Origin of the sequence: Streptomyces lasiicapitis, from assembly GCF_014646335.1 — a bacterium.
Lineage (GTDB): Bacteria > Actinomycetota > Actinomycetes > Streptomycetales > Streptomycetaceae > Streptomyces > Streptomyces lasiicapitis.
Genome location: NZ_BMNG01000002.1, coordinates 57,672 through 113,290, shown reverse-complemented (window position 1 = coordinate 113,290; position 55,619 = coordinate 57,672). Strand labels below are relative to the sequence as shown.

53 protein-coding genes (2 of these 53 cut by a window edge) are annotated in these 55,619 nt (G+C 73.2%); 14 read left to right on the top strand and 39 right to left on the bottom strand.

Going from position 1 to position 55,619, the window contains the following annotated elements; all coding sequences use genetic code 11:
• The 3 genes from IEY91_RS04025 to IEY91_RS04015 form a co-directional block, all read right to left on the bottom strand.
• Window positions 1-1,165, bottom strand: partial view of an amino acid permease gene (locus IEY91_RS04025; protein ID WP_164318628.1) — the 5' portion only. Its footprint begins 221 nt before the window's first position; the window shows 1,165 of its 1,386 coding nt (coding positions 1-1,165); its start codon is at window positions 1,163-1,165; its stop codon lies off the left edge, out of view.
• Window positions 1,166-1,249: 84 nt separating this feature from the next.
• Complete coding sequence (locus IEY91_RS04020; RefSeq protein WP_229696730.1) at window positions 1,250-3,436, bottom strand: phage holin family protein; 2,187 nt, start codon at window positions 3,434-3,436, stop codon at window positions 1,250-1,252.
• Between the two features lie 161 nt (window positions 3,437-3,597).
• Window positions 3,598-4,023: a hypothetical protein gene (locus IEY91_RS04015; RefSeq protein WP_164318630.1), complete on the bottom strand. Its 426-nt coding sequence runs from the start codon at window positions 4,021-4,023 to the stop codon at window positions 3,598-3,600.
• A 102-nt stretch (window positions 4,024-4,125) separates the two neighbouring features.
• On the opposite strand from IEY91_RS04015, the gene IEY91_RS04010 reads away from it, so the two are divergent.
• Both IEY91_RS04010 and IEY91_RS04005 read left to right on the top strand, forming a co-directional pair.
• Complete coding sequence (locus IEY91_RS04010) at window positions 4,126-4,905, top strand: MBL fold metallo-hydrolase (RefSeq protein ID WP_164318632.1); 780 nt, start codon at window positions 4,126-4,128, stop codon at window positions 4,903-4,905.
• Window positions 4,905-5,552, top strand: coding sequence for a DedA family protein (locus IEY91_RS04005; protein WP_373287890.1), 648 nt, complete (start codon window positions 4,905-4,907; stop codon window positions 5,550-5,552). The genes IEY91_RS04010 and IEY91_RS04005 overlap by 1 nt, the downstream gene beginning before the upstream one ends.
• A gap of 99 nt (window positions 5,553-5,651) precedes the next feature.
• Here IEY91_RS04005 and IEY91_RS04000 read toward each other — a convergent pair whose 3' ends face one another.
• From IEY91_RS04000 to IEY91_RS03985, 4 genes are all read right to left on the bottom strand, one after another.
• Window positions 5,652-6,767 (bottom strand): MBL fold metallo-hydrolase, encoded by a 1,116-nt coding sequence (locus IEY91_RS04000; RefSeq protein WP_373287882.1) that lies wholly within the window; start codon window positions 6,765-6,767, stop codon window positions 5,652-5,654.
• Window positions 6,764-8,011, bottom strand: a complete 1,248-nt coding sequence (locus IEY91_RS03995) for a pyridoxal phosphate-dependent aminotransferase family protein (protein WP_189172867.1) — start codon at window positions 8,009-8,011, stop codon at window positions 6,764-6,766. Before IEY91_RS03995 ends, IEY91_RS04000 begins: the two co-directional genes overlap by 4 nt.
• Window positions 8,012-8,138: 127 nt before the next feature.
• On the bottom strand, window positions 8,139-9,026 hold the full coding sequence (locus tag IEY91_RS03990; RefSeq protein WP_189172866.1) for a hypothetical protein: 888 nt from the start codon (window positions 9,024-9,026) through the stop codon (window positions 8,139-8,141).
• 132 nt (window positions 9,027-9,158) lie between these two features.
• Complete coding sequence (locus IEY91_RS03985; protein ID WP_164318637.1) at window positions 9,159-9,860, bottom strand: ANTAR domain-containing response regulator; 702 nt, start codon at window positions 9,858-9,860, stop codon at window positions 9,159-9,161.
• 83 nt (window positions 9,861-9,943) lie between these two features.
• Here IEY91_RS03985 and IEY91_RS03980 point away from each other — a divergent pair, with 83 nt between their 5' ends.
• A complete protein-coding gene (locus IEY91_RS03980; RefSeq protein WP_189172865.1) occupies window positions 9,944-11,149 on the top strand; it encodes a PAS domain-containing protein in 1,206 nt (401 codons plus the stop codon).
• Here the strand turns inward: IEY91_RS03980 and IEY91_RS03975 are convergent.
• Window positions 11,130-12,050 (bottom strand): RNA polymerase sigma factor SigF, encoded by a 921-nt coding sequence (locus IEY91_RS03975; RefSeq protein WP_229696694.1) that lies wholly within the window; start codon window positions 12,048-12,050, stop codon window positions 11,130-11,132. The genes IEY91_RS03980 and IEY91_RS03975 overlap by 20 nt on opposite strands.
• Window positions 12,051-12,303: 253 nt before the next feature.
• On the opposite strand from IEY91_RS03975, the gene IEY91_RS03970 reads away from it, so the two are divergent.
• Window positions 12,304-12,699, top strand: a complete 396-nt coding sequence (locus IEY91_RS03970; protein ID WP_189172864.1) for a CBS domain-containing protein — start codon at window positions 12,304-12,306, stop codon at window positions 12,697-12,699.
• Window positions 12,700-12,721: 22 nt separating this feature from the next.
• Here the strand turns inward: IEY91_RS03970 and IEY91_RS03965 are convergent, their stop codons facing one another.
• From IEY91_RS03965 to IEY91_RS03955, 3 genes are all read right to left on the bottom strand, one after another.
• A complete protein-coding gene (locus IEY91_RS03965; RefSeq protein WP_189172863.1) occupies window positions 12,722-13,306 on the bottom strand; it encodes a TIGR03086 family metal-binding protein in 585 nt (194 codons plus the stop codon).
• 408 nt (window positions 13,307-13,714) lie between these two features.
• Window positions 13,715-14,671: an AraC family transcriptional regulator gene (locus tag IEY91_RS03960; RefSeq protein ID WP_229696693.1), complete on the bottom strand. Its 957-nt coding sequence runs from the start codon at window positions 14,669-14,671 to the stop codon at window positions 13,715-13,717.
• Between the two features lie 59 nt (window positions 14,672-14,730).
• Window positions 14,731-16,359, bottom strand: coding sequence for an ABC-F family ATP-binding cassette domain-containing protein (locus IEY91_RS03955; RefSeq protein ID WP_164318645.1), 1,629 nt, complete (start codon window positions 16,357-16,359; stop codon window positions 14,731-14,733).
• Window positions 16,360-16,468: 109 nt separating this feature from the next.
• Here IEY91_RS03955 and IEY91_RS03950 point away from each other — a divergent pair, with 109 nt between their 5' ends.
• On the top strand, window positions 16,469-17,329 hold the full coding sequence (locus IEY91_RS03950) for a methyltransferase domain-containing protein (RefSeq protein WP_189172862.1): 861 nt from the start codon (window positions 16,469-16,471) through the stop codon (window positions 17,327-17,329).
• A 56-nt stretch (window positions 17,330-17,385) separates the two neighbouring features.
• Here IEY91_RS03950 and IEY91_RS03945 read toward each other — a convergent pair whose 3' ends face one another.
• From IEY91_RS03945 to IEY91_RS03895, 11 genes are all read right to left on the bottom strand, one after another.
• Complete coding sequence (locus tag IEY91_RS03945) at window positions 17,386-17,655, bottom strand: gas vesicle protein K (RefSeq protein ID WP_164318650.1); 270 nt, start codon at window positions 17,653-17,655, stop codon at window positions 17,386-17,388.
• A gap of 31 nt (window positions 17,656-17,686) precedes the next feature.
• Window positions 17,687-17,950 carry a gas vesicle protein gene (locus IEY91_RS03940; RefSeq protein ID WP_189172861.1) on the bottom strand — a complete coding sequence of 88 codons (264 nt, stop codon included), beginning with the start codon at window positions 17,948-17,950 and terminating at the stop codon, window positions 17,687-17,689.
• On the bottom strand, window positions 17,947-18,756 hold the full coding sequence (locus IEY91_RS03935; protein WP_189172860.1) for a GvpL/GvpF family gas vesicle protein: 810 nt from the start codon (window positions 18,754-18,756) through the stop codon (window positions 17,947-17,949). Before IEY91_RS03935 ends, IEY91_RS03940 begins: the two co-directional genes overlap by 4 nt.
• Window positions 18,740-19,114, bottom strand: a complete 375-nt coding sequence (locus IEY91_RS03930) for a gas vesicle protein (protein WP_189172859.1) — start codon at window positions 19,112-19,114, stop codon at window positions 18,740-18,742. Before IEY91_RS03930 ends, IEY91_RS03935 begins: the two co-directional genes overlap by 17 nt.
• Window positions 19,111-20,163 carry an SRPBCC family protein gene (locus tag IEY91_RS03925; protein WP_189172858.1) on the bottom strand — a complete coding sequence of 351 codons (1,053 nt, stop codon included), beginning with the start codon at window positions 20,161-20,163 and terminating at the stop codon, window positions 19,111-19,113. The genes IEY91_RS03930 and IEY91_RS03925 overlap by 4 nt, the downstream gene beginning before the upstream one ends.
• The gene (locus IEY91_RS03920; RefSeq protein WP_189172857.1) at window positions 20,156-20,758 is read right to left on the bottom strand and encodes a DNA primase; all 603 of its coding nucleotides are present in this window, start codon (window positions 20,756-20,758) and stop codon (window positions 20,156-20,158) included. The genes IEY91_RS03925 and IEY91_RS03920 overlap by 8 nt, the downstream gene beginning before the upstream one ends.
• Complete coding sequence (locus IEY91_RS03915) at window positions 20,755-21,033, bottom strand: gas vesicle protein GvpG (RefSeq protein ID WP_189172856.1); 279 nt, start codon at window positions 21,031-21,033, stop codon at window positions 20,755-20,757. The genes IEY91_RS03920 and IEY91_RS03915 overlap by 4 nt, the downstream gene beginning before the upstream one ends.
• A gap of 12 nt (window positions 21,034-21,045) precedes the next feature.
• Window positions 21,046-21,807 (bottom strand): GvpL/GvpF family gas vesicle protein, encoded by a 762-nt coding sequence (locus IEY91_RS03910; RefSeq protein ID WP_189172855.1) that lies wholly within the window; start codon window positions 21,805-21,807, stop codon window positions 21,046-21,048.
• Window positions 21,804-22,238 carry a gas vesicle structural protein GvpA gene (locus IEY91_RS03905; protein WP_164318662.1) on the bottom strand — a complete coding sequence of 145 codons (435 nt, stop codon included), beginning with the start codon at window positions 22,236-22,238 and terminating at the stop codon, window positions 21,804-21,806. The genes IEY91_RS03910 and IEY91_RS03905 overlap by 4 nt, the downstream gene beginning before the upstream one ends.
• A gap of 97 nt (window positions 22,239-22,335) precedes the next feature.
• Window positions 22,336-22,656: a gas vesicle protein GvpO gene (locus tag IEY91_RS03900; protein WP_164318664.1), complete on the bottom strand. Its 321-nt coding sequence runs from the start codon at window positions 22,654-22,656 to the stop codon at window positions 22,336-22,338.
• Window positions 22,657-22,735: 79 nt separating this feature from the next.
• Window positions 22,736-24,076: an NAD(P)/FAD-dependent oxidoreductase gene (locus IEY91_RS03895; protein ID WP_189172854.1), complete on the bottom strand. Its 1,341-nt coding sequence runs from the start codon at window positions 24,074-24,076 to the stop codon at window positions 22,736-22,738.
• 210 nt (window positions 24,077-24,286) lie between these two features.
• Between IEY91_RS03895 and IEY91_RS03890 the strand changes: the two genes are divergently transcribed.
• Both IEY91_RS03890 and IEY91_RS03885 read left to right on the top strand, forming a co-directional pair.
• A complete protein-coding gene (locus IEY91_RS03890; protein WP_189172853.1) occupies window positions 24,287-25,390 on the top strand; it encodes an enolase C-terminal domain-like protein in 1,104 nt (367 codons plus the stop codon).
• Window positions 25,391-25,420: 30 nt separating this feature from the next.
• On the top strand, window positions 25,421-25,999 hold the full coding sequence (locus tag IEY91_RS03885) for a DEAD/DEAH box helicase family protein (RefSeq protein WP_229696692.1): 579 nt from the start codon (window positions 25,421-25,423) through the stop codon (window positions 25,997-25,999).
• A 184-nt stretch (window positions 26,000-26,183) separates the two neighbouring features.
• On the opposite strand, the gene IEY91_RS03880 is transcribed toward IEY91_RS03885, so the two are convergent.
• A complete protein-coding gene (locus IEY91_RS03880; RefSeq protein WP_189172852.1) occupies window positions 26,184-26,711 on the bottom strand; it encodes a phage holin family protein in 528 nt (175 codons plus the stop codon).
• Window positions 26,712-26,858: 147 nt separating this feature from the next.
• On the opposite strand from IEY91_RS03880, the gene IEY91_RS03875 reads away from it, so the two are divergent.
• Complete coding sequence (locus IEY91_RS03875) at window positions 26,859-27,218, top strand: VOC family protein (protein ID WP_189172851.1); 360 nt, start codon at window positions 26,859-26,861, stop codon at window positions 27,216-27,218.
• A gap of 298 nt (window positions 27,219-27,516) precedes the next feature.
• Here IEY91_RS03875 and IEY91_RS03870 read toward each other — a convergent pair whose 3' ends face one another.
• The 15 genes from IEY91_RS03870 to IEY91_RS03800 all read right to left on the bottom strand — a co-directional run bounded on the left by IEY91_RS03870 (window position 27,517) and on the right by IEY91_RS03800 (window position 47,093).
• Complete coding sequence (locus IEY91_RS03870) at window positions 27,517-29,478, bottom strand: DUF5107 domain-containing protein (RefSeq protein ID WP_189172850.1); 1,962 nt, start codon at window positions 29,476-29,478, stop codon at window positions 27,517-27,519.
• Window positions 29,479-29,566: 88 nt separating this feature from the next.
• Window positions 29,567-30,463: an arginase family protein gene (locus IEY91_RS03865; RefSeq protein ID WP_189172849.1), complete on the bottom strand. Its 897-nt coding sequence runs from the start codon at window positions 30,461-30,463 to the stop codon at window positions 29,567-29,569.
• A gap of 56 nt (window positions 30,464-30,519) precedes the next feature.
• Complete coding sequence (locus IEY91_RS03860; protein WP_189172848.1) at window positions 30,520-31,080, bottom strand: GNAT family N-acetyltransferase; 561 nt, start codon at window positions 31,078-31,080, stop codon at window positions 30,520-30,522.
• Window positions 31,081-31,147: 67 nt separating this feature from the next.
• Entirely contained in the window at window positions 31,148-31,399 is a 252-nt protein-coding gene (locus IEY91_RS03855) for a LapA family protein (RefSeq protein WP_164318677.1), read from the bottom strand.
• Between the two features lie 20 nt (window positions 31,400-31,419).
• The gene (locus IEY91_RS03850; RefSeq protein ID WP_189173149.1) at window positions 31,420-32,487 is read right to left on the bottom strand and encodes a hypothetical protein; all 1,068 of its coding nucleotides are present in this window, start codon (window positions 32,485-32,487) and stop codon (window positions 31,420-31,422) included.
• Complete coding sequence (locus IEY91_RS03845) at window positions 32,457-33,110, bottom strand: hypothetical protein (RefSeq protein ID WP_189172847.1); 654 nt, start codon at window positions 33,108-33,110, stop codon at window positions 32,457-32,459. The genes IEY91_RS03850 and IEY91_RS03845 overlap by 31 nt, the downstream gene beginning before the upstream one ends.
• Window positions 33,111-33,213: 103 nt before the next feature.
• Window positions 33,214-35,094 (bottom strand): CocE/NonD family hydrolase, encoded by a 1,881-nt coding sequence (locus IEY91_RS03840; RefSeq protein WP_189172846.1) that lies wholly within the window; start codon window positions 35,092-35,094, stop codon window positions 33,214-33,216.
• 145 nt (window positions 35,095-35,239) lie between these two features.
• Window positions 35,240-36,220, bottom strand: coding sequence for a S66 peptidase family protein (locus IEY91_RS03835; protein WP_229696691.1), 981 nt, complete (start codon window positions 36,218-36,220; stop codon window positions 35,240-35,242).
• Window positions 36,217-38,217, bottom strand: a complete 2,001-nt coding sequence (locus tag IEY91_RS03830; RefSeq protein WP_164318683.1) for a dipeptidyl-peptidase 5 — start codon at window positions 38,215-38,217, stop codon at window positions 36,217-36,219. Before IEY91_RS03830 ends, IEY91_RS03835 begins: the two co-directional genes overlap by 4 nt.
• Before the next feature lie 16 nt (window positions 38,218-38,233).
• Window positions 38,234-39,559 carry a M20/M25/M40 family metallo-hydrolase gene (locus IEY91_RS03825; RefSeq protein WP_189172845.1) on the bottom strand — a complete coding sequence of 442 codons (1,326 nt, stop codon included), beginning with the start codon at window positions 39,557-39,559 and terminating at the stop codon, window positions 38,234-38,236.
• Complete coding sequence (locus tag IEY91_RS03820; protein ID WP_189172844.1) at window positions 39,552-40,385, bottom strand: M55 family metallopeptidase; 834 nt, start codon at window positions 40,383-40,385, stop codon at window positions 39,552-39,554. The genes IEY91_RS03825 and IEY91_RS03820 overlap by 8 nt, the downstream gene beginning before the upstream one ends.
• A 76-nt stretch (window positions 40,386-40,461) precedes the next feature.
• Window positions 40,462-41,187 carry a class I SAM-dependent methyltransferase gene (locus tag IEY91_RS03815; RefSeq protein ID WP_189172843.1) on the bottom strand — a complete coding sequence of 242 codons (726 nt, stop codon included), beginning with the start codon at window positions 41,185-41,187 and terminating at the stop codon, window positions 40,462-40,464.
• Between the two features lie 161 nt (window positions 41,188-41,348).
• Window positions 41,349-43,793 (bottom strand): ATP-binding SpoIIE family protein phosphatase, encoded by a 2,445-nt coding sequence (locus IEY91_RS03810; protein ID WP_189172842.1) that lies wholly within the window; start codon window positions 43,791-43,793, stop codon window positions 41,349-41,351.
• 183 nt (window positions 43,794-43,976) lie between these two features.
• Window positions 43,977-46,418, bottom strand: coding sequence for an MFS transporter (locus IEY91_RS03805; RefSeq protein WP_352317603.1), 2,442 nt, complete (start codon window positions 46,416-46,418; stop codon window positions 43,977-43,979).
• A gap of 231 nt (window positions 46,419-46,649) precedes the next feature.
• Window positions 46,650-47,093 (bottom strand): SRPBCC family protein, encoded by a 444-nt coding sequence (locus IEY91_RS03800; protein ID WP_164318693.1) that lies wholly within the window; start codon window positions 47,091-47,093, stop codon window positions 46,650-46,652.
• Window positions 47,094-47,251: 158 nt separating this feature from the next.
• Between IEY91_RS03800 and IEY91_RS03795 the strand changes: the two genes are divergently transcribed.
• From IEY91_RS03795 to IEY91_RS03785, 3 genes are all read left to right on the top strand, one after another.
• Window positions 47,252-48,286: an Rv2578c family radical SAM protein gene (locus tag IEY91_RS03795; protein ID WP_189172841.1), complete on the top strand. Its 1,035-nt coding sequence runs from the start codon at window positions 47,252-47,254 to the stop codon at window positions 48,284-48,286.
• 179 nt (window positions 48,287-48,465) lie between these two features.
• Window positions 48,466-50,079, top strand: coding sequence for an alpha/beta hydrolase (locus tag IEY91_RS03790; protein ID WP_189172840.1), 1,614 nt, complete (start codon window positions 48,466-48,468; stop codon window positions 50,077-50,079).
• A 71-nt stretch (window positions 50,080-50,150) separates the two neighbouring features.
• Window positions 50,151-50,567, top strand: coding sequence for a RidA family protein (locus tag IEY91_RS03785; protein ID WP_164318749.1), 417 nt, complete (start codon window positions 50,151-50,153; stop codon window positions 50,565-50,567).
• Window positions 50,568-50,670: 103 nt separating this feature from the next.
• On the opposite strand, the gene IEY91_RS03780 is transcribed toward IEY91_RS03785, so the two are convergent.
• Window positions 50,671-51,264: a HEAT repeat domain-containing protein gene (locus tag IEY91_RS03780; RefSeq protein ID WP_164318751.1), complete on the bottom strand. Its 594-nt coding sequence runs from the start codon at window positions 51,262-51,264 to the stop codon at window positions 50,671-50,673.
• 369 nt (window positions 51,265-51,633) lie between these two features.
• Here IEY91_RS03780 and IEY91_RS03775 point away from each other — a divergent pair, with 369 nt between their 5' ends.
• The 3 genes from IEY91_RS03775 to ccrA form a co-directional block, all read left to right on the top strand.
• Window positions 51,634-53,415, top strand: a complete 1,782-nt coding sequence (locus IEY91_RS03775; RefSeq protein ID WP_189172839.1) for a 3-hydroxyacyl-CoA dehydrogenase family protein — start codon at window positions 51,634-51,636, stop codon at window positions 53,413-53,415.
• 118 nt (window positions 53,416-53,533) lie between these two features.
• Window positions 53,534-54,361, top strand: coding sequence for a TetR family transcriptional regulator (locus tag IEY91_RS03770; RefSeq protein WP_189172838.1), 828 nt, complete (start codon window positions 53,534-53,536; stop codon window positions 54,359-54,361).
• 447 nt (window positions 54,362-54,808) lie between these two features.
• Window positions 54,809-55,619 carry the 5' portion of a crotonyl-CoA carboxylase/reductase gene (ccrA, locus tag IEY91_RS03765; RefSeq protein ID WP_189172837.1) on the top strand. It continues 527 nt past the right edge of the window, so only the first 811 of its 1,338 coding nucleotides appear in the window; it begins with the start codon at window positions 54,809-54,811; the stop codon falls past the right edge of the window.

The window sequence follows — 55,619 nt, the reverse complement described above, 5'->3', positions numbered from 1 at the left end:
CGGTCGCGAGGAGATACGGCACGGTGGCCGTGAACGTCGTGACGAGCACGAGGACTTCGAAGACGCCCGACGAACCGGCCGTGTAGTTGTAGACGGTGAGCAGCGAGGCAAGGACGACGGTGACGAGGACGCCGACGACCGGCACGCCGCGCCGCTTCTTGGCGAACGCGGCCGGGAAGAGTCCGTCGCGCGCGGCGGCGTACGGGGTCTGGGCACTCAGCAGCGTCCACCCGTTGAGCGCGCCGACCATGGAGACCAGCGCGGCGAGCGCCACGGCCGTGCCGCCCCAGGAGCCGCCGAACATCGCGTTCACGGCGTCGGAGAAGGGCGCGGTGGAGGCGACGAGCTTGTCGTGCGCGACGGTGCCGAAGACGGCCAGAGTGCCGAGGAGATAGACCACGGCGGCGCCGAGCGTGCCGAGGACGGTGGCGCGGCCGACGTTGCGCCGCGGGTCGCGCACCTCGCCCGCGCTGACGGCGGCGGACTCCACGCCCAGGTAGGAGAAGAGCAGGATCGCGGCGGACGCGGACACCGCGCCGACCGGGCTGTCGTCGCTCGCCTGGAACGGGCCGAGGTTGGCGCTGTCGAAGAAGAACAGACCGCCGATGGCGACGAGCAGCAGCGGCAGGAACTTCAGGACGGTGGCGACGAGTTGTACGGCGCCGACGTAGCGGGTCCCGGCGAAGTTGGCGAGCGCGGGCAGCAGTTGCAGGGTGAGGGCGGCGAGGCAGGCGGTCCACTTGTGGTCCGCCACGGGTATCAGGACGTCGAGGTAGCCGACGGCGGCGACGGCGAGCGCCGCGTTCGACACCCAGGTGGTGATCCAGTACGACCAGGCGGCGAGGAATCCCGCGAAGTCGCCGAAGGCCTCCCGCGCGTACACGTACGGGCCGCCGGTGCGCGGGTCGCGCCGCGCGAGCCGCCCGAAGACAAGCGCGAGCGCGATGGCGCCCGCCGTCAGGACGGCGAACGCGACGAGGCTGATGGTGCCGAACGGCGCGACGGAGGCGGGCAGCAGGAAGATGCCGCCGCCGATGATGTTGCCCATGACGAGACAGGTGGCGACGGGGAGCGAAAAGCTGCGCGCGTGCTTGCCATCGTCCTGGAGACGTTCCTCCTGGTGAGGGGCCGGAGCCGACGGGGAAACGGTTCCGGTGTCGTGCATGGGGTGGTGCGCCTCTCGTTGTGCCGTGCGCCCGGGATCGCCGGGAGCGAGCCCATGGTCGGGCACGGCACACGCTGCGCAAAATCAGTGTGTTTTGTCCTGTACGGCGTGGTCGGCGGCCGGAAAAGCTGTCGGAGGGGCGGGGTCCGGGCGGCGATTGTCCACGGGGGTGTCGTGCTGGTCGCAGGCCTTGTGCTGTCCGCGTGATTCGTCCCGCCAGCGGCGCAGGACGGTGTGCACGGCCTCCGCGCCGACGAGTTCGCCGCCGTCCTCGACGGCCGGGGACAGGGCGAGCGGGGCGAGCAGGAACGGGCGGGACTGGGCGCCGCCGAGGCCGCCGTGGGAGCCGATCTGCTCCTCGAAGGCGAGGACTTCGCCCTCCTGCGGGTCGTACCAGGAGTTGACCATGATGTCGGCGGTGTGCGGGAAGGAGTCGGTGCGCCGCACGGCGTCGGCGGCACCGGGCCCGAAGTCGGCGAGCGGACCGAGGCCGTCGGGGCCGTCGGCGCTCCGCAGGTCGTCAAGTCGGACCTCGGCGCCGCGCGCGCCCAGCACCAGCGCCCCGTGCTCCTCGCTGCGGACCAGCAGGAAGCCGACGCCCGGGTGGTTGGCGAGGGTCGGAAGCAGCGCCGGGTGGCGGAGGTCGATCTCCTCGCGCGTCATGCGGTGCGGTACGTCGGGGAAGGAGACGAGCCCGAGGTTGCCGGAGGCCAGGACGATCGGCTCGGCGTGACGCTGCGGCCGGTGCTCGCCCGCGCCCTCCTCGACGGGCCTGCGCAGCGCGGCGCGCACCGCCGAGCGGGCCTCGGCGCCGCTGTGCGTACGCCGGGCCCTGCGCGGCACGGGCAGTCCGCAGCCGGCCCGGACCAGGTCGGCGAGGGTGAGGCCGTAGCGGGCGCGGAAGGTCTCGCCGGGGCTCTGGCCGTGGTCGGAGAGCAGGACGATGCGGTACGGCCGTGGCGCGTGGTCGGCGACCTGGGCGATCAGGGCGAGCGAGCGGTCCAGGCGGCGGAGCACCCGCTCGGCGTCGCCGCTCGTGGGTCCGGAGTGGTGGGCCACTTCGTCGTACGCGACGAGGTCGGCGTAGACGGCGGCGCGCCCGGCGAGCATGTCACCGATGACGGCGGCGACCACGACATCGCGCTCGACGACGGTCGCGAAGGCGCGGATGAACGGATAGAGGCCGCCGCGGCTCACGCGCGGGCGGCGTCTGCACAGCCGGGCGCGGGTGGACTCGCCGATCTCTCGGCCGACCTCGGCGACGAAGGAGAGGGCGGTGCGGACGGCGTTGGCGGGGTCGGAGAAGTACGCGAAGTAGCCGGCGCGGGAGCGGTTCTCCTTGCCGCGTCTGGCCGCCATCGACAGGACGAGCGCGAGCTGGTCCGCTCCCCCGCTGAACAGGTTGCCGCGGCTCGCGCCGCCGTCGGCGAGCAGGCCGGGGTCGCCGGTGCGGGCCACCGCGCGGCGCTGCAGTTCCCCCGCCGAGGCGGGCCGGTTGGACACCATGACCTCGCCGGTGTCCTTCTCGTACCAGCGGAAGGCGGGGACGTCGAAGTTGCTGCCGTGCAGGATGGCGAGCTGGCTGGCGCCGGTCTGGCTGGACCAGTCGGTGCGCCAGGGGGTGAGGCGGTGCGTCGGGGGTGGGGGCGGTGTCTCCTGGTTCTGCGTGGCGTTGGCGTTGCCCAACCACCTGGCCACGGTCGGCATGAGCCCCTTGTTGACGGCGTCCGTCAGTACGTCGTGGCCCACTCCGTCGAGTTGGAGGAACAGGATGCCCGGGGTGCTCGGGCTGTGCGCGCCGTCGGCGCGGCGGCGTCTGCGGTCGGCGAGGCGGTACAGGCGGCGGCGGTAGGCGTCGTCGTCGCGGACGGCCAGGGCGCCGCCGGTCGCGGAGGCGACGGCGGACATCACGGCGGCGACGACCACGGCGGTCTCCGCGTTCGCGTCGCCGCGGCCGTCGGGGATCATGCGCAGGGCGAGCAGCAGCAGCGAACCGTTCAGGAAGAAGTTGAGCAGGCCGAGGACCAGGGCCGGTACGAGGAGCAGCGCCCGTACGAGCAGCGGCCACACCAGCGCCGAAAGGAGGCCGAAGGCGCCCGCGCCCAGGGCGGCGGTGATCGCGATGCGGGTGGCGCTGTCGCCGTCGTCCGACTGGAGCTTGAAGTCCGGCAGGATGCCGGCGAGGGCCAGCATCGTGAGCGTGCTCACCCCCCACACGGCGACGACGCGCCACAGCGCGCGACCCACTCTCCGCCAACGCCCGTCGCGCACCGCGTCCGCCCACCTCACGTGCTTGTTCCTGCCCCCAGCGTGTCACAGGCCGTGGGCCTTCCACGGGTATCCCGGGGCGGGGTGGGCCGCCTCCGGCCGCCCGGGCGGGAGAAGGCCGCAAAGCGGCGGAGGGAGGCCGTCGGGGGCGTCCGCGCCAGGGATCAGCAGCCGTCGTAGCCGGCCGTCGGCATCGACAGCCTGCGGTGGACGTGGGCCTTCATGCGGGAGTCGTAGGCCGGCTCGGCGAAGCCCGCCGTCTCGATGCGGACCCCGCGCCGCTCGCATTCGGCGGTGAACTCGTCGGCGGAGCGGAGCGCGCGTTCGAGGACGCGTCGGCAGGGGACGACGAAGAGGTCGACGAGCCCGGCGTCCACGTCGTTCCAGAGGACGGCGTGGTCGGCGCGCAGGCCGCGTACGACGAGCTCCCGCGTCACCACGTACCCCTGCGCGGCGGCCCACCGCGCGCACATGGCGTGCTGGCTGCGCGAGTCCACCAGGAAGGGATCGGCGTCCAGTTCCTCCAGAGGCGTCAGGCTCGCGATCGCCGCGACCCGCACCGCGCGCGCGGCCCCCCCGGCGTGTCCCATGGCGTCCCCTCACCTCGGCTGAACCTCGGCTGACCTCGGCCGTCAGCCGTTGACACTACTCCTGGCCGTAGGCTCGGAGACAGTCACACGAAGGAGGAACGGGTGCGGGCGGACGTCACGGTCACCTGGTGGGGTCATGCCACGTGCACGGTCGAGGACTCGGGCACGCGCGTGCTCACCGACCCCCTCTTCGCGCGCCGCCTGGCGCACCTGCGCCGCCGCCGCGGCGCCCTGCCGCCCCCGCAGGCCGCGCTCGCCGACGTCGTCCTCCTCTCCCACCTGCACGCCGACCACCTGCACGTCCCGTCCCTGGCGCGCCTCGCCCCCGGCACCCGCGTCCTGGTGCCGCGCGGCGCCGCCCGCTCGGTACCGGGCCTGCGCAAGCTGTCCCACCTGCGGTTCACCGAGGTCGCGCCCGGCGACGAGGTGCCCGCGGGCGATGTCGTCGTACGCGTCGTCCCCGCCCTGCACGACGGCCGCCGCCTGCCGCTGGGCCCGCACCGCTCGCCCGCCCTCGGCTACGTCGTCGAGGGCCGCGCCCGCACCTACTTCGCCGGGGACACCGGCCTCTTCGACACGATGGCCGACGAGGTCGGCCCCGTCGACGTGGCCCTGCTTCCCGTCGGCGGCTGGGGCCCCTACCTCGGCCACGGCCACCTCGACCCGGCCCGCGCCGCCGAGGCCCTCGCCCGGATCGCGCCGCGCAGCGCGGTGCCGGTGCACTACGGGACGTACTGGCCGATCGGTATGGACGCGGTGCGGCCGCACGAATTCCACGGGCCGGGCGAGGAGTTCGTACGGCAGGCCGCCCGCCGCGCCCCGGACGTCGCCGTGCACCGGCTCGGGCACGGCGAGTCCGTGCGGCCGGAGGTCGCCCGATGATGCTCGCCGCCGCGGCGACGGTGACGACCGACTCCACCCAGCAGGCGGTCGGCTACCCGTCCCTGTTCCTGCTGGTGGTGCTGGGCGCCCTTGTGCCGGTCGTCCCGACCGGGGCGCTGGTGAGTTCGGCCGCCGTGGTGGCCTTCCACCAGACCGACACGTCGCCGTTCGCGCTGCTCGTCGTGTTCGGCGTGGCCGCGCTCGCCGCGTTCGTGGGCGACATGGGCCTGTACTGGCTCGGCCGGCGCGGCATGCGCTCCAAGAACGGCTCGCGCTGGCTGGAGGCCATCCGCGACCGCGCCCCGGCGGAGCGCCTGCGCATGGCCCAGGTCCGGCTCGACGACCACGGCGTCCTGGTCCTCGTCCTGTCCCGCCTGGTCCCGGCGGGCCGCATCCCGGTCATGCTGGCCTGCCTCCTCGCCAAGATGCCGCTACGCCGCTTCGCCCGCGGCAACCTCCCCGCCTGCCTCGCCTGGGCGGTCACCTACCAACTCATCGGCATCCTCGGCGGCTCCCTGTTCAAGGAGCCCTGGGAGGGCGTGGCGCTGGCGGTGGGCCTGACGGTGGTGATCAGCGCGGCACCGACGATCTGGCGACGCGTACGAGGAACCTCTTCCGCCCCGTCCGGAACAGGTACGGGCACCTGAAACGCCCGGGCGAGGAGTATTCAGCCCGTCGAGGGGGTCCCACCCTGCTCCTTAAGAGCTTGGGGGAGTTTGAGGACGAGCGCGCAGCGCGACAAGACCTCAGCCAGGGAGCACCCGGGACCCACCCACCGGCAGATCCCACAAATCACCCCGCGACAGCCCGGCCCGCGCCCAAGCGTCCCGCACCCGCGTCAGCGGCTGAAGCACCGGCTCAGCCGAAAGCAGAAACGTCCCCCAGTGCATGGGAGCCATCCGCCGCGCCCCCACATCCCGCGCGGCCCGAACCGCCTCCTCCGGATCACAGTGAACGTCCCGCAGCCACCACCGTGGTTCGTACGCCCCGATCGGCAGCAGCGCGAGGTCGATCCCGGGATACCGCTCCCCGATCCGCGAGAACCAGTGCCCGTACCCCGTGTCCCCGGCGAAGTACACCCGCTGCCCGAGGCCGTCGGTCAACACCCAGCCGCCCCACAGCGAACGGCACGTGTCCCGCAGGCCCCGCTTGGACCAGTGGTGCGCGGGCACGAAGTCGAAGCGGACTCCCGCCCGTCTCCCACCACCACCCTCAATCGAGTCGCCTTCGGCGCCGCCCACCGGAACGAGTTCGACGCCCTCCCACCAGTCGAGTTCGGCGACCCGCGTGAAACGGCGGCGGGTGAACCAGCGGCCGAGGCCCGCGGGGACGAAGACGGGGGTGTCGCGCGGGAGTCTGCGGAGGGTGGGCGCGTCCAGGTGGTCGTAGTGGTTGTGGCTGATGACCACCGCGTCGACGCGCGGCAGCGCGCTCCAGGCGACGCCGACGGGGGTGACGCGGGCGGGGGTGCCGAGGATCCTCCGGGACCAGACGGGGTCGGTGAGGACGGTGAGCCCGCCGACGCGTACGACCCAACTCGCGTGGCCCGCCCAGGTCACCGCGACCGTACGGGAGTCCACGCGCGGCAGCGGCCCCGGCTCGTACGGCAGTTGCGGGATGTCGGCGAGCCCCTCGGGCCGGGGCCGCAGCGCGCCCTCGCGGGCGAACCGGGCGAAGGCCCTGAGGCCGGGCAGCGGCGCGGTGAGCCGGTCGGCGAAGGACCTCGGCCACAGCCGGACCGTGCCGAAGGCCGCTCTGCCCAGGGCGTCCCGCCCCTGCCGTACCTCCTGCGCCTGCTCCGTGTCCTGTGCCTGCTGTGCCTGCTCTGTGTCCCGTGGCTGCTGCTGTGTCTGCTGCGTCACCGAGGAGGCTCCCATCGCTGTGCTTCTGCGCGGAGATCGTCGAAGGCCGATCCGAACAAGGTCAACGCCCGTTCCACGTGCGGCAATTCCAGCGGGTCCGGGGCGGCGAGCGCGGCGAGCCGCTGCTGCGGCTCCGAGCCGAGGAAGGGCCCGGTGGACAGGCGCACGCGCATCGCGGCGATGTCGTCGCCGAAGCGGTGGCCTCCGGGTGCGGGCATGCCGAGGTGCTCCTGGAGGAAGTCCTCCAGTTCCTGCGCGTCACCGGCGCCCCGTGCGGCGAGCGCGGCCCGCAGCGGGCCGAGGTCCGCGTACAGGTGACGGCCCGCCATCGGCGGTCGTACGAAACCGCCCGCCGCGACGACCGCGTCCCGCACCGCCGCCGCCACGCGCGCGTGCAGCCGCGTCGCGGCGGTGAGGCGGGCGGTGATCTCGTCGGGTTCCCCGAGCGCGTACGCGGCCGCGGCGGCGACCGGCGCCGCGGGAGCCGCGCCGAGCGCGCTGAGGACGTCGAGGACGCGGGCGCGCAGGGCCGTGCCGGGGCCGTTCGCCGGGAAGCGGGCGAGGGCGGCGGGCAGGGCGGGCGGCAGGAAGGCGCCGGAGAGGTCGCAGACGACGGTGACGCGTTCGGGGGCCATCTCGGCGGGGCCGATCAGGACGGTCTCGCGCGGGCGGTGCAGGGTGTCGCGCCACGTCTCGTCGCTGACGATGTGCAGGCCCTCCCCGGCCGCGGCCTCGACGGCCTCGTGCACCAGCTCCGGCGGCGGCACGGTCGCCGTCGGGTCGTCGGCCACCGACATCACCAGCAGACGCGGCACGCCGCCTTCGGCGCGGACCCGGCGGACGGTTTCCAGGAGGGCGTACGGATCGGGGACGCCGCCGCATTCGGCGGGCGTCGGCACGTGGTACGCCGACCGGCCGAGCAGGCGCACCTGCGGCTGCCACCACGCGGCGCAGGGGCGGGGCAGCAGCACGTCGCCGCCGATCGCGGCGGCGAGCGCGAGCAGCAGCGGGGCGTCGCCGATGAGCGCGGCGACGTGGCCGCGTTCGGCGGGCAGGCCGCGCCGGGACCAGTAGCCGCTCGCCGCGTCGAGGAGCACCGGGTCGCCGCCGGGCGGCTGCGCGTGCGAGCGGCCCGCGGCGGCGGACAGCGCGGCGGACAGCTCAGGGAGCACCGGAAGTCCCGGCTCCGGCAGCGGCGGGCCGTACCGGACACGGCCGCGGCCCTCGTGGTCCGTCCGCCGCATGGGTACCTCCGTGCGCTCCCGTGACCGTCCGTGTGCCGTCGGTTGTCTGCGTACCCACGGTGGCGCCGGTCCATCTTCTGGTGGTCGTCGGGTCGGCCGGATGGCCGGGGGTTGACCCGTCCGGCGGTCAGCGGGGGTACGCGCGGTCGCGGCGCAGGCGGTGCACGGCGGCGCCGAGCGCCCCCACGACGAGCAGCGCGCCCGCGGCGAGCGCCGCCGGGGAGTCGCTGAAGCCGCCCTCCCGCCCCGCGTGCACACCGCGGGCCGCGGCGGGGGACGTGTGGTCGGGCTTGTGGGTGGAGGTGTGGCCGGAACGAGTGACGGTGAACGTCGCCTTCCACTGGCCGTCGCCGTGGCAGGTGCCGTCGACGGCCCACTCCGAGCCGGAGCCGACGGCGTTCGGACCGCCGCCCTCGAAGGACTGGGCGGCGGCGACGCGGGCGGTGCCGTGGTAGGCGATGCCGCCCGCGGCGGCGCCGGGTCCCTGCAGGCCGGTGGTGCCGGACGGGTCGAGCCCGGCGGCTGCGGACGGGTCGAGTCCGTCCCCCGCGGACGGTTCGAGTCCGTCCGAGGGGGTGAGCCCTTCCTGCGCGTCGAAGGACGTCGGGGGTTCCGCGAGACCGTCGATCCCGCCGAACTGGCCCGTCTCGTCCTGTCGGCCGCCGCCCTCGTCGTACTGACCGTTCTCGTTGCTCTCGTCGTACTGGGTGGTGCCGTCCTGGGAGTGCTGGTTCGACTGGTTCGGCTGGTGCTGCGGGGTCTGCTCGTGGTGCTGGGCGCGCTGGAGCTGGACCGAGCCGTGCTCGAAGGCCTGGGAGTTGGCGTTCATGGTCTGCGGCGGGCTGCCGCCGGTGGCGGGGCAGGTGACGGAGATCGTGACCTGTTCGCCGGGGGCGGCGTGCTTGGGGGTGACTTCGGCGGTGGCGTCTCCCGCGTACGCGGACGGGGTGGCGGCGAGGGTGCAGAGGGCGGCCGTGGTGAGCGTCATGGCTAGGTGCGGGGCGGAAAGGCGCATGAGGTCATTCGAGCGTGGGGACGCGTCATCCGCGCGGTGTGGCCTCCGGCCGGGTGAGCCGGTGGGATGAACCCGGTCACCGGGACAGGCCACCAGGAGTAGGCCATCGGGACCGGTCGCCGGAGCCGTGGGCTATTCGGCCAGTGACGTGAGTTCGCGTTCCAGGCCCCTGCCCCGCGTCTCCACCAGCGCCGCGGCCACCTCGGCGAGTTTGCGGTTGGTCCGCTGGGAGATGCGGCGCAGCAGGGTGAAGGCACGGTCGGCGTCGCAGGTGACGACGTGCATGATGATGCCGCAGGCCTGGTCGACGACGGGGCGGGTGCGCAGGGCCTCGCCCAGGTGGTCGAGTTCGGTGAGGGCCGCGCGGTAGTGGCGGTCGCGGACCAGGCCCGCCGCCGCGAGGTCGCCGAGCGCCTGCGCGGGCCCGCACCCCGCCTCGTCGAGCGTGCCGGGGCGGAAGCTGAACAGGCTCAGGGTGAGGGTGAGCCCGGAGCGCCGGAAGGGCAGCGTGACGCTGGCGCGGACGCCGGAGTCCAGGGCGAGCGCGCGGTACTCCGGCCAGCGGTCGTCACGCAGGAGATCCTCCGCGTCCACCGGCGCGCCCCGCTCCTGGGCCGCCGGGATCGGCCCGTCGCCGGAGCGCAGCTGCATGGAGACGAGGTTGGCGAGGTCGGGGTGGGTGACGGCGGGCGGGTGGTCCTCGCCGCCGTCGTTCACGGTGGTGCCCGCGCCGCAGCACGCGGTGGTGCAGCGCAGCGCCTGCTCGGCCAGTTCCGAGAGCCTGCGCGCCGGCAGAGCTGATTCCGGTCCGTCCGTTGCGAGCGGCATCGGCATGGCGGTGCGCCTCCTCGTTTCTCGTTCTGGTCGGGTTCCCGGTGACGGCCTCGGAAAACGGCGTCAGCCGATACGTTCGCCCCATGGCGGAGACGGAGCGGTTCAGTGAGGATCTCGCGGATTTCGTGCGCCGCGTCGCGGAGTTGAAGGCATCGCGTGCCGTGCCCTCGGGTGACCTGCGCCCCATGCTCGACGCGGCGCTCTTCGAACTGGACCACGTGGCCGAGCGGTTGTGGCCGGGGCTTGAGCGGCTCGGGAGCGAAGGACCGGCGGCGGGCGAGCGGGCCGCGCGGGAGGAACAGCGGCTGCTGCGCACCGTCTTCCAGCGGTTTCCGCTGCCGGTCGCGCTCGTCGACGGCGAGACGGTCGTACGCCGCATGAACCCCGCGGCGACGGATCTCACCGGGGTGCGCGGCGGGTACGCGACGGGGCGGCCGCTGGCCGGTTTCCTCACGCCGTCGGACCGTTCCGCGTTCCGCTCGCAGGCCGCGGCGGTCGCCCGCGGCGAGGGCGACCGGAGCCTGACGGTGCGGCTGCAGCACCGGCCCCGGCTTCCGGTGCGGGCGACGCTGACCGGGCTGCGGCCGGGCAGCGAGCCCCGCACGGTGGTCCTGGTCGTGCTGCAGCCCCCGGCCGCCGGGGATCCGCCGCAGCTCCCGGGCGCCCGCGACGCGGTGCCGCGCGGCGTGCGGGGCCGTGCGCCGGACCTCGCCGAGGCGACCCGGCACGCCGAACTCCTGGAGCTGTCGGACGCCGTGACGGTCGCGCTGCTCACGGCGCCGCCGGGGGATCGGGCGGGCGTGCTCGCGCGGGTCGCCGAGGTGCTGCACGGCCGGTTCGCGGACTGGGTGATCGTCGACGAGGGCGCGGCGGGACCGCGGCGCCGCACGGTCCTCGGCCCCGAGGGTGCGGCGGACCCCGAGGGCTCGGCGGGCTCGGCGGGCTCGGCGGGGGCGGGACCGGTCGCGAACGTCCTCGCGCAGGACCCGGCCGACTGCCCGCTGGTCCTGGAGACGGCCCGCTGCGCGGCGCCCACGCTCCAGGTGCGCCCCGATCCCCCGGACAGCTTCGGCCGGGACGCGAGCGGCGCCCCCGTCCTGGTCCGCGCGAACGTCACGTCCCTGCTGTGCGTGCCGCTCGCGCCGCACGCGAACGGTCCCGGCGGTCCCGTACTGGGGGTGCTCAGCCTGTTCAGGACCGGCGCGCGCCTCGCCTTCTCGATGGCCGAGGCGCGCGCCGTGGACGTGATGGCACGTCACATCGCCCTGGCTATGCGGCGGCCCGGGTGACCTCGGCGGGAGCCGACTCCTCGTACTCCGCGGGGACAGCGGCGGGATGGCGGGGCGCCTCCCGCATGACCTCGTCGCGCACCCGGCCGCAGCAGCGGCTGATCAGGCGGGAGACGTGCATCTGCGAGATGCCGAGGTGCTCGGCGATCCGGCTCTGCGTCATGTCGCCGAAGAACCGCATGTAGAGGATGGTCCGTTCACGCTCGGGCAGCCGGGCGAGGCACGGTTTGACGGCCTCGCGGTCGACGACGACGTCGAGCGCGGGGTCGGCGCCGCCGAGGGTGTCGCGCAGCGCGTATCCGTCGTCGCTGCCGGGGAGTTCGGCGTCCAGGGACAGCGCGGTGAAACTGTCGAGCGCCTCGAGGCCGGTCGCGGCGTCCTCCTCGCTCATCCGGGCCCGCTCGGCGATCTCGGCGACGGTGGGCGCGCGCCCGGAGATGGTCTGGGACAGGTCCTGGCGGGCGAACCGCACGCGGTTGCGCAGGTCCTGGACGCGGCGCGGCACGTGCAGGGTCCACATGTGGTCGCGGAAGTGGCGCTTGATCTCGCCGGTGACGGTGGGCACGGCGTAGCTCTCGAAGGCGTTGCCGCGCTCCGGGTCGTACCGGTCGACGGCCTTGACCAGGCCGAGGGCCGCGACCTGGCGCAGGTCGTCGAGGGCTTCGCCGCGGTTGCGGAAGCGGCCCGCGAGCCGCTCGGCCATGGGCAGCCACGCCTGCACGATCTCCCCGCGCAGGGCGTCGCGTTCGGCGCCGTGCGGCATGTCGCAGAGCCGCCGGAAGGCCGCGGCGGTGTCGGGTGCGTCGTCGTGCGGGTGCCGCCTGGAACGGGTGCGTCGCGTGCGTTCTTGGGGTCGGTCCTGGAATCGTGCCGCATCGGATCGTGCTGCATCGGATCGCATGATGCCTGGCAACTCCCTTGTGCCGGTGCCTGGTTGGACGGTCACCGTGGAAAGGGGCGCGCGGGCGTCACTGGGGCACACCCGTCGGTGAAGCGGAGCCTCTCCCACGGACGTGCCTCCGGTCCGAAGCACTTCTCTTCCGCCTGCCCCGGACACCGCGCGACAAACGCCCCACGCATGGGCCCGGCGTCGAGGGGTACCCCGGGCGGTGTGCCACACAGACACGCCCACCTCGTGAGAAGGGCTCAGCGCCATGGCGGAATACGTGAGGGAAGTCATGACACCAGGAGTCGCCGCGGTCCGCCCCGACGCCTCACTGGTGGAGGCCGCGCAGTTGATGCGCGCGCAGGACATCGGCGACGTCGTCGTCACCGGCGGCGGCCAGGTCCTGGGTGTGCTCACCGACCGGGACATCACGCTGCGCGCCGTGGCGGACGGCGCGGACCCGCTGACCGTCAGCGCGCAGGCCGTGTGCACGCCGAACCCGGTGGTGGTCGCCCCCGACGACCCGGTGGCGGACGCGGTGGGCCTGATGCGGGCGTACGCGATACGCCGACTGCCGGTCGTCGAGGACGGCAGGCCCGTCGGCATGGTGAGCATCGGCGACCTGACGGTCGACCCGTCCGGTGACCCGGAGGACGTGATCTGAGGGCCCCGATGGACCCAAGGCTCTAAGGCGTGCGCCCGAGCAGGGACAGGAGTTTGGTCTGGACGTCCGCCCCTGACGGGGGCTGTACGGCCGGGCCGAACAGGCCGGTCTTGCTCAACTCGGCCGCGTACGGGGTTACTTCGCGCACCGCCGCGGCCACGAGGTCGTCCGGAAGGCGCTCGTCGGCGCCGATCGCGCGCGCCAGGTCCCAGCTGTGCACGACCAGGTCGGTGATCATCTGGGCGCAGTAGTCGTGCGCGGGGGTGTCGCCGTACGAGAGGTGCACGGTGCGCTCCAGGGCGCCCGGTTCCTCGAAGGCGGCGCGGGCCGCCTCGGCGGCGGTGTCCCAGGAGGCGACCGGGTCGGGGCCGAGCACGTCGCCGTCGAAGGAGTCGCCGACGTCCGCGAGGGCGGCGCCGTCGCGCACCAGCGGCGGGACCCAGAGCTGTTCCACGGTCAGATGGCCGACGAGGTCCCGCACGGTCCAGTCGGCGCAGGGCGTCGGCGCGTCCCACTGGTCCGCCCGCACGGTGTGCACCCGCTGGGTGAACAGGTCGAGGGCCCGGCCGTGCCGCCGCAGCAGCGGGGGGCCTTCCGTCGCGCTCATGCCGCCTCCGGTGTCCCGCCCGCCCGCGTCTGTCGCGTGCGGGGCGTCGCGTTCGTCGTACGCGTGGCTCGGCGCCGTACGCGCACCTTCGAGTGTGGCCGCACGGCGCCCGGGAGGCAGCGGGAGCGGGGCCGGAAGGGGCGGGCCCGATGGCACGAGGGGGCGTGCCGGGGGACACCGGGCCCGCGGTCCGAAAGCCGGCCCGGCGGGCTGCGCCGGGCCGGAGACACCGGGGATCCGTCCGCGGCCGACGCCCCGGGAGAAGGCTAGGGCTCCCGCGACGGCGACCGGTCCACCCGGTGCCGATCTCACCCTAGGCGGGCGCTCACGGGGCCACGATCCGCTGGGCGCTGCGGCTGTCCGCAGAACGCACCGCGTCCGCCTCCCGCGGGGACGCCCGGCGGCGCGTCACCCCCGCAGCGTCTGCGAGGGCAGCTCCCCGAACCGCGCCCGGTACTGCTCCGCGAACCGGCCGAGGTGCGCGAAGCCCCAGCGGTGGGCGACCTCACTGACGCAGGCCCCGCAGGGGTCGGCCGCGCGCAGTTCGTCCCGCACCCGCTGGAGGCGTACGTCGCGTACGTACGCCATCGGGGACATCCCCACGTACCGCCGGAAGGCCTCCTGGAGCCAGCGCACGCCGACGCGCGCCTCGGCGGCGAGGACGGCGGTGGTGAAGGGGTGGTCGGGCCGCTGCTGCACGGCGTCCATGGCGCGCTTGACGGGCGCGGGCCGCAACTGGCGCACGGGATCGGCGAGCTGGTCGCGGTAGCGGTGGCCGGCGGAGAGCAGCAGGCCGTTCAGGAGCGCCTCCTGGAGCGGCGCGGCGACCAGCGACCCGCTCAGCATCGCGGACTCGTCGAGCAGGTCCTCCGCGACCGCGCGCACAAGGCGCGTCCAGCCCCGTCCGGGCCCTCGGCTGATGTCGAAGCCCGGCTCGAGGGGCACCGGGCCGCGGGCGGGCCTGCCGATGAGCCGCTCCAGGCTCTCCTCCAGGGCCGCGCGTTCCAGCTTCACGGCGAGGATCCGGCAGTCCCCGGGCCATCGGTCGATCGTCGTGTCGCCGATGGGCTGGTAGACGGCGGCGCTCTGCGGTGTGGTGAGCGTGCGGGGGCCGCAGCCCTGATGCCAGTCCAGGTGGCCGCTCAGCGGGATGTTCACGTGGTACGCCCCGAGTTCCCCGACGCGCGCGCGGATGTCCGCGCCGCAGCCGAGCTCCCCGACGGTCAGCGCCCCGAGCCGCCCGATGTCGAACTCCGCGCGGAAGGGGGGCGATCCGGCGAGCACATCCAGGAAGTTGCTGTAGTACGCGTCCCCCAGCGCCTGCCGCGCCTCGTCCACATCATTGGTCCTGAACGACGTCCTCACGGCCACGGTCTCCCCAATTGCGCAGCGTACGGCGTGGTTTCACCACGCTACCGCTCGCGCTACCGGGCCCGCTCCACTCTGCGCTCGTCCCATACGGGCTCGGCGGTCTCGCGGACCCGGCCGTCGGCGCCGAAGACGAGATAGCGGTCGAACGACCGGGCGAACCAGCGGTCGTGGGTGACCGCGAGCACCGTGCCCTCGTACGCCTCGAGCCCCTCCTGCAACGCCTCGGCGGACTCCAGGTCGAGGTTGTCGGTGGGCTCGTCGAGCAACAGGGCGGTGGAGCCCTGGAGTTCGAGCAGCAGGATCTGGAAGCGGGCCTGCTGGCCGCCGGACAGCCTCTCGAAGCGCTGCTCGGCCTGACCGGTGAGTTCGTAACGGCGCAGGCGGGACATCGCCGCGCCCCGGTCCTTGGCGTGCTCGCGCCACAGGATGTCGAGCAGGGTGCGGCCGAAGAGCTCGGGGTGGGCGTGGGTCTGCGCGAAGTGTCCCGGCACGACGCGGGCGCCGAGCTTCCACTCGCCCGTGTGCGCCACCGGGTTCTGGGCGTCACCCGCGAGGAGGCGCAGGAAGTGCGACTTGCCGGAGCCGTTCGAACCGAGGACGGCGACGCGCTCGCCGTAGAAGACCTCCAGGTCGAAGGGTTTCATCAGGCCGGTCAGCTCGAGGTTCTTGCAGGTGACGGCGCGCACGCCGGTGCGGCCGCCGTGCAGACGCATGGTGATGTCCTGCTTGCGCGGCGGCTCGGGCGGCGGTCCCGCCTCCTCGAACTTGCGCAGCCTGGTCTTCGCGGCCTGATAGCGCGAGGCCATCTCGTCGCTGCGCGCGGCGTACTGCTGCATGTCCAGGACGAGCTTCTTGAGCTGCGCGTGCTTCTCGTCCCAGCGGCGGCGCAGCTCCTCGAAGCGCGCGAAGCGCTCCTGACGCGCCTCGTGGTACGTGGCGAAGCCCGCGCCGTGCACCCACACCTCCGAGCCGCCGGGGCTCGGCTCGACGCTGACGATCTTCTCGGCGGAGCGGGCGAGGAGCTCGCGGTCGTGGCTGACGAACAGGACGGTCTTGCGGGTCTCCTTGAGGCGCTCCTCCAGCCAGCGCTTGCCGGGGACGTCCAGGTAGTTGTCCGGTTCGTCCAGGAGCAGCACCTCGTCGGTGCCGCGCAGCAGGGCTTCGAGGACCAGGCGTTTCTGCTCGCCGCCGGAGAGCGTGCGCACCTCGCGCCACTGGGCCTGGTCGTAGGGGATGCCGAGCGCGGCCGTCGTGCACATGTCCCAGAGCGTCTCGGCCTCGTACCCCCGGGCCTCCGCCCAGTCGGACAGGGCCTGCGCGTACTGGAGCTGGGCGGCCTCGTCGTCGACGGTCATGATGGCGTGCTCGGCGCGGTCCACGGCCTCGGCGGCCTCGCGGATGCGGGGCTGGGCCACGGAGACCAGGAGGTCGCGGACCGTGGTGCCGTCCCGTACGGAGCCGACGAACTGGGGCATCACGCCGAGGCCGCCGGAGACCGTGACGGTGCCGCCGTGCGGCTTGAGCTCCCCCGCGATGAGCCTGAGCAGCGTCGTCTTGCCTGCGCCGTTCGCCCCCACCAGCGCCACCGACGCGCCCTCGCCCACGCGGAACGAGACATCACCGAGCAGCGCTCGCCCGTCCGGCAGGTAGTACTCGATGTGCGCGGCTTCCAGATGTCCCATGGGGGCGATTGTCCGTGGGGGCCATCGACGTGGGCAAACGGTTTGTCTTCGTGTCCGTATTCTGAGATACAGGTCTCACCATACGGCTACTGCGGCGTACAGTGCGGACATGTCGCAGCCGCAGCAGTCCCCCGCCGAGGCCCCTTCCCCGACTTCCCCGGCCCCCGCCGAGACCGCCGTCTACACGCACGGGCACCACGAGTCCGTGCTGCGCTCCCACACCTGGCGCACCGCCGCCAACTCCGCCGCCTACCTCGTCGGTTCGCTTCAGCCGCACTGGCGGATACTGGACGTCGGCTGCGGCCCCGGCACCATCACCGCCGACCTGGCAGCGCTGGTCCCCGAGGGGCACGTCACGGGCGTCGACCGGGCGCCCGGCATCCTGGAGCAGGCCCGCGCCACGGCGGCCGGGCGCGGCCTGGACAACGTCACGTTCGCCGTCGCCGACGTGCACGCGCTCGACCACCCCGACGACTCGTTCGACGTCGTGCACGCCCACCAGGTGCTCCAGCACGTGGGCGATCCGGTGCGGGCCCTCGCCGAGATGCGCCGGGTGTGCAGGCCGGGCGGCATCGTGGCCGTGCGCGACAGCGACTACGAGGCGATGACCTGGTATCCGCGCGTGCCGGGCCTGGACGACTGGCTCGACCTGTACCGGCGGGTGGCCCGCGCCAACGGGGGCGAGCCGGACGCCGGGCGGCGCCTCAAGTCCTGGGCCCTGCAAGCGGGTTTCACGGACGTCACGTGCACCGCGGGCACCTGGTGCTACAGCACGCCCGAGGAACGCGCCTGGTGGAGCGAGCTGTGGGCGGACCGCACGGTCGCGTCCGAGTACGCCGCGCGGGCGACGGAGGGCGGGCACGCGGACACGGAACGCCTTGCGGCCGTCGCGGCGGCCTGGCGGGAGTGGGGGCTCGCCGAGGACGGGTGGTTCACGGTGCTGCACGGGGAGGCGCTCTGCCGGGTGTGAGGCCGGGCAGTGAGCCCCGGGGACCCCGGGCGGCCAGTCCCCCGGACCCGGGGCGGTCAGGCCCTCGGGAGCAGCGGGCCCAGCGGGCCGAGGTCCAGGTTCAGGTCCTCGGGGCGCAGACCGTAGCGCTCGCGCAGGCGCGTCATGCGGTCCTCCAGGAGCATCAGCGTCATGCCGACCCGCTCCTCCTGGTCCTCCGTCAGCTCGCCGGAGTCGAAGCGGCGGATCGCCTGCCGCTCCATGAGCTGACGGAGCAGCTCGACGACGGTCAGGACGAGGGCGACGAGGTCGCGTTCCACGGTGTCGGGTTCGAGATCCAGGTCCATGACGCCTCCAGGTCGCTCGGGGTCGGGCAGGTCACTCCGGGTCGGGCAGGTCGCGTGCCCCGAGCGGCTCCAGCGGCTCCAGCGGCTCGCGGGTGTCGTCCACGGTCGCGAACGGCGAAGGCACCTGCGCGTTGACCGCGCTGATCAGCGCCTTCAGGTCGATGCGGACGAGGTCCACGTCCGCGATCCGCAGAGTGATGTCGCCCGCGAGGGCCACGCCGCCGGCGAGCAGCCGGTCCAGCACGTCGACGAGGGCGATCTCGCGCTGCGCGAAGGGGTCGGCCGACGACGTCACGGCACCCCACCCGCCTCAGGCCCGTCCGTGAAGGAGTACGCGGCCCACGGCCCGGTCACCTCCACGCGCAGCCCCGGCCGGGTGCCCTCCGCCCGGCCGACCAGCTCCAGGAACTCCTCCGACCGCGAACGGGGCACCAGATAGGCCGCGTTGAGGATGTTCCGGCCGGAGCCCGCGTCGGCCAGCGGCCCGCTCTGCACGGGGTGCAGCCGCGCGTCGGCCGCGTACCGGGTGAGATCGCCGTGCAGCCGCCGCGTGAACACCTCCGCCCGCGCCGCGGACTCCTCGCGTGCCGCGTTCCCGGCCCGGCGCCGCCGCAGATAGTCGCGCCCCGACTCGGGGGCGCGCGACGGCCGCGCGGCGGGCGGCTCGGTTCCGGGGGCCGGGTCCTCCGGGGCACCGCCGACGAGCCACACCTTCACGCCCCACTCCACATGACCGTCGATCCGGTCCAGGATCCGGCGCAGCCGCTCGGACTCCTCCTCCAGCATGGCGCGTACGCCGCTGTCGTCACGGAAGACCGTCGCGAGCCGCAGCGGCAGCGGGCAGGTCACGGTGGCCAGCGCGGCCACGACACTCTGGTGGGCGCGGGCCGTCGCCGCCAGCCAGTCGAGGTCCTCCAGGTGCGCGCGCAGCGCGTCGTGCGCGAAGTCCCGCTCGGGGACCGGGCTGACGACGGCCACCAGGCCCTCGTGGACGAGCTGGCGCGGCGGCACGCCGGCCACGCCGGTGAGGTCCGCGTGCAGCGGCGCGGTCGGCGGGCGGCACACGGCGTACACATAGCGCAGGTCATCGGTCACGTTCATGTTCTCCTCGGCTGTCGTGCCGTGGTGCCCCGGAGGCGCCGCCGCCCTCGGTGAGTTCACGTCGTTCCAGTTGCTCCACGCGGTGGCGCAGGTCCTCGTTCTCCCGTGCGAGCGCGGTGCGGCGGGCGCCGCTGGACAGGGCCGGATCGTCCTCCCACCAGTCGATGCCCATCTCCTTGGCGCGCTCCACGGACGCGACGACGAGGCGCAGTTTGATGGTGAGGAGCTCGATGTCGAGCAGGTTGATCCGGATGTCCCCGGCGATGACGATGCCCTTGTCCAGGACCCGTTCGAGGATGTCGGCGAGGTTCGAGCCGCCCTGGGGGTAGGGCTCCGGCAGCCGGCTCGCGGTGGTCATCGCCGACTCCGGCGGCCACCGGCCGAGGCGTATTCGTCGGCCTCGTCGGGTTCGTCGGCCTCGTCGGGTTCCTCGTCGTCGACTTCTTCGGCCGCTTCGGCCTCGTCCGCTTCCTCAGGCTCATCGACCTCTTCGGCCTCGTCCTCGTACGGCTCCTCGTCTTCGTACGGAGCGTCTTCCTCGTACGAAGCCTCGTCCTCGTACGGACCGTCCTCGGCGTCCTCGTCGGCCGCCACCTCGTCGTGGCCGCGCACGACCTCGCCGTCGCGGATCTCGCCGCGCCAGCCGTCGCTCGCCTCGCCGCGTATCGAGAGGTGCCGGGCGAAGTGCTTGAGGTCGAGGCGGGTCCTGCGGCCCTGGGCGCGCCAGATGTTGCCGGTCTTCTCGAACAGGCCCTTGGGGTAGTACTCGACGACGAGCAGGACGCGGGTCAGCCGGTCGCCGAGGGGGTGGAAGGTGACCACGCCCTTCGTGGTGCCCTTGGCGCCCTCCGACGTCCAGGCGATGCGCTCGTCCGGCACCTGCTCGGTGACGTGGGCCTTCCAACTGCGGCTCGACCAGAAGACCTTGAGCTGCCAGTCGGAGTCCGTGTCGCCCGCCGCGGTGGCGCCCTTGACGCCCTTGGCGAAGGTGGAGAACTCCTGGAACTGCGTCCACTGGTCGTAGGCCTCGCGCACCGCGACGCCGACGTCGACGTACTCCAGGATGACGGTGGGCTTCTTCCCGCCGCCGCTCTTCCTGCCGCGGGCGACGGCGCCCTTCAGGGCGCCCTTGACCGAGTCCTTGAGGTGGCTGCCGCCCAGTTCGACGGCGCTGCGCAGCGGGCCCTTGCCCGCGGCGAGCTTGCGGCCGCCTTCGAGGGCGAGCTTGCCGAAGCCGGGACTGCGGCCCTCCGCCACGTCGTTGAGCCTCACGGTGGCCTGGCCCAGCTTGCTGCCCACGCCGACGAGCAGGCGTTCGGCCTGCGCCATCAGATAGGCCCTCGCCTCGTCCTTCAGGCGGTCGGCGGCCGGGCTGTGGGCGGCGGCGCTCGGACGGGTGTCAGTCATCGTCGCCTCCCCTCGCGCGGGCGGTCTTCTTGGCGGGGCTTCGCTTCTGCGCGCCGCGTTCCGCCGTACTGCGCTGCTGCGTGCCGCGCTGCTGGGTACTTCGCTGCCGCGTGCCGCGCGAGGCGGTGCTCTTCTTGGCGCTCTTACCGGCGCCGCGGGTCGCGGCGGTGGTCTTCCTCGCCGCCGAACCCGCCTTTCCCGCACCGGACTTGCCCGCGCCGGCCGCGGTGTCCCCCGTGTCCTTCGCCTTGTCGGTCACCTCGTCCGTGTCCGGCACCGCGCCCGAGAGTCGGTCGCGCACGTCCAGGGTGCGGTCGTGCAGCCGGTCGGCCAGGCCTTCGAGCTGCCGGTCGAGGAGCGAGCCGGTCGCCGCCTTGCCGACGCCCCGCAGGTCCTCCTTCAGCTGGTCGCCGATCTCCTTGAACTGCGGGTTGTTCTCCAGCTGTTGCGTGACCACGCGGGCGAGCGCGCCGGGGCTGAGCTGAAGTCTGCGACCCGCCACCATGGTGCCGACGGCGAAGGCGAGTTTCGCCTTCTTGGTGCGTCCGAGGAGATACCCCGCGCCCACCGCGAGGCCCACTACCAGTCGATTCATGACGTTCCTGTCCCGTTCGTGCCGTCCGTCCGCGCCACGCCGCCGGCAGGCGACCCGTGGCCGAGACGGGCGAGGAGTTCGTCCTCGCGGCGGTCGAACTCGGCATCGTCGATCTCGCCCGCCTCCAACTGCTCCGTGAGCAGGGCGAGTTCCTTACGGATGACCGAGGGGTCGTAGTACTGGCGCTCCGCCTCCGCGACCACCTGCCGGAGCACCCACAGGGTGCCCCGGGCGGGGGCCAGCGGCAGGGCGAGCACCTCACCGATGAGTCCCATGGCGGGCCGCCGTCACCGCACGCCGGCGGCCGCGTCGTCGGCGGGCTGTGCGGGTCCCGGGTCGACGAAGCTGTACGGGGGCAGCGGGCCGTGCACGGTCAGCTCCAAGTGGGGCTGTTCCTTGCGGAGTTCCTCGACGGCGGCGACGAAGCCGTCGGCGGTGTCGCGGCGTACGAGGAAGGAGACGTTGGCGAGCCAGCCCGTGCCCTCGGGGCCCATGCTCACGGCGTCGGCGCACGGTTCCAGGGCGCGGCGCACCTCGATGCCGTCGCTGCCCTCGCGGGCCCGCACGGCCGCGCTGACCATCTCGCCCAGGCGCAGCTTCTGCTCGTAACTGCCGCCGCCCGCCACGCGGTTGGCCTCGGCCATGGCGCGCAGCTCGGGGTTCTCGGCGAGGACCTGGTGCAGCACGGCCTGCTCGTCGTGGGCGGCCTTCACGTTGTACTCGGCCTTGCCGTCGAGCGCGCGCAGGCGCTCCTCGTAGTGGCCGGCGAGTTCGGCGAGCACCGCCACGACGGCCTCGTCGTCCTGCGCGAGGCTGCCGAAGCGCATCGGCAGGACGGCGCCACCCGCGCCCGCCTCGTCCAGGACGCTCTGGTGGGCGAGCAGGTCGCGCCGCTTGGGGCGCAGGTCGTCGGGGCTGTCGGAGACGATCGCGGCGAGGTTGCCGTGCCGCACCGCGCGCACCTCGCGCGCCGGTTCGCCGATGCCTCCCATGCCGTCGGGCAGCGCCGGGTGCGTGGCTGCCGCGATGCCGTAGATGTAGGTGGTCATTCCTGGTCCTCCTTCCTGCTGCGGGACGACGCGCGCCGGGCGCGCGGCCGGGCGGGCTCCTCCTCGGAGCGGCCTTCGTCGCGGGCCTGGCGGAACGCGTCGGAAACGGTCTCCGCGGCGCCGGAGAGCGCGCCCTTGGACTTGCCGCGCGCGCCGGACTCGGTGATGTGGCCGACGAGGTCGGGCAGGCCCGGGTCCTTGCGGGGGCCCGCCTCCAGGTCGAGGCGGTTGCACGCCTCGGCGAACCGCAGATAGGTGTCGACGCTCGCGACGACGACCCGTATGTCGATCTTCAGGATCTCGATGCCGACGAGCGAGACGCGCACGAAGGCGTCGATCACGAGGCCGCGGTCGAGGATGAGTTCGATGACGTCGTACAGGCCGCTGGTGCCGCCTGCGCCGCCGGACTGCTGTGCTGGGACGACGGTCATGCCGACCGGTCCTCCTTGCCTTGGGTGTCTGTCCGATGTGTTGGGGGTCCCTGACTGTCCGATGTGTCCGGGGTCCCTGATGTGCTGGGGCCCGGGATCAGCCGCCCGCCCTCGGCGGGTCGGCGCGGCCGCGTTCGTAACGGCGCGTCCGCCGGTACCCGGTGAGCTCGCCCTGCGGATCCAGGGTCACGGCGTAGGTCGCGAGCAGGCTCATCGTGTCGGGCACGCGGGCCAGTTCGAGGACCTCCACCGCCAACTCCCAGCCGTCTTCGGTGCGTTCGAAGGACGACACGCTCTCGGCCGTCATGCCGGTGAGTTCCGCCAGTTGCTCGCGCGCCTGGCGCAGCACGGTGACGGGTCCCGGCAGGTCGTCGGGTTCGGGTTTCGTCCTGTTCTCCTTGCGGGGCGACTGCGTCATGGGCACCTCCTGGTCCGAGTGACCCCGAGCCCCGTGGCCAAACCTCGCCCCCGCGGCCACGGCGGCCTCGCGCGGGGCGTCACTCCTCCGGCCGCTCCAGCCGCTTGGGCTGCTCTTCCTCCGGCCGTTCCGGCGCCCCCGGCACCCGCGCCAGCTCCGGTGACGCCGTGTCCAGCGGCACCGACCAGGACCGCACGAGCCCCAACTGCACGCCCTGGCGCGGCAGTACGGCGTCCAGGAGCCAGTCGGCGGCGACCCGTACGCGGTTGCCGGGCATCGCGGCCAGGTGGTAGCCGCGGGTGACGGCCCCGGCGAGCGGACCTGACAGCGGGATGCCGAGGGGGTTGGCGGCGCCGCTCGCGCCACCGAGGTCGACGGTGAAGCCCAGGTCGTGGTGGCGGTAGGAGCGGCGCTTGCCGAGGCCGAGGGACGCGGCGACGTTGTGGCCCGCGGCCTTGCCCTGGCGCCAGGCGTGCTGGGCGGTCATCGCCGTGTACTGGCCCGGCTTGGCCAGGTCGGGGACGGCCGCCGCGTCGCCGCACGCGAACACCTCAGGGTGTCCTGGCACGTTGAGGAACGGGTCGACCAGCAGCCGCCCGCGCTCCAGCGGCTTGCCGATCCCGGCGACGAGCGGGTCGGGCCGCACCCCCACACACCACACCAGCGTGCGCGTGGGCACGGACTCGCCGTCGTCGAGACGCACGCCGTCACGCGTCGCCTCCTTCACGGACGTACCCGTGCGGACGTCGACCCCGCGCCGCCGCAGCACCCGGTCCGCGGTGCCGGACAGCCTGCGGTCCAGCTCGGGCAGCACGCGCGGGGCGATGTCGAGCAGCACCCAGCGCGGCCGGACACCGTCGGGCAGGGGCCGGTTCCGCACCAGGGACCGCGTGAACAGCTCGCCGTGCGCGGCGACTTCGACGCCCGTGTAACCGGCGCCGGCCACGACGAACGTGCAGCGCGCCCGGCACACCTCGACGTCCTCTGCCGCGGCGGCGAGCTCGATCTGCCGCGTCACGTGGTCGCGCAGGTACAGCGCCTCGGGCAGCCCACGGAACCCGTGCGCGTGCTCGGCGACACCGGGCACGGGCAGCAGCTTGTTGACACTGCCGACGGCCAGCACGAGCCGGTCGTACGACAGCTCGCCGCGGTCGCCCTCGGGGCCGGTGTGATTCACGGTGCGGCGCGCGAGGTCGATGCCGTCGGCCTCGCCGAGCACCAGGCGTACGTGGCGCAGGGCGCCGGTGAGCGACACGGTGACGCGGCGCGGTTCGAGGACGCCCGCGGCGACCTGTGGAAGCAGTGGCAGGTAGAGGAAGTAGTCGGTGGGGTTCAGCAGGGTGATGTCGGCCCGGCGGCGGGTCAGCCGCGACAGGGTGCGGGCGGCCTGGAACCCCGCGAAGCCGGCTCCTACGATCACAACGTGCGGGCGGCGGACGGCAGTTCGGCTCACAGTGTGCCTCCGGCATGGGTCCGGTACGTCCGGTGTGTTCCGGCGCGGAACTCCCGCGTGCCCGGGGCCGCCGGGGCGAAACGCCCGCCGTTTGCGGTCACGTCTCCGGGCAACCCGGCCCGTACGCCGTCCGGCGGCGCCCGCCCGCGCCCGCCGACCGCAACCGAGAGGCGCGCCATGGCCGAGTCCGGATACGTCCGCGTCGAGCCGCCGGTCGTGTCGGCGTACACGATTCCGGCGGACGGCCCTGAGGCCGACGGCACGTCCGCCTGGGACACCACGACGATCGTCGTGGCGGAGGTCACCGCGGGCGACGCCACCGGCACCGGCTGGACCTACGCGCCCGCCGCGACCGCCGATTTCGTACGCGAACAGCTCACGCCCGTCCTGACCGGCCGCGATGCCCTCTCCATCCCCGCGGCCCACGACGCGCTGACCAAGGCCGTGCGCGACACCGGCCGCCCCGGCCTCGCGTGCCGCGCCATCTCGGCCCTGGACATCGCCCTGTGGGACCTCAAGGCCCGGCTGCTCGAAGTGCCTCTGGTACGTCTCCTCGGCGCCGCCCGTGACGACGTGCCGGTGTACGGCAGCGGCGGCTTCACCACGTACCACGACACGCATCTGGCGGCCCAGCTCAACGGCTGGGTGCACGGGCAGGGCATCCCGCGCGTCAAGATAAAGGTCGGTGAGGGCTGGGGCCGTGCGGCGGCGCGCGATGTGGCGCGGGTGCGCACGGCGCGCGAAGTCATCGGACAGAAGGCCGAGTTGTACGTCGACGCGGGTGGCGCGTACACCCGCAAGCAGGCCGTGCGCATCGGCCGGGTGCTCGCCGAGCACGGCGTGGGCTGGTTCGAGGAGCCGGTGTCGTCGGACGACCTGCGCGGGCTCTCACTGGTCCGTGACGCGCTGGTCTGCGACGTCGCGGCGGGCGCGTACGGCTGCGACCTCGCGTACTTCGCCCGGATGATCCCCGCCGTCGACTGCCTCCAGGCCGACGCCACCCGCTGCGGCGGCCTCACCGAGTGGCTGCGCGCCGCCGCGCTCGCCCAGGCGCACGGCCTGGAGATGTCCGCGCGCGGCGCCCCGCACGCGCACGCGGCGGTCGCGGCGTGCGTACCGAATCTGCGGCACGTGGAGTGGTACCACGACCACGTCCGCATCGAGTCGATGTTCTTCGACGGCGCCCTCGACCCGACCGGCGGCACGGTCCGCCCCGACGGCGGCACGGGCCACGGCCTGCTCCTGCGCACGCCGGACGTGGAGGAATACCGGGTCGCGTGAGGGGGCGGAGGGCTGGCAGGCTCGCGCTCCATGACCATGGAGAACACGGAGTACGCGGGGCATGTGGCGAACACAGGGCATGCGCCCGAAGTCGTGCTGATCGGCGGGCGTTCGGGGGTGGGCAAGACGTCGGTGGGCTGGGAGGTGGCGGCGCGGCTGCGGGCGGCGGACGTCGGCCACGCCCTGATCGAGGGCGACCTCCTGGACATCGTCCACCCCGCCCCACCGGGCGACCCGCACCGCTCGCACCTCACCCGCCGCAACCTCGCCGCCCTGTGGGCGAACTACGCCGAACTCGGCTGCCGCCGCCTCGTCTACACGAACACCGCGTGCGTCCTGCCCTCCGAGGAGTGGCTGTTCACCGAGGCGCTCGGCACGCCCCGCATCGTCCGCGTACTCCTCACAGCCACGGACGACACGGCCGAACGACGCTTGCGGCAACGCGAGTTGGGCTCAGAACTGGAACAACAGCTCCGCCGCAGCGCGTACATGGCCCACCGCCTTGACACCCATGTCCCACCGGACACCCATCGCGTCACGACGGACGACAGGGCGGTGGGGGAGATCGCGGATGAGGTGATCAGGAGGGTGGGGTGGACCACGCGGTGACGGCCGGGGGATTTGAGCCCGTCCGGCGTTTGAGGACGAGCGCGCAGCGCGACACTGCGGCCACCACGGCGGCGGTGCGGCGGAGCATTTTCAGCCCGTCGAGGGGGTCCCCCCTGCTCCTTAAGAGCTTGGGGGAGATTGAGGACGAGCGCGCAGCGCGACACTGCGGCTACCCCGCTCGCGGTCACTCCAGCGGTCCACGGGACTTGGGGGCCAGGGGCGGCGGCGGCCCGGCGCCGGGGGTTTCCGGGGTACCGGGGGTGCCCGGACCGGCGGACGGCGGGACCGTGGGGAATCCGGCGGTGCCGCCGGTGGGCGGGGTCTTCGGGGCAGCGGGGACACCGCCGACACCGCTCCGCTCAGCCCGCGCAGCGTTCCGCATCAGCACCGCGGCAACGGCAAGCAACGCCGTCACGATCAGCGCGGCCGCCCAGCCGGGCAGGCCAAGCGCGATGACCAGGCCGAGGGTGAGCGCGGCCGCGGCGCCCGCGTACAGGCCGACCGCGCCGGAGGCGGCGTACAGAGCGGCCTTGCGGCGCTGCTTCCGCGTCGCCCTGGACAGCTCGGCGCGCAGTTCCTCCCGCAGCTCTTCGCGCAGCACCGTACGCAGCGAATCCCGCAGGGACTCGCGCACCGCGTCGTGCACGACGTGCGACAGTGCGTCGCCCAGTGCCTTGTCCGGCAGCGGTACGTTCTTGTCCTGGACCGGCATGTTCTCGTCCTTCCTGTCCGACTTCCCGACCGAAACGGTCGGAGCGGACGGGTACCCGCCGCTTGTGCCGCGTAACGGCTGCGCGCGGACGGGCGAGGTGAGTTGAAACGATCTCCTGTCCCCGCGACGCCAACTAGGCTCGTCCCCATGGAAATCCTGGGAACCGTGCTGCGTGTCTGCGTCAGGGACTTGGAGGCGTCCGTCGCGTTCTACGAACGGCTGACGGGCAGCACAGCGATGCGCTTCGAGCGGGGCGGCGTGTCCGTCGCCTCCGTCGGGTGCTTTCTGCTCATGAGCGGGCCGGAGGCGGAGCTGGAAGTGCTGCGCAAGGTGGCCGCGACGATCGCCGTCAAGGACGTCGACGAGGCGCACGCGACGCTCACCGCGTCGGGGGCACACATCGTCGCCGGGCCCGTGCCCACGCCCGCCGGGCGCAACCTCATCGCGATGCACCCCGACGGCGCGGTCTTCGAGTACGTCGACCGCAACGCCCCGCACACGCCCTGACCCCCCGGGGGCCATCTCCCCACCCACCCGCCCCTGTCCACCCGTTCCGCCACTCCCCGTCCCGTATGGGGCTTCGCCCCTCTCCCCCTGTCGGCGCTCCGCGCCTCGTCCTCAAACGCCGGACGGGCTGATAGTGCCGACTGCGTGCCGTCGTGCCAGTCAGGGCGGCGGGGTGGGACATAGCCCGTCCGGCGTTTGAGGACGAGGCCGTTCAGGCCGACAGCGGGGTCCAGGGGCGGCAGCCCCTGGTTACGGGAAAGGGGCGGGACTGGGGCGCACCCCGCGAGGGCACCACCCCCTACGGCCGCATCCGAAAGTCATACCTCCCCGGCAACGGCGCCCCACCACCAACCACCGCCCAGACCTCCCCCAGCACCTCATCCCCCTCCCGAAGATCCGCCACCTCAACTCCCGCCTCCAACACCCCCCGCGCAGCGGCAACCTCCCCCTCCGCCAGGAGCAACTGGGCCTCGATGAGCCGAAACCGCCCGGAGGCCCGGGTCCGCGGATGGACCCGGTCCCACACCGCCCGGGCCACAGCGCAGCGCCCCGCAGCCAACAACACCCCCACCGCCTCCCGCCCCAACGCGGCAGTCACCCCACGCCACACCACCCCGTCGTCCCGCCGCTCCGCGCAAAGGTCGTCGAAGGCCTCCGCGTAGCGGTCCGCGGCACGCTCGAGGTGCCCCGACTCGTGGTCGGCGACCGCCAGACACCGCAGCAACGGCCACCGCGACGGCGAGAGTTCGAGCCCCCGCTCCCAACTGCGTACGGCCTGCGCCAGGTCCCCGGCATGCCACTGCGCCACGCCCAAGTGGTACTCGGCGAGCGGCCGCGCCGGCGCGGTCTCCAGCATGTCCCGCCAGTGTGGGGCGACCAGCGTGGGCCCGGGCGGCCCGACCCGCCGGGGCTCCGGCACGGCCCCGCTGTGCAACAGCTCCAGCCACGGCTCCTGCTCCGGCCCGAGCGTGGACTCGGCGAAGGGCGTGCCGGGCAACTTGTACTGCGCGCGCACGACTTCGAGGGCACCCCACCCCGACCCGACGGCAAGCACCTCACCGGGCTCGGTGTCGGCGCACGCCCGCCACGCCTCGTACGCCGCGTCGACCGCCGCGGCGGGCAGCGCCTCGGCGAGCCGCCCCTCCGCCTCGGCGCGCGCGGCGGCCCAGTCGCCGCCGTGCACCACGTCGGGCGCCGCGGCCAGCGGCCCGTACGACTCCAGCCACGCGAACTCGGCTTTCGCGTCGAGCCGTACGTGCTCCAACTGCGTGCGCGCGAGCCCGGCCTGGATCTCGGCGTAGCCGCCCGTGCCGGGCTCGGTCAGCCACTCCTGCCAGCGCCGCCCGCCGGGCCCCGAACCCCAGAGGAAGAGTTTGCGACCGCGCAGCGGAGCCGTCGACGTCTGGACGAGTCCGTGCCCGTCGGTGTCGACCGCCGCGATCCAGCGGCGCGCCCCGTCGGGCAGGTCGTAGAAGTAGTCGGCGGGGAACTCGCCCCGGAGCGGATACGAGCGGTCGGCGCCCTCGTACTCCGGTACCGGCACCTTCCGCAGCGTACGCGCGTACCCGAAGTGCCAGGCCTCGTCGGCCGGTACGAGCACCCGCCGCTCCTCGGGCACGGCGATGTTGGACCACCAGTAGACGGGCACCGGCTTCTCGTGCGGATTGCGGACGCGTACGCCGACATGCAGGAAGTCGGAGTCCTCAGGCAGCCACAGGTCGACCTGGAACGGGGTGTCGCGCAGCCGCTCCCACTCCCACAGGCGCACCATCTCGCCGCCGTCGGGCGCGGTCACGCGCGCGGCGTGCAGCGGCGCGCAGGACAGCGCCGTGTGGCCGGTGGCGCCGATGTTCCACTCGATACCGCCGGAGTACCAGGCGCCGTTGAGCGCGAAGTCGACGGGCTGGAACACCGGGTTCCGGTAGAGCAGTTCGCGGTCGGTGGGCTTGTGGAAGAGCGAGTGGATCCGGCCGCCGAGGCCGGGCAGGACCGTGACGCGAAGGCGTTCGTTCTCGATGACGATCGTCTCGAAGGCCGTCGGGGTGCGTGCGCGGCCGTAGCCGTCGCGGAGGCGGGCGGGCAGCACGGACCGCAGCGGTTCGTAGGCGAGCTGGCGTGCCATGTCGCGCGGCAGCCCCCGTATGTCCCGGTCGTCGAGCCGGTGCGCCTCGTCGAGCGGCCGGAGCGGCGGCAGCGGGTTCTCCGGCCCCAACTCGGCCGCCGGCAGGGTCAGTACGTCGCGTCGCACGGTCGTCGCCAAGGCGTCCTCCTCAGTTCGGGTGCTGCCCCGATGACCATGGAACACGCTCGGCGCCGCCCCGGCCAGGGGCTACGTCGGCCTTCGTGGGTCAGGATTGCGCGAAGGCCGCGACGACGACGTCGGTGAGTACGTCGCCCGCGGTGCCTTCCGGGTCGAGGTCCGGGTCGTAGATGGTGACGTTGAGCCCGACGCAGCGCGGCGAGCGGACCAGCGGGCGCAGCAGCGCGAGGAGTTCGTCGGGGTGCAGGCCGTCGGCGTCGGGGCTGTCGACGGCCGGCATCACGGACGGGTCGAGGACGTCGGCGTCGAGGTGCACCCAGAAGCCGTCGAGGGCGGTGTTCTCCAGGCTCTTGAGGGCCGAGCGGGCCACGTCGTCGACGCCCCACTGGCGCAGCTCGCCGACCGTGACGGTCGGTATCCGCAGCTCGCCGAGTTCGGCGCGGTCCTCGTCCTCGTCGCGCATGCCGAAGAGCCGTACGTCCTCGTCGCGCAGGTAGGGGCGCAGGCCTTCGATGTCGGTGAGGTCGCGCTGGCCGCGGCCGGTGGCGAGCGCGAGTTCCTCGCCGCCCGCGGCGCCGACGCCGTCGGAGTTGCCGGGGTGGCGGAAGTCCGCGGAGGCGTCGACGGCCGCGAGTCCGTACCGTCCGAGGCGGCGCAGCGCGAGGGACGCGCCGAGCTGGATGGAGCAGTCGCCGCCGAGGACGACGGGCAGGTCACCGGCGCGCACGTGCCGCTCGATGCGGTCGGCGAGCTTCGGCGTGTAGGCGGCGATGGCGGCCGCGTTGAAGACGCCGTCGCCCTCCTTCCAGTCGCCGCGGTCGTAGCGCGGCGGCACCACGACACCGCCTTCGAAGGCGTTCAGGCGCCGCACGATGCCGCGTTCGCGCAGCGCTCCCGCGAGCTTGTAGCAGCCGGGCACGGTGCCGGGGGCGGGCGGGCGCAGGCCCAGGTTGGAGGGGGCGTCGATGATCACGATGTTACGCATGGCGCCATCCTGCGGGAGGGACGGCGGCTCGTTCAACAGCCTTGGCGGGCGCGCGTCTACGCGCCTGCCCGCGCCTTCGTCATCTCCGCGGTGAGGGCCCATCGTTGGTGGTCGCGCCACGCGCCGTCGATGAAGAGGAAGTCGGGCGAGAAGCCCTCCAGGCGGAAGCCCGCGCGGCGGGCGAGGGCGATGGACGCGGCGTTGCCGGGCTGGACGTTGATCTCCAGGCGGTGCAGCCGCAGCTCCCCGAAGGCGTACCCCACGACGAGTTCGAGCCCCTCGCTCATGAGTCCGCGTCCGGCGGCGTGCGCGAAGGCGCCGTATCCGAGCGCCCCGCTGCGGAAGCCGCCCTCGACGATGTTGTTGATGTTGATGAAGCCCGCGAGGGCGCCGTCCGCGCGCTCGTGGACGAGGAATCCGGCCTTGGTCTGGTCCGCGGTCAGCGCCCGCGCGTACGCCGCGTAGGCCTCGTCCGTGGTCGGCGGGAAGAGCCACGGCCGGTGCAGCTCGCGGCTCTCCCGTGCCCGCGCCGTGAACTCGGCGGCGTCCGCCCTGGTGTACCGGCGGATGCCCACGCGGGGGCCATTGGCCAGGTGGGAGGTGTGGGGGCGCAGCATCAGGCCACGTTACCCGGCGACGGACACCGTCACGTCGGCCGCCCCTCTGCCTGCTCCCGTGCCGCCCTCACTTGCGCCGGCTGACGAAGAACGCCCCGCACAGGGCGCCGATGAGACCGGTGCCGAGCAGCGCCATCCACAGCGGCACGGTGACTTCCGGGATCAGCAGCCGGATCTTGGTGCTGCGGGTGTTCTCGAAGATGAAGATGAGCGTGAGCAGGGCGACCGCCGCGACGGCCACCCGGCCGGGCGTCATCAGCGCACCCACACCACCCTTGGAGGGGCTCTTCGAGCCACCCGCGGAGCTCTTGGGGCTCATATGTGGACCCTTCCGTTCCGTCACCGCACCGACCGCCTGCCAGGCGGCTCTCCCGGCTCCAGGATGGGCAGCGGCACGCGATCTCGCACGGTGGGTGTCGCCGGGGGTGGGGCGGGGTGGGCCGTTCGGGTGAGGGGGGCGGTCTTGAGGCGGGGGCCCGGCGGGACGGGGAGGCCCGCGTTGTGCAGCACACGGCGGGTCAGGGCTCCGGCCACCGCCATGGCGCGGTCGGCGTCGGCGTACTGCTCGTCGTACGTCGTCATGGTGAATACGTTTCCGACGCGGGCGAAGACCGTGGCCTTACGCCCTCCACCGTCCAACGCCGACGGTTCCGTCATGCCGGTGGCCCGGTCGCCGACGCCTCGCAGGGCGGGATGACCGGCCTTGCCGTTCCCCCGTACCATCGAGTCGGCCCAGCTCACCGCGCCCGCGATCCGGTCCGCCCGCGCCACTTTGACGATGACCCGGAGAATGGCTCCGCGGCCCGGCCCCTGTTCGATCCATACGCACTGGCCGGGCTCAACGGCAGCGAGCTCCGGGTCGGGCATCACCGGGCGGAGTTCGGACCGGCCGAGCAGGGAGCAGGCTTCCGGCACCGAGGTGTAGGGGCCCGGGGCGTTCGGTATGGACTGCAGGGCGGTGAAGGACCAGACGAACAGGGCGGTCGTGAGGAGGAGCGACACGGCCACCCCCAGCGAGCCGTGGTCGAGCGAGCGGCGCAGGGACATCGCGGCGGAACGTACGCGGATGCGGCGGACCGTGCGGAACCAGAAATCCGTCTCCGCGGGCTCGGCCCGCGCCCGTGCGTCCCCGTCGCCGCTGACGCCCCGCACGCCCCGCACGCTCCGAGCCCCCCGCGCATCCCTCGCGCCCCCGTCACCGCTGTCATGGCGGGCGAGCCGATCCCGCAGTTCCATGTGCCGGAATTGATAGACACCGCCGCTGTGGCGCAGCACTCCGCGCCGGTGGGCGTCCTCCAGGAAGGCGTGGAGCCGCCAGGGAAGTCTGCGCGTCGCGGCGAGATACGTGCGGGCCACGACGAAACGGCCCCACGGCGTCAGCGCCCAGGCCTGCGCCAGCAGGGCCACCCGGGCGGACGCCGCGACAACACCGACTTCCCCGCACCCGCCGCCCCGAGCACCACCAGGCGCCGCATCGGCAGCCGCCGGAACGCGTCCGCCACGTCGGCCAGTTCACCGTCGAGGGGCGCCTGTTCCGACTCCGCGCCGCCGATGCCGCGCCAGTGGTCGGAGAGCGTCGGGTCCCCCGCGGCCCAGCGCACCTGGAGGGGCACCGGGTCGTACACCCGGGCCAGCCGCTCCTCGCGGTCGTACACGCACCGCAGCCGGGACGCGAGCACCTCCGCCGCCGCGTCGAGGCGGTCGTCCGGCACGAACACCTCGTCGTCGGCCCGCGCGTCACGCAGCGCCACGAGCGCCTGCCAGAGCGCCCCGGCGAGGAGCAGCGCTCCCGCCGTCCGCGCGGGCCAGTCGGCCGCGACGCGCAGGAGCACCTGCGCGCCGAACGCGGCGAGCGCCACCGCGAGTACCGCCCGGCGCGCGGGCCGGAGCTGCCGCGCCCCTTCCGCTCGCAGGTGCACATGGATGCCGCCGCGCACGACCCCGGCCTGCACGACGGTGTGCGCGCCGCCGCCCTCGTACCGATTGGTGACGTGCTGCGGAACGCCGCTCCACCTCCGCGACCGCGCCATCCCCCGAACCCACACCTTCCCGAGCCCACCCGGTCCTGGCCCCATGATGCCGGGCCCGGGATCACGCCGGTATCACTTCACGCGAGCCGTCGCGCGCCGACCGCTACCCCGAGGAGCCGTCCACCACAGGAAGCCGCAGCTCCCCCGGCTCCCCGCGCCCGCTCACCACCGTCACCGGCTTCACCCCACGATTCCCGCCGTACGCCCCGTCGCTCGCCGCGATCACGAACCGCATCCGGTGCCCCTTCGCGTACCGGTGCACGATCCCCGGCAGCGACACCTTGAACGGCCGCCGCACGTCCGGCACCCGCACCGGTGCGATCAGGCGGTGCACCAGCGTCTTGGTGCCGTCGGGCGCCACGTCGTACAGCTTGGCGAAAAGCACCAGCTTGTCGGCGGCGTCGCCGGAGTTCTGCACGCGTTCGGTCGTGGGCGAGTGGACGCGGAGCGTGGCCTCGGGCGCGCCGACGACGTCGACGGGGGCGGTCAGCGGGCCGGTCGTCCAGCCCAGGTACGTGCCCTTCGTGTCGTACGGCGCCCGGTCGGGCCGCCCGTTCATGGCCGCCATCGAGCTTTCCGAGTGGCTGGTGGACGCGAGCCGGTTGCGGTACTCGCGGCTGCCGGGCTTCACCTTCCCGGGGCTGTCGACGAGCTTGCCGTCAGCCGACAGGTACAGCTCGCGGGTGAGCGCGGGCACGTCGGACGCGGTGGCGTACGCGCGGTCGGGGTCGTCGATCCAGTCCCGGTGGTAGGCGAAGTCGGGGCCGGTGTCGGCGCTCCTGTCGTGCCGCAGATGGCGGTCGAACCAGGCGAGGACGCGGCGGCCTGCGTAGCTCGCCCCCAAATCTCCCTTCGCCAGGTCGAGTTCACCGGCGGCCGGTGCGTCCATGCCGCCGCTGTGGCCCCAGGACTGCCAGATCATCTTCGCCGTGGTGCCGTGCGCCTTGAGCGTCCTGTACGTCGCTTCGGCCTCGTTGAGGTTGAAGAGCGTGTCGGCCTGGCCCTGCACAAGGAGCGTGGGCGCCTTCACCCTGTGCAGGTACGAGGCGGGCGACACGCGGCGCGCGAAGTCGAGGAAGCGCCGGGTCCGGTCCGCCGGGTAGCGGCCGGAGTTGAGGGTGCGGAACGTCTCGCACGCCTCGGTGACGAAGTGCAGACAGCCGAGGGCGTTGATGCGCGACGGATCGAGGTTCGGTACGAGCAGCGGCTGGCCCTCGCCCATGAGGTAGAAGCCGTTCGTCCACTGCCACTTGGCCGCGCCCGGCACCTCGTGGCCTTCGGCGAGGCGGTCGACGGCGTTGTTCGGGGCGAGCGAGTACGCCAGGTCGTTCCAGGTGATGAGCGGGACCAGGGCGTCCACGCGGGGGTCGTCGGCGGCCGTCGCCAGCTGGATGGCTCCGCCGTACGACCCGCCGAGCATGCCCACGCGCGGGTCGCCCGCGCCGTCACGGGTGACGAAGTCCGCCACGGTGCCGTTGTCGGCGGCGCGTTCACCTGCGAGGAAGTCGAGCAGCCCGGAGGCCGCCCTCCCGTCGATCTCCGGGTCGTCCAGCGAGATCAGGCACCCCGACTTGCCGAACCCGAGCCCGGAGTAGACGAGTCCGACATACCCGCGCTCCGCGACCGCCTTGCCGATGGCCGCCGTCCCGCCGTCTTCCTTGCTGCCGCCGAACCCGTTGGTCGCGAGCACGGCAGGCGCGCGGTGGGCGCGGTCGACGCCCTCGGGGCGGTACAGATCGGCGTCGACCGTGCAGTTCCGCCCGCCCGCGGGGACGGTGAACTTCAGCGGCGTGACCGTGTATCGGCCGCTGGACGCGTGTACCGCGCCCCTCTCGCGGCCCCTGTCACCGCCCCCGCCGTCATCCGCTCCGGCGGGCGGTGCGGCGAGCACGAGGGGTGCGATCAGTGCGGCGCCGACGACCGCGGCGAGGGGCGCTCTCGCTCTGCGCCGAGCACGGCGGGACTGGAACGACGAGGACGACACGGCACAACGGAACACAAAGATATCCACGCCCTGGACAACCGGATTCCGCCCGATAAGTACCGGCTTCACACGGCTCGGCTCACGGCTTCACACGACTCGGCTCACGCTTTGGCGCCTCCGGCCGGCCGTCAGCCCCTGGCCGCTGTCAGCCCCTGGCCGCCGCCAGCGCAGGCGCGTCCAGTCGCAACGTCCCCGCGTCCGCGTCCAGTTCGCCCGGTATCCCGAACGGCACCGTCAGCGCGCCGTCGCAGTGGCCGAACCCGAACTCCTCCACGATCGGCACCCCGAGACCACCGAGGCGGTCGAGCAGTACCGCGCGCACGGCGTCGTAGGGATCGCACTCCTCCCAGGAGCCGAGCGCGACCCCCGCCACCCCGTCCAGCCATCCGGCACGCAGGAGCTGCGTCAGGACGCGGTCGATGCGGTACGTCTCCTCCCCCGTGTCCTCCAGGAACAGCAGCCCGCCCCGCGCGGACACCCGCGCCCCCGGCACGCCCAGGTCCGCCGACAGCAGGGACAGGCAGCCGCCGAGCGTGACCCCGTGGGCCCGGCCGCCGACGAGGGCCCGGCCGGGCGAGGCGATGATCTGCACCGCCTCCGGCTCGAAGAGCGTCAGCCGCAACTGCTCCTGGGCCCGCGCGTTCTTGAGGAAGTCGGCCCCGGCGACCATCGGCCCGTGCAGCGTCACGAGCCCCAGGCGCCGCGCGAACGCCTCGTGCAGCGTGGTGATGTCGCTGAACCCGAGGAACACCTTGGGCCCCGCGGCCCGCATCGCGTCCCAGTCGAGGAGCTCCACCATCCGCGCGGCCCCGTACCCGCCGCGCGCGCAGAACACCGCGGACACCGACGGATCGCACCAGGCCCGCTCCAGGTCCCGCGCGCGGTCCGCGTCCGCCCCGGCGAGGTAGCCGAACTCCCCGTGCCGGTCGAGCACATGCGGCGCGACGACAGGGTCGAGGTCCCAGCCGCGCAGCAGGTCGAGGCCCGCTTCGAGCCGGTCCTCGGGCACGGGCCCGCTGGGGGCGACGACCGCGACCCGGGCGCCGGGGACCAGCCGCGGCGGCCGCACCAGCGGCGGGACGGAGGCAGGGGCTGGGCGGCTCGCCCGGCCGACTCCGGCGCTCACTTGGCCAGCTCCAACGTCGGCGTGCCGCCCGCCGGTTCGAGCCGGAACACCTGCGCGTACAGGGACAGTTCGGCCTCCAGAACCCTGATCACCGTGTCCGCGCGCCGGAACCCGTGCCCCTCGCCCTCGAAGGCGATGTACGCGTGCGGCACCCCGCGCCGCTCCATCCGCTCGAGGAGCCGCTCGCACTGCGCGGGCGGACAGATCACGTCGTCGAGGCCCTGGAGCAGCAGGAACGGCGCGGTGATCCGGTCGGCGTGCCGCGCGGGCGACCGCTCCTCGTACCGGCCCGGCACCTCGGCGTAGGGCCCCACCAGCGTCTCCAGATAGCGCGATTCGAAGTCGTGGGTGTCCACGCCCCGCCAGGAGCCGAGGTCGAGGATGGGGTAGAGGATGGTGCCGCAGGCGTACACATCGGTGGTGGTCAGGGAGGCCGCCGTGGTCCAGCCGCCCGCGCTGCCGCCGCGGATCGCGAGCCGCGCGCGGTCGGCGGTGCCCTCGTCGGCGAGCGCGAGCGCCACGGACGCGCAGTCCTCGACGTCGACGACGCCCCACTGCTCCCGCAGCCGGTTGCGGTAGGCCCTGCCGTACCCCGTCGAGCCGCCGTAGTTGACCTCCGCGACGCCGATGCCGCGCGAGGTGAAGTAGGCGATCGCCAGGTCGAGGACTAGGGGCGCGCGGGAGGTGGGCCCGCCGTGCGCCCACACCACGTACGGCGGCAGTTCGTCGCCGGGGGCGATGTGGCCGGGGTGGTGCGGCGGATAGATGTGGGCGTGGATCTCGCGTCCCGCGGGGCCGAGGAAGGTGCGGATCTGGGGTTCCGGATAGTACGTGGGGTCGACCGGGTCGTCGTGCGCGGCGCCGATGACGCGGGCGCGGCCGGTGCGGGTGTCCAGCTCCACGACCTCGTAGGCGCTGCGGGGGCTTGCGGCGATGCCGGCGACGCGGGTGCCGCTGACGGCGAGGGACGCCGACCACTCCGACCAGGGGCCCGCGGCGTCGACGACCTCGCCGGTCTCCGGGTCGAGGATGCCGAGCGCGGTGGCGCCGGTGCCGTGCACGACGGCGATCAGACCGCTGTCCAGGGGCGCGAACCAGCTGAGGCCGAGCTGCCACAAGGGCCCGCCGAACTCCTCCTCGCGCGGACAGAGCGCCACCGCCGTGCCGTCGGGCGCCGCCCGGTACAGGTTCCACCAGCCCGTGCGGTCGCTCACGAACAGCAGCCGCCCGTCCGGCGCCCAGTCGGCCTGGACGATCGACTCCTCGGGGCCACCGGCGAAGACGCGGGCGCCGTCGAAGGTGCCGTCCGCGCGGACGTCGGCGACCATCAGCTCCGTGCCGTCCCACGGCATCCGCGGGTGGTCCCAGCCGAGCCAGGCGGCCTTCGCGCCGTCCGGCGAAAGGCGTGGTCCGGTGACGAAGCCGTGCCGCCCGTCGGACAGCTCCCGCACGGCTGCGCGGTCCTCGGCGGCCGAGCCGTCCAGCGGCACCGCGGCCACCACACGCCGCACGTCCGTCGGCTCCTCGCCGGTGAACTCCTCCAGGACGCACCACACTTCACCGCGGTCCAGGTGCACGCGCGGGTCGGCCCAGCGCAGCCCACCGCCGACGCCGGACACCGGGGTGAGGGGTCTGGGCTCGGCCTCGGGGACATCCGGCTCGTACGCGTACAGCCGCTGGTCGGCGTAGTCCGCGAACACCAGGAGCGGCCCGCGCGGATCGCCGGGGCGCGCGTCCGCGGCCCAGGGTCGGCCGCCGTACTCGATGACGCGGTTGCGGACGTTCCACGGCGCGGGCAGCACCGACTCCTCCTGGCCGCCCGCGCGGCGCCGCACCAGGGCCCGCCGGCCGGCCTCGGTGGGGCGCGGCTCCGTCCACCAGGCTTCGTCCCCCACGAAGCCGACGAACGCGGGGCCGCCGTCGTGTGCCGCGGCGAGCGCCGCGTCGATCGGGGACAGCCATGAGCCGTACGGCTTGGTCTGCGCCATGTCGTTCATCTCCCCCATAGGTCGGTCAGGCCGTTCGCAGAAAGCGGTCGAGCACCCGGGTGCCGAAGTGCAGTGCCTCGACGGGCACGCGCTCGTCCACTCCGTGGAAGAGGGCCTGGTAGTCGAAGCCCTCGGGCGTCCGCAGCGGCGAGAAGCCGTAGCCGCGGATGCCGAGCCTGGAGAACTGCTTGGCGTCCGTGCCTCCCGACATGCAGTACGGGACGACGCGGCCCTCCGGCGCGAACTCCTGGACGGCCGCCCGCATCCTGGCGAACGTGGGCGTGTCCACCGGCGCCTGCAGCGCCACCTCCCGGTGGTGGAACTCCCAGTCGACGTCCGGTCCGGTGAGCAGGTCAAGGGTGGCGCGGAACTCTTCCTCGCCGCCGGGCAGATATCTGCCGTCCACATAGGCCGTGGCCTCGCCCGGGATCACATTGACCTTGTACCCGGACTGGAGCATGGTCGGGTTGGCGCTGTTGCGGACCGTGGGCTCGACCAGGGCGGCGGTGGGGCCGAGCTTCTCCATGAAGGCGTCGACGTCGAAGCCGGGCGCGTCGGGGTCGGCCTCCAGGCCGTACAGCTCCGCGAGTTCGACGAGGGCCGCCCGCACCGTCGGGGTGAGCCGCACCGGCCAGCGGTGCTCCCCGATGCGGGCGATGGCGGAGGCGATCCTGCTGACCGCGTTGTCGCGGTTCACCTTGGAGCCGTGGCCCGCCTTGCCGCGCGCGGTGAGCTTGAGCCAGCCGGTGCCGCGCTCGCCCGCCGCGATCGGGTAGAGCTGATTGCCCCTGCCGTCGTGGAAGGTGAACGCGCCGGACTCGCTGATGCCTTCCGTGCAGCCCTCGAACAGCGCGGCGTGCTCGTCGGCGAGGAACCCGGAGCCGTCGAGGGCGCTGGCCTCCTCGTCGGCGGTGAACGCGATCACGATGTCCCGGCGCGGGCGCACGCCCGCCCGCCGCCAGCTGCGGACGACGGCGAGGATCATCGCGTCCATGTTCTTCATGTCGATGGCGCCGCGCCCCCACACGTCGCCGTCGCGGATCTCGCCGGAAAAGGGGTGCACCCGCCAGTCGGCGGCCTCGGCCGGGACGACGTCGAGGTGGCCATGGACCAGCAGGGCCTCCGCGCCCGGGTCGGTGCCCTCGATGCGGGCGACGACGTTGGTGCGGCCCGGCGTGCGCTCCAGGAGCGTGGGCTCCAGACCGGCGCCCGCGAGCTGCTCGGCCGCGTACTCGGCGGCGGGGCGCTCGCGGCAGCCGCCGTCGCCGCGGTTGGTGGTGTCGATGCGGATGAGATCGGAGGTGAACCGGACGACCTCGTCCAGTGCTTGAGAGTCGACCTGGTCAGCCATACTGCTCCTCAACAGCGGCAGAGGCGATCGTGGTGACCGCCTTGAACGTGCGGATGCCTTCGTACATGGTGTCGCTCGTGTAGGCGACCTTCCGCTCCGCCACGCGCCGCACTCCAGGAACAACCGTCGCCGCCATCGACAGATGCTCGGCGTCGAACTCGACCTCCACGGTGAACGGGCCCCCGGCCAGGGGCTGGTGCCGGACGGCGAGGGTCGCGGCCTCCTTGGCGGCGGCCCGGATGTCGGCCGCGGTGCGGGACGGTGTGCGGCACACCGCCGCGTACCGCGACACATGGTCCTTGACGGCCACCTTCAGCGCGCCGGGCGCATAGCCGAGGGCGTCCTCGCAGGCCAGGTCGTCGCCGGTGACGAGGACCACCGGGACGCCGTACTCCGCGACGACGTGGGAGTTCAGCAGGCCCTCGCTGGCGCGCACGCCGTCGACCCACACGCCGGTGATCTGGTTGGCCAGATAGGTGTGCGCGAGGACGCCTTCCATGCCCGCGCCCGCGTGGTACCCGATGAACGCGATGCCGTCGACGTCACCGTGCTGGACGCCTTCGACCATGGACAGCGACTTGTGCCTGCCCGTGAGCATCTCGGCCCGCTCGTCGAGCTGTTCGAGGAGCAGATTGCGCATGGTCCAGTGCGCCTCGTTGATGAGCACCTCGTCGGCACCGCCGTCGAAGAAGCCGAGCACGGCGGCGTTCACGTCCGAGGTGAACATCGACCGGCACCGCTCCCACTGAGGCGTGCCCGGCAGCACATCGGCGGGCCAGGTCACGCCCGTGGCGCCTTCCATGTCGGCGCTGATGAGGATCTTCATGCCTCGAAACCGTACGCGGTCGCGCCGACCCCGTGCCAGGCCTGTGGATAACTCTCACTGGCCTAGACCAGTAGCGTCACCCGCGATGCCCTACGACCAGCCAGTTCGACGGAAGTTCGATGCGTGTGCCGTCCGCGGTGAACTCGGTCGTGGCCAGCGGGATCGAGCCGCTCGCCAGCACGGTCAGGCCCGCCGAGCGGACGAATTCGGGTACGGCGGCGTCGGCCACGTCGCCCGGCGCGATGCCGTGTGCGAAGACGGGGGCCAGCTTGGGCGGCGGGCCGCCCGCGGCCTGGACCAGGCCGCGCAGGACCGGCCCGGCCGCCTCGGCCAGCTCGACGACGAAGGCCCGCCCGCGCTCGCCGATCAGCGCCGCGATGGAGTCGACGAGCGGCTGCCGGTCCGCGACCTCGCACTGGTGCAGTACGCCGCGCATGTACACGTTCACATCGCCGAGTTCCGCGTGGAGTTGCTCGGCCTCGGTCTTCTCGGCGGCGTCGAGCTGCCGGAACTCGGCCTGGCCCGCCGGGTCCGCGTCCCTGGCGTGTGCGACGGCGGCCGCCGACACGTCGACGCCGAGGACCCGCGGGAAGCGGTCGGCGAGGAAGCGGGTCTGGGTGCCGTTGCCGCAGCCGAGGTCCACGAGCGCGAGGCCGGGCGCGGTCAAGTGCGGCTCGAACAGGGCCAGATGGATGCCCGCGGTGAGGGCGGGCTCGGAGTCCCAGAACACGGCGCCCGGCTCGCGGGGTGCCTCGCTCCAGAACCCCTCCCAGGCCTCCTGGTACCGACTAGTGATGCCCATGCCCAGCTCCCCAGGGTGCGAACGGCGCCGCCGAACCCGACGACAAGATCGGTCTACCGCTCGCGGGAGCGCCCGACAAGCCACACGCGCGCACCTTCACGGCGCTTTCGATACGTGTTCCCCCGGCGCGCGCCACACCGACGCGCCACACCGGCGCGCGTCTACCGGGGCAGCGGCAGCTCGAACCACACGGTCTTGCCCGCGCTCGTCCGGCTGGTGCCCCACTCCTTGGCGAGGCTGGTGACGATGCGCAGGCCGCGCCCGAACTCGTCGCCGGGGCCCGCGCTGAGCAGCGTCGGCAGCGTCGCGTCGTCGTCCTCGACCTCGCACAGCAGCCGCCCGGAGCGCACCAGGCGCAGCCCGATGCGGCCTCCGCGCGCGTGCCGTACGGCGTTGGTGATCAGTTCGCTGACCAGGAGCACGGCGGTGTCCGTGAGGGCGTCGAGGTCCCAGTCGCGCAGCCGGGTCCGGACCAGGTCGCGGGCCCTGCTGACCTCGCTGGGGTCCGGCGCGAGCCGCCAGTGGCCGACGTCCGCGGAGACCACGCCGTTGAGGCGGGCCATCAGGAGCGCCACGTCGTCTTTCCGGTCGCCGCGTCCCGCCTTCGAGAAGGTCACGGCGAGGGCGCGGATGATCGTGTCGCAGGCGTCGTCCATGGACGCGGCGGGGTGGGCCGCCGACTCGACGAGCGTGGCGAGGCCCACGCCGATGTCCTCGCCGCGCACCTCGACAAGGCCGTCGGTGCACATCAGGAGGCGGTCGCCGGGCGCGACCCGCACGCGCACCGACTCGAACGGCACACCGCCGACGCCGATGGGCGCGCCGGTGGGCAGGTCGAGCAGTTCGCTGCGGCCGTCCACGGCACGCACCAGGACGGGCGGGATGTGGCCGGCGTTGGCCAGGTGCAGTTCGCCCGCGATCGGGTCGTACACGGCGTACAGGCAGGTCGCCAGATAGTGCTCGCCGAGCCGCTGCGCGAGGTCGTCGAGGTTGCGCAGGAGCTGGGCGGGCGGCAGATCGAGGGCGGCCATGGTCTGTACGGCCGTGCGCAACTGGCCCATCATGGCGGCCGAGTTCAGACCGTGCCCCATGACGTCGCCGACCACCAGCGCGGTGCGTGCGCCGGGCAGTTTCACCGAGTCGAACCAGTCACCGCCGACGCGGCCGAGCAGGGTGCCCGGCAGATAGCGGGTCGCGATGTCGCAGCCGGACATGCGGGGCTGGATGTGCGGCAGCATGCTGTCCTGGAGGGTGTCGGCGACCGACTCCTGGTAGGTGTACATGCGGGCGTTGTCCAGGACGAGCCCCGCGCGGGCGGCCAGTTCGGCGCCCGTGACGCGGTCCATGTCGTTGAAGACGGGCCGCTCCCGGTGGCGCAGCAGGATCATGAAGCCGAGGACGACATTGCGTGCCTTCAGGGGCACGACGAGCATCGAACGGTGGTTGATCAGCGGCCGGATGTCGCGCTTCTCGAACTGTGAGGCGATGGCGTTGCCCATCTCCTCGGTGATGCGCGGTACGAGGACGGGCTCGCCCGACGTCATGCACTGGAAGAACGGGGTGTGCGCGGGGAACGGCATGGACTCGCCGACGGGCACGACGTCGTCCCAGCGGCCCGGCTCGTCCGTGTGCTCCACGGCGACGCGGTGCCACAGCGTGGTCTCGTCGGGCACCCCTTCGGGGAAGCCCTCGCCGGCGACGACCTGTTCGCGCAGATACGTGCCTGCGACGTCCGTGAAGCGCGGCACGACGGCCCTGCTGACCTCCTGGATGGTCCGGGACAGGTCGAGCGAGGAGCCGATGCGCCCGCTCACTTCGTTGAGGAACTCCAGGTGCTCGCGCACGGCCGCGTATTCGAGGTCGTCGTCGGCGTCCTCCGGGGGGCCGGGCGGGGGCGTGAGCCCGGCGGCCGCCGCCGCTTCGGCGCGCTGCCTGCGGGCCCGGCGCTCGGCACGGCGGGGCACGCCCCAGTCGGGGGTGACGGGCACGCGGTCGTGCTGGCTGAATTCCAGGACGGGATAGCCCAGTTCGAGGACCTGCGCGACGATACGGGCGCTCTCGCCGACGCTCATGCTCGGCAGGATCTCCGGGAGGCGGCCCGCGAGCTCGTCCGCCCCGGGGAAGTCCGTGTGCAGGGCGAACCCGGGCGCTATGCGCTCCACATGACCGCCGTCCGGGTCGCCCGCGGCGGCCAGGCGCGCGGCGTCGGCGGCGAGCACGAGCAGCCGCTCCGGTCCCGGCCCGACGAGCGGGTAGGCCCACCACAGGACGTCGATGCGCTCGCGCCCGCGCGTGGAGGCGGTCAGGCGGGCGCGGCCCGCCGCGGGGTAGGAGATGCGGCCGTCCAGGGAGCTGCCGAGGTCGGGCCCGAGCACGTCGTACTCCCCGTAGGCACCGGCGTCCCGCGGGAGGGCTCCGGAGACGGGCAGCAGGTCGCCCGCCGGGCGGCCGACGGCCTCTTCCTTGGTGTGGCCGAACAGGCGCCGCGCGCCGGTGCTCCAGTGGGAGACCATGCCGTCGCCGTCGACGACGACCACGGCAAGGGGCACTCGACCGGACACGCCGCCGTGTGCCACCGGCTCACCGTCCGGGATCCCACGCTCCATGGCCTCGGCTCCTTCCCACGGCGCGGCAAGATCTGCACCGCCCCCAACCACCGTACGGCCGCCACGGGTTGCCGTGCGGCGCTATCCGCGAATTGGCCCGGCAGGGGGCGCCTCCGGAGCGGATCCGGGCCACCTCCTGGTCGGGCCCTGCCACCCTGCCGGGCCCGACCCCCGTCGTCGGCCTCAGTCCTCGTGGCCCAGTTGCAGGTCCCGCTCCGTCCGCCCGCCGCCCGCGACTTGGAGGACCGTGGCGACCGGCGGATAGCCGGCCGCGATCACCGTGTACTCGCCGGACGACAGGTCGACGAACCGGAAGGTGCCGTCGGCGCCCGTGGTCAGGGTGTCGACGACGTTGCCGGCGGCGTCGAGCAGCGTCACGCGCGCGTCCTCGACGGGCCGCCCACCGCCTGCCCGCACGGTGCCGCGCAGCACCGCTCCCCCGGCGAGTTCGATGTCCTGGCGGGTCTCCCGGGAGGCCTGCACGCTGACGGGCAGGGCGGCGGGGCGGAACGCGGGCGCGCTGGCGGCGAGCGTGTACTCGCCCGCCACGAGCTCCGTGATGACGTAGCCGCCCTCGCGGCCGCTGCGGGTGGAGGCCACGACATCGCCGCGTACGTCGGTGAGGGTCACGGCGGCGTCCCTGACGGGCGCGCCGTCGGCGGTGAGCACGCTGCCCGCGAGGCGTCCCGCGCCGCCGAGGACCACGTCGAGCTCCACGGGGCGCTCGCCCACGGTGACGGTGACGGCCTGCGGCTGGTGGCCGCCCGCCGCGGCGATGAGCACGAACGATCCCGCACCGGGGGTGGCGAGCGCGTACCGGCCGTCGTCACCGCTCGCGCCGCGCCCGATCTGCTGGCCCGCGACGTCGATGAGGGTCAGGGCGGCGCGGGGCACCACGGTGCCGTCCGGGTGCTGCACGGTGCCGCAGACGGGCACTCCGGCGGCGTACGGGGCGCGCGCCCCCGGGACGGCGGCGTGCTCCGCGAGGGGGGCGTGCGGGGTCTTCGATGACACTGCGCTGGACACGAGGGGGGTCTCCTTGAGGAAGAAGGCGAGCAGCAGGCCGAGGACGAGCACCGGGACCAGGTAGAGGAAGATCCGCGGCATCGCCTCGGCGTACGCCTGGATGTAGCCCTCGCGCAGCGGGGCGGGCATCGCGTGGACCAGCTGGGGGGTGATCGATTCGGCGTCCGGCAGGTCGGCGCCCGCGGGCAGGCTGTCGGCGAGGGCGTCGGTGAGGCGGTCGGCGAAGAGCGTGCCGAAGACCGCCGCGCCGACGCTGCCGCCGATCTGCCGGAAGTAGTTGTTGGCGCTGGTCGCGGTGCCGAGGTCGGCGGGCGGCGCGGCGTTCTGCACGGCGAGGATCAGCACCGGCATGACCAGGCCGACTCCGGCGCCGAGGACGGCCATCCAGATGCTGTAGTGCAGTCGGGGCGTGTCCGATTCGAGCCGCGAGAGCAGGAACATGCCCACTACGGAGAGGACGCCGCCGAGGATCGGATAGATCCGGTAGCGCCCCGTATGGCTGATGAGTTGGCCGGCGACGATGGACGCGCCGACGACGCCGCCCATCATGGGCAGCATCAGGAGCCCGGACTCCGTGGCGCTCGCGCCGTCGACCATCTGCAGGAACGTCGGCAGGTAACTGGCCGCTCCGAAGAGGGCGATGCCGACGACGAGGCCTACTAGACCCGTGATGTTGAAGACCGAATCACGGAACAGGCGCAGCGGGATGATCGGTTCTGCCGCGAACCGTTCGGCGAGCAGGAAGAGCAGGGTCGACACGACCGCCCCGGCGGCGAGCCCCAGGATGACGCGTGAGCCCCAGGCGTACTCGGTGCCTCCCCAACTGGTGAGCAGCACCAGGCAGGTGGAGGCCGCGACGAGCAGCAGCGCGCCGAGCACGTCGAGCCGGCCGCGGGTGGCCGGCTTGGGCAGCTTCAGGACGAGGGCGACCACGAGGAGGGTGACCAGGCCGAACGGCACGTTGAAGTAGAAGCACCAGCGCCAGGAGACATGGTCGGTGAAGAAGCCGCCGAGCAGCGGGCCCGCGACGGAGGCGAGACCGAAGGAGGCGCCGATCATGCCCATGTAGCGACCCCGCGCGCGGGGCGGCACGATGTCGGCGATGATCGCCTGGACGCCGATCATGAGGCCGCCCGCGCCGACGCCCTGGAGGGCACGGAAGGCGATGAGCTGGTCCATGGTGCGCGACCAGCCGGCGAGCGCCGAGCCGATCACGAAGACGACGATGGCGAACTGGAAGACGCCCTTGCGCCCGAAGAGATCGCCGAGCTTGCCGTAGATGGGCAGGCCCACGGTGGAGGTCAGCAGGTACGCGGTGATCGCCCAGGACATCTTGTCCAGGCCGTGCAGTTCGCCGACGATCTTCGGCAGCGCGGTGGCCACGATCATCTGCTCGAGGGCCGCGAGCAGCAGGGCCAGCATGAGGCCGACGAAGACCATGCGGACCCGGGCGGGGCTGAGCCCGTGCGGGGGCATCTGGGCGGCGTCCGGGGGTGGTGGCGGCTCCTGCGCCCCGCCCTGCTCCGCGACGGCCGTGGGGGCCTGTGCAGCCGCCCGTTCGCCGTGTCCGGCGCTCATCACCAGCGTCGTCCCGCCCACTTGCTGCTCCCCTCGTCGCGCCTGCGCCGCCCATTTCTCGCATTACGCGACAACTGTGAGCAAGCGCGACGAGTTGCCCCCGGGCGCGCACCGGCGCGCGTAAGCGCCGGTGGGAGCCCTACGGCGTACAACCGGGCCGTCGGCGAAAACCACTCGAAACGGTGAGCGCGGCAACAACCCCGATGGGTTAAGGGAGTTGGCGGGGCGAGGGCCCCAACCAGCCGGGTGGGCCTACTTCTCGACCTCTGCGGCGAGCTTGTCGAGCACGGCGTCGTAGATCCGCCCGAGGCCCTTGGGCGCGAAGGTCTTCTCGAAGAAGCCGCCGATGCCGCCCGCGCCGTCCCACACCGTGGAGACGACGACGCGCGAGGCGCCCTCGCCCCCCGGGGTCACGCGCCAGGTGGTGACCATGGACGAGTTGCGGTCCTTCTCGACGAGTTCGCCGTCGGTGGGCTCGGTCACCTCGAGCAGGCAGTCGCGGATCCGCTTGCTGGTGGCCTGGAGCTTCCAGTGGACGAGGGTGCCCTCGCCGTCGCCGCCCTCGCGCACCTCGTACTCACTGAAGTGCTCCGAAAGGATCTTCGCGCGCGTGCCGCTGTAGTCGGCCAGTGCATCGAAGACGCCCTCCGGCTGTGCCGCGATGATCCGCTCCGTGGTGGCCTCGACCTGCGCCATTGCACTTCCTCCAGCAGTTGGTGTCCCAGGGGGTGGACGGTCAGCCAACCACCCCGCGCACCGGCGCCCCAAATCGGGTCCGGGACACGTTCGCACGATCAAGGGAACATCTGTTCTATTCTGTGGTCAGTGCTCGTCACTGCTACGGAGGAGGCGCCATGCGCTGGGAGAACTTGTCCGACGGCCCGCGAAGGGGCGCCGCGGACCCCGCGCTGTTCGGCGCGGACGCGGTGACGACGCGGACCTTCGACACCCCCGAGTTCCGCGGGATCACCTTTCACGAGATCCGGGCCAAGTCGATCGTGAACCGGGTGCCGGGGGCGTCCCGCATGCCCTTCGAGTGGACGGTCAACCCTTATCGCGGCTGCACGCACGCGTGCGTGTACTGCTTCGCCCGCAAGACGCACAGCTATCTCGACCTGGACACCGGCCTCGGCTTCGACAGCCAGATCGTGGTGAAGGTCAACGCGCCCGAGCTGCTGCGCCGCGGGCTCGCGGCACCGAGTTGGCGCGGCGAGCACATCGCGATGGGCACGAACGTCGACTGCTACCAGCGCGCGGAGGGCCGGTACGCGCTGATGCCGGGCATCATCGCGGCCCTGCGCGACCGGGCCAACCCGTTCTCGATCCTCACGAAGGGCACGCTGATCCTGCGCGACCTCGACCTGCTGCGGCAGGCCGCCGCCGTCACGGACGTCGGCATCTCGGTGTCCGTGGGCTTCATGGACGAGCAGCTCTGGCGCACGGTCGAGCCGGGCACGCCCGCGCCCGCGCGGCGCCTGGAGGTCGTGCGCACCCTCAGCGGGCACGGCATCGAGTGCGGCGTCCTGATGGCCCCGGTGATCCCGTTCCTCGGCGACCATCCGGACCAGTTGCGCGCCACGGTGCGGGCGATCGCCGCGGCCGGGGCGACCTCGGTGACACCGCTGGTGCTGCATCTGCGGCCGGGCGCGCGCGAGTGGTTCATGACCTGGCTCGCGAGCCACCACCCGCATCTGGTGCGGCGCTACGAGCGGTTGTACGCGGACGGCGCCTACGCCCCCAAGTGGTACCAGCGCCGGATCACCCGCCATGTGCACGAGCTGGCGCGGGAGTTCGGCATCGGCCCCTCGCGCGCGGGTGCCGCGCGCCGCATACCCGAGCCCCAGGAGACGCCGCCCGCACCGACCGCCACCCAGCTCACGCTGCTGTGAGCCGCGGCCGGACCACCGCGGTGACCACTGCCGCGACCCGGGCTGGGCCATCGCGGGGTTCGTCATGCTCCTTTCAGGTCATTCCTTCATAGAACGCCTTCTTCCGGGCGGGCTTTCCGGGACGATGCCGCGGGGGTCGTGGGCCTCGCGGCCCCGAACCCTCCGCTCTGGGAGGCTCGATGAGAGCAACCGCCGTCTCGCTGTGCGGTGTCGCCGCTCTGATGACCGGTCTCGTCGCGGCGGTGCCGTCCGCCGCGGGCACCGACGCGCGGTCCGCGCCCCGCACCGCGCACACCCCGCACACCCTCACGTGGAAGAAGTGCGCCACCAAGGACCACCCCCGGCTCCAGTGCGCGTCCCTGAAGGTGCCGCTCGACCACGACCGCCCGCACGGCGAGCAGATCACGCTCGCCCTGTCGCGGGTCCAGCACACCGCGAAGACGTACCAGGGCCCGCTCCTGGTGAACCCCGGCGGTCCCGGCGGCAGCGGCCTGAGCATGGCCGGGTTCGTCGCCAAGACGCTGCCCAAGAAGGTGGCCGCCGGCTACGACGTCATCGGCTTCGACCCGCGCGGGGTGGGCCGCAGCAAGCCCGCCCTGAACTGCCGCCCCGGCCACGCCAAGCCGGTGCGGCCCGCCACGGTGCCGTACACGCACGCCCTGGAGAGGGCCAACATCGACCGCGCGCGGGCGTTCGCGGAGGCGTGCGGCTCGAAGTACGCGGACGTCCTGCCGTTCATCGACACGGTGAGCGCGGTCAAGGACCTGGACGCGATCCGCGCGGCGCTGGGCGCCGAGAAGATCAACTACTTCGGGTACTCGTACGGCACCTATCTCGGCGCGGTGTACGCCAAGCTCTTCCCCGACCGGGTCCGCCGCATGGCCCTGGACTCCGTGGTCGACCCGCACAACGTCTGGTACGACGCCAACCTCACCCAGGACTTCGCCTTCGACGCCCGGCACAAGGCCTTCCTGGCGTGGGTCGCCAAGCACGACAAGAAGTACCGGCTCGGCACGGACCCGGCGAAGGTCGAGGCCAAGTGGTACGCGATGCGTAGCGCGCTCGCCAAGAAGCCGGCCGGCAAGAAGGTCGGCGCGGCCGAGTTGGAGGACACCTTCATGCCGGGCGGCTACTTCGACGGCTACTGGCCCTTCCTGGCGGAGGCGTTCGCGGCGTACGCCAACGGCAAGGGCACGGGCCCGCTCGTCGAGGCGTACGAGAACTTCGGCGCCGTGGACGCGGCGGGCGACAACAGCTATTCGGTGTACGCGGCCGTGGGCTGCCGGCACGCGGCGTGGCCGCGCGACTGGGAGCAGTGGCGCCGCGACAACTGGCAGGTGCACGCGAAGGCGCCGTTCATGACCTGGAACAACGCCTGGTACAACGCTCCGTGCGCGTTCTGGCCGGTGCGGTCGTTGCAGCCGGTCGACGTCACCAACGCCTCCGTGCCGCCGGTGCTGATCTTCCAGGCGACCGACGACGCGGCCACGCCGTACGAGGGCGCGATCACGATGCACCGCAAGCTGCGCGGTTCGCGCCTCGTGGTGGAGCAGGGCGGCGGCAACCACGGCATCACGCTGAGCGGGAACGCCTGCCTGGACGGGCACCTGGCGGCGTACCTGACGAACGGCAAGGTGCCGCAGAGCGGCGGCGAGGTCGACGCGGTCTGCAAGCGGCTGCCCGAACCGAAGCCGAGGAGCGCGGCGCGGGGCGCGGCGGAGACGGGTGCCGCCCCGAGCGGCGCCTCCGGGAGCGGCGCGGAACTGCACGGGCTGCTGGGCTTCCGGGGCTGAGCCCCGGCTCCCGGGCCGAACGCCGACCTCCGTCGGGGGCGTTGTCAGACCCATGGTCCACCATGGTGACCATGAGCGAACTGACGTACATCAACGCCCCCGACGGGGTCGCCCCCGCGACGCAGTACACGCACGTCGTGACGGGCACCGGCCGCCTCGTCGCCGTCTCCGGTCAGCTCGCCCTCGACGAACAGGGCAAGCTGGTCGGCGAGGGGGACGCCGTGGCGCAGGCCCACCAGGTCTTCGAGAATCTGCGGCGCTGTCTGACCGCCGCGGGCGCGGGCTTCGACGACGTGATCAAGCTGACGTATTTCGTCACGGACGTGGCGCACATGCCCGCGATCCGGGCCGCGCGGAACGCGCACCTGGACCCCGCCCGGATGCCCGCGGCATCGGCCGTGCAGGTCGCGGCCCTCATGGGGCCCGAATTCCTCATGGAGATAGAGGCGCTGGCGCTGATACCGGAGGAGCGGCCGACGAGCGCCTAGCCTCCGCCGCCCCACACCCCACGCCTGGCCAGGCCCTGCGCCCGGACAGGCATCACGCCCAGCACCTCCTCACACCCAGCCCCGCCTCGCGCCCGGTCCCGCCTCACGACCCCGACGCCCGCACCGACACCCGCGCCAGTGCCGCCGCCGCGGCCGCCGCCAGGCGGGGATGCCCGCAGGCAGCCGTGAGCACCGGTATGGCCCGCGCGTCCCCCAGCGCCCCGAGCCCCTCCACACACGCGAGGGCGACCTTGCCGTACGGGTCGTTGGGAGTCAGGCGGCGCTGGAGGGTGATGATCAGCGCGGGGGCCGACTCCGGGGCGCGCAGCTCGGTGAGCAGCCGCACCGGGTGCAGGGCGTAGGCCACGCGCAGCTCGTTCGTGGCGAGCGCGGCCGCCGCGCGGGCGGTGCGCGGATCCCCGAGGCGCGCGAGGGCGTAGGCCGCGGCGGCGCAGCGCGGCGGATCCCGGTGGTTGAGCAGCAGGACCAGCGACTCGAAGGCCCGCCGGTCCCCGAGGACGCCGAGTTTGACCGCCGCCAACTCCCGCGCCCACAAAGGCTGTCCCGCCGCGTGCAGCGACCCCGCGAGCTCGTCCGGATCACCGGCGGCCAGTAGTCCCTCGTACGCCTCGATCACTCCCGACGCAGCCGCCTCGCGTCGTAAGCGATCCGTCACCGTCCGCAACTCCGCATCCATGCGGTGAGCCTAGTCGCGACGGAGGTCACAGACACCGGGGGCTGGCGCGCTCGTTACTCACCGGTTAATCTCAAGTGAGCGGGGCACACTCCCCGTACGCAGTTCGCTTTCAGCACCTCGACTCATGACGGCCTGGTGACGCAGCCGTCGCGAGTGTTGTCGGTTCGGTACGCATGTACCGCAGGACGGCGTGGTCCCGGGACAGGGCCCGTCGGTTCTCCCCCTCGCGCAACCTCCGCACGCCGTACGCCACTTCACGCCCGCTCGCGTGGCCGCCACGCACGCACGCGTGACCCGTGTCCGGTGCGCCCCCGCCACGCGCCGTGCGCGTGTGCCCCTCAGTCGTCACTCACTTCCTGGAGTCCACGCATGGACACTCCCTTGAACACGGTCGCCGTCATCGGTCTGGGCACGATGGGCACCGGCATCGCCGAAGTGCTCACCCGCGCGGGCCGCGAGGTCATCGGCATCGACATCAGCGAGCAGGCCGCCGACCGCGCCGTCGCCGCCCTGGAGGCCTCCACCGCGCGTGCCGTGCGCCGCGAGCGGATCTCCGAGAGCGAGCGCGAGGACGCCCTGGCCCGCTTCCGCACGTTCACCGACCTGCGGGCGGCCGCCGACGCCGACCTGGTGATCGAGGTCGCCCCGGAGACGTACGAGATCAAGCAGCAGATCTTCCGTGAGCTCGACGGCATCGTGCGCGCCGACACGATCCTCGCCACCGGCACCAACGCGCTGTCCGTGACACGTCTGGCGGCCGAATCCGCGCACCCGGAGCGGGTGTTGGGCCTGCACTTCTTCAACCCGGCGCCCGCCATGAAGCTCGTCGAGATCGTCTCGTCCGTGCTCACCGCGCCGGCCGCGGTGGCGACGGTCACCGAGCTGGCCTGCGCGCTCGGCAAGGAGCCCGTCGCCGTCGGCGACCGCCCCGGTTTCGTCGCCGACGGGCTGCTGTTCGGCTACCTCAACCAGGCGGCGGCGATGTACGAGGCCAAGTACGCGAGCCGGGAGGACATCGACGCCGCGATGCGGCTCGGCTGCGGGCTGCCGATGGGCCCGCTCGCGCTGCTCGACCTGATCGGCGTCGACACCGCCCGTACCGTCCTGGACGCCATGTACGCCGAGTCGCGGGACCGGCTGCACGCGCCCGCCCCGATCCTCAAGCAGCTCAGCGAGGCGGGCCTGACGGGGCGCAAGTCGGGCCGCGGCTTCTACACGTACGCCGCGTCAGGGAGCGACGAGGTGGTGCGGGACGCCGCGACACCGCTCGAAGGCACGCGGCAGGCGCGCGGACGTGAGGTGCGCGCCGTCGGAGTGGCCGGTTCCGGGACCATGGCATCGGGAATCGCGGAGGTCTTCGCGAAGGCCGGGTACGACGTGGTGCTCGCCGCCCGCAGCGAGGAGAAGGCCGCCGCGGCCAAGTCCCGTGTCGCCAAGTCGCTTTCGCGCTCCGTCGACAAGGGGCGGATGACGGCGGAGGCGGCGGCGAAGACCCTGGACCGGATCACGCCGAGCGGGACGTACGACTCGTTCGCCGACGTCGATCTCGCCCTGGAGGCGGTCGCCGAGGACCTGGAGATCAAGCAGCAGCTGTTCGCGACGCTCGACAAGGTCTGCAAGCCGGGCGCGGTCCTCGCCACCACCACGTCCTCGCTGCCGGTCGTGGCCTGCGCCCGCGCCACCTCACGGCCCGGCGACGTGATCGGCCTGCACTTCTTCAACCCGGCGCCCGCCATGAAGCTCGTCGAGGTCGTGCGCACCGTCCTGACCGAGGACGACGTGCACGCCACGGCCCGCGAGGTGTGCGCGTCGATCAAGAAGCACCCGGTGGACTGCGGCGACCGGGCCGGCTTCATCGTGAACGCGCTGCTCTTCCCGTACCTCAACAACGCGATCAAGATGGTCCAGGAACACTACGCGTCTCTTGACGACATTGACGCCGCCATGAAGCTGGGCGGCGGCTACCCCATGGGGCCCTTCGAGCTCCTGGACGTCGTCGGCCTGGACGTGTCGCTGGCCATCGAGACGGTGCTGCACCGCGAGTTCCGCGAGCCGGGCCTCGCCCCCGCACCCCTCCTGGAGCATCTGGTGGCCGCGGGCTGCCTCGGCCGCAAGACGGGCCGTGGTTTCCGCGAATATGCCCGGCGCTGACCGGCGCGCGGACCCCGGGGCCAGAGCACACGAAGCGGTGCGCGCCGAGCGCGCGGACTGGGGCGGGCTGCTCGAAGCGTCGGGCGGCCCGCTCCCGCAGGCGCACTCAGCTGCGCACATGCAGTACGTTCGGGGCATGTCCAAGGCCGCCAAGTCCTCACGTACGACAGCTACGCCCGACGCTCCCGAGAGCGCCGCGGGCAGCCGCGCCGCCGCCCAACGGCTCAAGATGCGCCGCGAGCTGGCGGCCGCCGCCATGGAACTGTTCGCGTCCAAGGGGTACGAGGCGACGACGGTCGACGAGATCGCCGCCGCGGCCGGAGTGGCCCGCCGGACCTTCTTCCGCCACTTCCGCTCCAAGGAAGAGGCGATCTTCCCCGACCACGACGACACCTTGATCCGCGCGGAGGCCGTGCTCAACGCGGCGCCCGCCCACGAGCACCCGCTCGACACCGTGTGCCGCGGGATCAAGGAGGTCATGAAGATGTACGCCGCGTCGCCCGCCGTCTCCGTGGAGCGGTACCGGCTGACGCGGGAGGTGCCGACGCTGCGCGAGCGCGAGATCGCGTCCGTGGCGCGGTACGAGCGGCTCTTCACGCGCTATCTCCTCGGGCACTTCGACGAGCACGCGCATCATCACGGCAACGACGATCCGCTGCTCGCGGAGGTCGCCGCGTCCGCCGTGGTCACGGCGCACAACCATGTGCTGCGGCGGTGGCTGCGGGCCGGGGGGCAGGGGGACGTGGAGGGGCAGCTCGACCACGCCTTCGGGATCGTGCGGCGCACCTTCGGCACGGGGATCCCGGCCGGGCGGGACACGGTGCCCCCGTCGGGGGCGGCGACCGTCTCCGACGGGGGTGAGGTGCTCGTTACCGTTGCTCGCACCGACGCTCCCCTCGAAGAGGTCATGCGGACCATCGAGAAGGCGTTGCGCAGCCGGTCCTGACGGGGCTTCGCCCCTTTCCCCCTTTTCGGCCCTTCGGGCCTCGTCCTCAAACGCCGGACGGGCTGATTACCTACTGGTAGGTAGTCGGCCCTCCGGCGTTTCGCATGCCCCCTGACCTGCAATGATCGATCATCGCTCAGATGAACCCCCTCGGTGACAACTGAGAGAAATTGTTGGCACTGAGTGTCTTGCCGACTGGCACGCGGTGTCATACGTTGATGTTGTCCGGGCGGCCGGCACGCGGAGAACTTCCGTACGCCGGCTGTCCCCGCAAGCCATTGGCGAGCGCGCCCGGACGCCTGCGTCACAGGCACCTCCCGCGCCCCACCACGGCGTCGCCACAGCACCACCTCCGCCGAACCGACGGCACCACACCCTTTCCAGCACCACCCCGACGTACCCCTCAGAGCGCCACCCGCCGGTGGCGCCCTTCGCCGGAGGCATCCCATGCAGGAAATCCTGGACGCGATCCAGTCGCAGGACGCCGAGTCCGCCGACTTCGCCGCGCTGCCACTGCCCGAGTCGTACCGCGCGGTGACCGTGCACAAGGACGAGACGGAGCTGTTCGCCGGGCTCGCCACGCGCGACAAGGACCCGCGCAAGTCCCTGCACCTCGACGACGTCCCCGTGCCCGAACTCGGGCCGGGCGAGGCCCTGGTGGCCGTGATGGCGTCGTCGGTGAACTACAACTCCGTGTGGACGTCGATCTTCGAGCCGATGTCGACGTTCGGATTCCTGGAGCGGTACGGCAGGCTCAGCGAGCTGACGAAGCGTCATGACCTGCCGTACCACATCATCGGCTCCGACCTCGCGGGCGTCGTCCTGCGCACCGGCCCCGGCGTGAACGCCTGGCACCCCGGCGACGAGGTCGTCGCGCACTGCCTGTCGGTGGAGCTGGAGTCCTCCGACGGCCACAACGACACGATGCTCGACCCCGAGCAGCGCATCTGGGGCTTCGAGACCAACTTCGGCGGGCTCGCCGAGATCGCGCTCGTGAAGTCCAACCAGCTCATGCCGAAGCCGGACCACCTGAGCTGGGAGGAGGCGGCGGCGCCTGGCCTGGTGAACTCCACCGCGTACCGCCAGCTCGTCTCGCAGAACGGCGCCGGCATGAAGCAGGGCGACAACGTGCTGATCTGGGGCGCCAGCGGCGGACTCGGGTCGTACGCCACGCAGTTCGCGCTGGCCGGCGGCGCCAATCCCATCTGTGTGGTCTCCAGCCCGCAGAAGGCCGAGATCTGCCGCGCCATGGGCGCCG

Excerpts from the sequence above, each read along its gene's own strand:
- IEY91_RS04015 (WP_164318630.1), bottom strand. The coding sequence starts at position 4,023 with ATGGGACACGCCGGGGGGGCCGCGCGCGCGGTGCGGGTCGCGGCGATC.
- IEY91_RS04005 (WP_373287890.1), top strand. The coding sequence starts at position 4,905 with ATGCTCGCCGCCGCGGCGACGGTGACGACCGACTCCACCCAGCAGGCG.
- IEY91_RS03995 (WP_189172867.1), bottom strand. The coding sequence starts at position 8,011 with ATGCGGCGGACGGACCACGAGGGCCGCGGCCGTGTCCGGTACGGCCCG.
- IEY91_RS03990 (WP_189172866.1), bottom strand. The coding sequence starts at position 9,026 with ATGCGCCTTTCCGCCCCGCACCTAGCCATGACGCTCACCACGGCCGCC.
- IEY91_RS03985 (WP_164318637.1), bottom strand. The coding sequence starts at position 9,860 with ATGCCGATGCCGCTCGCAACGGACGGACCGGAATCAGCTCTGCCGGCG.
- IEY91_RS03980 (WP_189172865.1), top strand. The coding sequence starts at position 9,944 with ATGGCGGAGACGGAGCGGTTCAGTGAGGATCTCGCGGATTTCGTGCGC.
- IEY91_RS03975 (WP_229696694.1), bottom strand. The coding sequence starts at position 12,050 with ATGCGATCCGATGCAGCACGATCCGATGCGGCACGATTCCAGGACCGA.
- IEY91_RS03970 (WP_189172864.1), top strand. The coding sequence starts at position 12,304 with ATGGCGGAATACGTGAGGGAAGTCATGACACCAGGAGTCGCCGCGGTC.
- IEY91_RS03965 (WP_189172863.1), bottom strand. The coding sequence starts at position 13,306 with ATGAGCGCGACGGAAGGCCCCCCGCTGCTGCGGCGGCACGGCCGGGCC.
- IEY91_RS03955 (WP_164318645.1), bottom strand. The coding sequence starts at position 16,359 with ATGGGACATCTGGAAGCCGCGCACATCGAGTACTACCTGCCGGACGGG.
- IEY91_RS03950 (WP_189172862.1), top strand. The coding sequence starts at position 16,469 with ATGTCGCAGCCGCAGCAGTCCCCCGCCGAGGCCCCTTCCCCGACTTCC.
- IEY91_RS03945 (WP_164318650.1), bottom strand. The coding sequence starts at position 17,655 with ATGGACCTGGATCTCGAACCCGACACCGTGGAACGCGACCTCGTCGCC.
- IEY91_RS03935 (WP_189172860.1), bottom strand. The coding sequence starts at position 18,756 with ATGAACGTGACCGATGACCTGCGCTATGTGTACGCCGTGTGCCGCCCG.
- IEY91_RS03930 (WP_189172859.1), bottom strand. The coding sequence starts at position 19,114 with ATGACCACCGCGAGCCGGCTGCCGGAGCCCTACCCCCAGGGCGGCTCG.
- IEY91_RS03925 (WP_189172858.1), bottom strand. The coding sequence starts at position 20,163 with ATGACTGACACCCGTCCGAGCGCCGCCGCCCACAGCCCGGCCGCCGAC.
- IEY91_RS03920 (WP_189172857.1), bottom strand. The coding sequence starts at position 20,758 with ATGAATCGACTGGTAGTGGGCCTCGCGGTGGGCGCGGGGTATCTCCTC.
- IEY91_RS03915 (WP_189172856.1), bottom strand. The coding sequence starts at position 21,033 with ATGGGACTCATCGGTGAGGTGCTCGCCCTGCCGCTGGCCCCCGCCCGG.
- IEY91_RS03910 (WP_189172855.1), bottom strand. The coding sequence starts at position 21,807 with ATGACCACCTACATCTACGGCATCGCGGCAGCCACGCACCCGGCGCTG.
- IEY91_RS03905 (WP_164318662.1), bottom strand. The coding sequence starts at position 22,238 with ATGACCGTCGTCCCAGCACAGCAGTCCGGCGGCGCAGGCGGCACCAGC.
- IEY91_RS03900 (WP_164318664.1), bottom strand. The coding sequence starts at position 22,656 with ATGACGCAGTCGCCCCGCAAGGAGAACAGGACGAAACCCGAACCCGAC.
- IEY91_RS03890 (WP_189172853.1), top strand. The coding sequence starts at position 24,287 with ATGGCCGAGTCCGGATACGTCCGCGTCGAGCCGCCGGTCGTGTCGGCG.
- IEY91_RS03885 (WP_229696692.1), top strand. The coding sequence starts at position 25,421 with ATGACCATGGAGAACACGGAGTACGCGGGGCATGTGGCGAACACAGGG.
- IEY91_RS03880 (WP_189172852.1), bottom strand. The coding sequence starts at position 26,711 with ATGCCGGTCCAGGACAAGAACGTACCGCTGCCGGACAAGGCACTGGGC.
- IEY91_RS03875 (WP_189172851.1), top strand. The coding sequence starts at position 26,859 with ATGGAAATCCTGGGAACCGTGCTGCGTGTCTGCGTCAGGGACTTGGAG.
- IEY91_RS03865 (WP_189172849.1), bottom strand. The coding sequence starts at position 30,463 with ATGCGTAACATCGTGATCATCGACGCCCCCTCCAACCTGGGCCTGCGC.
- IEY91_RS03860 (WP_189172848.1), bottom strand. The coding sequence starts at position 31,080 with ATGCTGCGCCCCCACACCTCCCACCTGGCCAATGGCCCCCGCGTGGGC.
- IEY91_RS03855 (WP_164318677.1), bottom strand. The coding sequence starts at position 31,399 with ATGAGCCCCAAGAGCTCCGCGGGTGGCTCGAAGAGCCCCTCCAAGGGT.
- IEY91_RS03845 (WP_189172847.1), bottom strand. The coding sequence starts at position 33,110 with ATGGCGCGGTCGCGGAGGTGGAGCGGCGTTCCGCAGCACGTCACCAAT.
- IEY91_RS03830 (WP_164318683.1), bottom strand. The coding sequence starts at position 38,217 with ATGAACGACATGGCGCAGACCAAGCCGTACGGCTCATGGCTGTCCCCG.
- IEY91_RS03825 (WP_189172845.1), bottom strand. The coding sequence starts at position 39,559 with ATGGCTGACCAGGTCGACTCTCAAGCACTGGACGAGGTCGTCCGGTTC.
- IEY91_RS03820 (WP_189172844.1), bottom strand. The coding sequence starts at position 40,385 with ATGAAGATCCTCATCAGCGCCGACATGGAAGGCGCCACGGGCGTGACC.
- IEY91_RS03815 (WP_189172843.1), bottom strand. The coding sequence starts at position 41,187 with ATGGGCATCACTAGTCGGTACCAGGAGGCCTGGGAGGGGTTCTGGAGC.
- IEY91_RS03810 (WP_189172842.1), bottom strand. The coding sequence starts at position 43,793 with ATGGAGCGTGGGATCCCGGACGGTGAGCCGGTGGCACACGGCGGCGTG.
- IEY91_RS03800 (WP_164318693.1), bottom strand. The coding sequence starts at position 47,093 with ATGGCGCAGGTCGAGGCCACCACGGAGCGGATCATCGCGGCACAGCCG.
- IEY91_RS03795 (WP_189172841.1), top strand. The coding sequence starts at position 47,252 with ATGCGCTGGGAGAACTTGTCCGACGGCCCGCGAAGGGGCGCCGCGGAC.
- IEY91_RS03790 (WP_189172840.1), top strand. The coding sequence starts at position 48,466 with ATGAGAGCAACCGCCGTCTCGCTGTGCGGTGTCGCCGCTCTGATGACC.
- IEY91_RS03785 (WP_164318749.1), top strand. The coding sequence starts at position 50,151 with ATGAGCGAACTGACGTACATCAACGCCCCCGACGGGGTCGCCCCCGCG.
- IEY91_RS03780 (WP_164318751.1), bottom strand. The coding sequence starts at position 51,264 with ATGGATGCGGAGTTGCGGACGGTGACGGATCGCTTACGACGCGAGGCG.
- IEY91_RS03775 (WP_189172839.1), top strand. The coding sequence starts at position 51,634 with ATGGACACTCCCTTGAACACGGTCGCCGTCATCGGTCTGGGCACGATG.
- IEY91_RS03770 (WP_189172838.1), top strand. The coding sequence starts at position 53,534 with ATGCAGTACGTTCGGGGCATGTCCAAGGCCGCCAAGTCCTCACGTACG.